This is a genomic window from Paenibacillus cellulosilyticus, assembly GCF_003182255.1.
Taxonomy (GTDB): Bacteria; Bacillota; Bacilli; order Paenibacillales; family Paenibacillaceae; genus Paenibacillus_T; species Paenibacillus_T cellulosilyticus.
The window spans coordinates 57,672-105,110 of the sequence record NZ_QGTQ01000022.1 but is presented as its reverse complement, the minus strand read 5'-3'; the positions used below and the strand labels follow the sequence as shown (position 1 = coordinate 105,110).

Sequence of the window (47,439 nt, the reverse complement as noted above, 5' to 3'; positions counted from 1 at the left end):
AGGTCCATTGGCAGGCAAAGTTGATCCATGGTATATTGAATGTACAAAGAAACCGTTCCTTTCGTAAATGGTGGGTCGCACTTCCATTTTACCAAGGAACGGTTTCTTTGTGTTTCCTATTAGAAAAAAAACAGGGGCTGTCCTAAGGTCAAATTTTATGACCTTTTGGGACAGCCCCTTTATTGTTGCTTCCTTTATTTAATTATTAAACCCGTGCCAGCTCGCGCTTGTTCGCCTCGAACGCTTCCAGAAGCGCTTCGTCGCCCTCGTAGCCGTTGTCCTCGGCCTTGCGGATTTGATCCAGCATCTTCTTGTAGTCCTTCGGAATAACCTTCACGAACTTCTTCAGGCTCGCTTCCCAGTCGCCCAGGACGCGTGCGCCTGGCGCGCTGCCCGTCAGCTCGACGTGGCGCTCGATCATGCCGCGCAGCTCTACCTCGTCGCGTGCTTCCTCTACGCGCTCCAGGAGCACCATCTCGAGGTTGCAGTTGTTGTAGAAGTCGCCTGCCTCATCCAGTACGTATGCGATGCCGCCGGACATACCAGCCGCGAAGTTGCGGCCTGTGCCGCCTAGAACGACGACGCGTCCGCCGGTCATGTATTCGCAGCCGTGGTCGCCTACGCCCTCTACGACGACGTTAACGCCCGAGTTACGTACAGCGAAGCGCTCGCCCGCGATACCGCGTACATAAGCCTCGCCGCTCGTTGCGCCGTAGAACGCCGTGTTGCCGATGATGACGTTGTTCTCTGCTTCGAACGTTGCTTTCGGTGAAGGAGCAACGATGATTTTACCACCGGATTGACCTTTACCTACATAGTCGTTCGAATCGCCTTCGATCGAGAGCGTCATGCCCTTCGGAATGAATGCACCGAAGCTTTGACCCGCCGTACCGACGAAGTGGAAGTTGATCGTATCATCCGGCAACCCCTTCGCGCCATAACGTGTCGTCACTTCGCTGCCGAGAATCGTACCCACTACGCGGTTCGTGTTCAGGATTGGGAAAGTGCCGCGCACTTTCTCACCCGTCTCAAGCGCCGCTGCAGCCGCTGGGATAAGCTTCGTCACGTCAAGCGACAGCTCGAGCCCATGGTTCTGTTCCTGTACGTTGTGACGCGCTGCGCCTTCCGCAACATCGAATTGGTGCAGCAGCGGTGTCAGGTCGAGCTGGGACGCCTTGCTGCTCTCTGCGAGCTCCTTCGTCTCGAGCAGGTCGACGCGGCCGATCATTTCATTCAGCGTGCGGAAGCCAAGCTCTGCCATAATCTCACGAAGCTCTTCTGCGATGAAGCGCAGGTAGTTCACGACGTGGCTTGGGTCGCCCATGAATTTCTTGCGAAGCTCAGGGTTCTGCGTTGCTACGCCAACCGGACACGTATCGAGCTGGCAGACGCGCATCATCACGCAGCCAAGAACGATCAGCGGAGCCGTTGCGAAGCCATATTCCTCAGCGCCGAGCAATGCAGCGATTGCTACGTCGCGGCCGTTCATCATTTTGCCGTCCGTCTCGATCACGACACGATCGCGCAGGTTGTTCAGCATGAGCGTCTGGTGCGTCTCTGCTAGACCAAGCTCCCATGGGAGACCCGCATGTTTGAGCGAGTTGATCGGCGAAGCGCCCGTACCGCCATCATAACCGCTGACCATGATAACGTCAGCGCGGCCTTTGGCTACACCAGCTGCGATCGTGCCAACGCCAACCTCGGAAACGAGTTTTACGTTGATGCGTGCGCGTGGGTTCGCATTTTTCAAATCGTGGATCAGCTCTGCCAAGTCCTCAATCGAATAAATATCATGGTGAGGAGGTGGCGAGATGAGACCTACACCCGGCGTTGAACCCCGTGCATTAGCGATCCATGGGTACACCTTCAGGCCTGGCAGCTGACCGCCTTCGCCTGGCTTAGCGCCTTGTGCCATCTTGATCTGGATCTCATCCGCGTTCACGAGATAGTTGCTCGTTACGCCGAAACGGCCCGATGCAACCTGCTTGATCGCGCTGCGACGGGAATCGCCGTTCGCGTCCGGAATGAAGCGTTCTGGATTCTCGCCGCCCTCGCCCGTATTCGATTTGCCGCCGAGACGGTTCATCGCGATCGCAAGGCTCTCGTGCGCCTCTTGGCTGATGGAACCGTACGACATTGCACCGGATTTGAACCGTTTCACGATCGATTCAACCGACTCGACTTCTTCCAATGCCACTGGCGTGCGGCCTTGCTTGAACGTCAGCAGCGAACGAAGCGTCATATGCTTGCGGTTCTCGCCCTGCACGAGTGTAGAGAACTTCTTGTACAGCTTGTAGTCGTTCGAACGCGACGCCATCTGCAGCGTGTGAATCGTCTGCGGGCTGAACAGGTGGTCCTCGCCGTCTTTACGCCATTGGTAGTCACCGCCGGAGTCGAGCTCACGCTCCGCTCCTTCTTGCTCTGCGAATGCACGATTATGATGCTTGAGCGTTTCCTCTGCAATCGTATCGAGACCGATACCGCCGATGCGGGATTCCGTCCAAGTGAAATATTGATCGATCAGCTCTTTCTTCAAGCCGACCGCTTCGAAAATTTGTGCGCCGCGGTACGATTGGATCGTCGAGATACCCATTTTCGAGAGAACCTTCACGACGCCTTTCGTTGCCGCTTTAATGTAGTTCTTCACAGCCTTCTCATGCTTCACGCCGCGCATCATACCTTCGTTGATCATGTCGTCGAGCGACTCGAACACGAGATATGGGTTAACCGCGCTCACGCCGTAGCCGAGCAGCAGTGCGTAGTGATGCACTTCACGCGGCTCGCCGGATTCCAGCAGGATGCTGGCGCGCGTACGCGTGCCTTGGCGGATCAGATGGTGATGCAGCGCAGATACGGCCAGCAGAGCTGGAATTGCTGCGTTGTCACGGTCGATGCCGCGGTCGGACAGAATGAGAATGTTGTGGCCTTTCGCAATGACGCGGTCTGCTGCTTCACACATGAGCTGGATCGCCTCACGCAGACCTTCCTCGCCCTTCGCCGCTTCGAAGAAGATCGGCAGCGTAATCGCCTTGAAGCCCGGACGGCGAACATGGCGCAGCTTCGCGAATTCTTCGTTGCTCAGGATCGGCGTGTCGAGCGTGATGTGACGTGCGCTCTCTGGCTCTGGGTTGAGCAGGTTGCGTTCCGTACCAATCGTCGTTACCGTCGACGTTACGAGCTCCTCGCGGATCGCATCGATCGGCGGGTTCGTAACTTGCGCGAACAGCTGCTTGAAGTAGTTGTACAGACGCTGTGGACGTTCGGACAGAACAGCCAGCGGTGCGTCGTAACCCATCGAAGCGAGCGGCTCTTGACCCGATGTCGCCATCGGCTCGATGATTTTGCGAATATCTTCGAACGTGAAGCCGAATGCCTGTTGGCGCTGCTGCACCGTATCATGATCAGGTTCCGGCACTTCCGGTGCTTCTGGCAGATCTTCAAGCGTCACCAGATGCTCGTCGAGCCAGTCGCGGTAAGGATTTTCTTGCGCGATCTTCAGCTTAACCTCTTCATCCGACAGGATCTGGCCGGCTTCTGTATCAACAAGAAGCATACGACCTGGACGGAGACGGTCTTTGTACAAAATATCTTCAGCCGGAATCTCAACCGTGCCTGCTTCCGAACCAAGGATGATATGGTCGTCCTTCGTTACATAGTAACGAGCTGGGCGCAGACCGTTGCGGTCAAGCGTTGCGCCGATCATTTTACCATCCGTGAACGCCATTGCTGCTGGACCATCCCACGGCTCCATGAGGCAAGCATGGTATTCGTAAAAAGCTTTCTTCTCGTCGCTCATCGTCTCATGGTTCGCCCATGGCTCTGGCACCATCATCATCATTGCGTGCGGCAGCGAGCGGCCGGACAGATACATGAACTCGAGTACGTTATCGAACATCGCCGTATCGGAACCGTCTGGGCTGATGATCGGCTTCACTTTCGGCAGATCTTCACCGAACAATTCCGTCTCAAACAGCGATTGGCGTGCATGCATCCAGTTGATGTTGCCGCGCAGTGTATTGATCTCACCGTTGTGGATCAAATAATGGAACGGATGCGCGCGCTCCCAGCTTGGGAACGTGTTCGTACTAAAGCGCGAGTGCACGAGTGCGATTGCCGTTACAACAGCCTCGTTGTTCAGTTCTTGGTAGAACGAACGCACCTGCTCCGTCGTGAGCATCCCTTTGTAAACGATCTTCTTCGTCGACAGACTCGAGAAGTAGAAACGATCTGCGCCTTCTCCGCCGCCGAAACGGATCGCGAGCTCAGCGCGTTTGCGAATGACATACAGCTTGCGCTCGAATGCCAACGTGTCCGCAAGTGCCGCATTGCGTCCGATAAACACTTGGCGTACAAAAGGTTTCACCTTCAGTGCCGATGCACCCAGCTTGCTGTCATTCGTTGGTACCGTACGCCAGCCAATCAATTGTTGGCCTTCTTCAGCGATAATGGCTTCCAGCTTGCGCTCCTGCTCGTTACGAAGCTCATCTTCCAATGGAAGGAACAGCATACCTACCGCGTATTGTTCTTCAGCCGGCAGCTCGATTCCCTGCTGTTTCATCTCTGCTTTGAAGAACTCGTGAGGAATTTGCAGCATAATGCCTGCGCCGTCACCTGTATTGGGTTCGCTGCCTTGACCGCCGCGGTGCTCCATATTCTCAAGCAGCGTCAGTGCTTGGCGGATGATCTTATGTGATTTCCGTCCTTTGATGTTCGCCACGAAACCCATACCGCATGCGTCTTTCTCATACTGCGGATTGTAGAGACCCTGCTTCGGAGGCAAGCCAAAAATATTCTCGCTCATCGCAATCAACCTTTCTATATCGAAAATTTTTTGGTCTACCAGTCGGCGAGTACGAACGCGACGATTGTCACTTCATTTCCGGAGCGGTTTATCATAGAATGGAAATGAGGTTCCGAGATGAAACAGCTGTCATCAATCTTTCAACTGTGCAGCGCATTTCAGTCCGGTGAAATCCAACAACCCAATATTAGGTATAAGCTGGGAACTTATACTTCCTTGGATTTTGAAAAATTCGTCTTACATTCGCGTAATCGGTGCTCACCCGTTATCCAACGTTTTATTTAATAATCTTATCATTGTAGCAAATTCCGCGCAATTTAAAATTTTTTCATGCCTTATAAACGTTTCTTTGCGCTAAATCCGAACATTTAATAGATTAAGAGGTTTTATGTACGGGTTTTTATGTTTAAAAATTTTAACTTTATACGGGGAAGTGAAAAGAATTGGTCAAAAAGTTCATGGAAATTTCGCGTGTCACTGCAGCATCCGTTTTAACCGCTACTCTCATCCTTGGCGGCACAGCTTTGTCTTATTCTAGTAATATAGTTGAAGCTGAGGCAATTACTTCCGTATCTGCATCATCTGTACAGGCAGTTGACGATTATCACATCGTTGCAGTCGGCGACTCGCTGACCGTCGGCTACATTAACGGAATGGAGAATGAGGCAAATCCTGTTCCTTATGGCTATGTTGAACGCGTGTATGAGCAAGCCTTGTTCCACGGCCTTCGTGCTTCGGTATCCAACTATGGCATTCTTGGTCTGACGACTGAAGGGCTTCAACATTACATAGAAGCTGCCGAGAATGGCGAGTCGATTACAGCTGCTGATCTGCCATTCGGAACGACCAAGGAACCGCGCATCGAACAGCTTGCAGCTGCTACGCCGCAGTTGTTCGCGGACCTGGCAGCAGCTGATCTCGTGACGATTACGACGGGCTCGAATGATTTTCTAACTATATTCGATAAATTGAAGGATGGCTCCGGTGCCGAGGCTGTTGCAGCTTTGCTTCCGGTATTCGAGCAGCAGCTTGAAGCTTCGCTTCGGGCGGTAATTGGCATCAATCCAAAAGCCGAAATCGTTGTGTCCGACCTCTACAATCCAGCACCGCACAGCAAAGTACTTATTAGTGAAGAAGCGTATCAAGCAATCGTCAAAGCAAGTGAGGACATCCGTTCCCACATTGAAGCTGTAGCGAAGAAATTGACTGATGAAGGCTTCAACGTCCGTGTGGCTTATGTTGGCGCTCCGTTCCTCGGACATGAACTTGAATATACGACGGTAGCAAAAGGGGATTTCCACCCGAACGCAAAAGGCTACACCTCGATGGGCAAATCATTCGCACAAGCCATCTGGGGCGATTACCGCGAAGTTGCAGCACGTGCGGCTGACGTGCCAATCTCCGTCGTCGTAGCAGGCAAAGAGCTTCAGACGGCCAACAAGCCCGTACTGAAGAACAACAAGACGTACGTGCCAATGCGCGATATTACCGATGCAATGGGCGCGAAGCTGGATTGGAACAACAAGACGCAGACGGCAACCGTTACGCTCGGTGACCGTGTTGTTTCCTTCACGATCGGCGCTAAGACGATGGTCATCAACGGCAAGTCGGTTGCCGTCGAAACGCCAGCCTACCTGCAAAAGGTCGGCAAAGAGAACAAGACGTACCTGCCGCTTGCGGCGTTGTCCGATGGACTGGGCTTCCAGGTTGTTTATCGGGGTACGTTGAAAACTGCATTCATAAATAAGTGATTATCCTCACCCAAACCCTCGGGGATTAACCCCACCCAAACCCTCCCCTTCCAAGGGGAGGGCTCCAAGGGTTGCACCCTTTGGAAACCCGCAGGACTGATCTAGGTACCTTGGTGCGTGTGCCCGCTTTCGTCCCTGGGGGACACGCTCTCATGCGAGCTTGTTTGGTTACGGACTGTTCGGATGCATACGATTCGACGCACCTAGGCTGTTACGTGCTGATGCTCGCTTTCGTCCCTGCGGGACACGCTTTACTGTGGTGCGTCTGGCGAGTTGGTCCCCACGGGACCTGAAGGCTCGTTATGGCGTACAACCATTCTCAGCACATTCGTCCCTGGGGACTCGCTTTACGGTTGTAGAGCTTAAAGGTTGATTCCTGTGGAATCTGGAAAGCCCCATTGGGAGATTCTTTTCCTTTCGATACCTCTATAGTATTGAATGCAAAAACTCTAGGTGCATGCACCTAGAGTTTTTGTTTATTTGTATAGGATTTATACTGTTGCCGGCGTCTGTTGGGACTTGCCTTCACCGCCGTTGTTGCGGGATTGCTGTTTGTGCTTGAGCACGAAGTAGCCCAGCGTCAGCGCCGCGAAGATGACGCCGTAGATAGCGAGCGTGCCCATGCTGCTGCGGACGAGATCGAAGTCGCCGCTGGAGATCGCTGCTTTGAAGCCTGCTACTGCATAGGTCATTGGCATCCAATCGCCGATCGTTTGCAGCCAAGCCGGTACGAGCTCTTTTGGATACGTGCCCGAGCTGCTCGTCAGCTGGAGGATCAGGATAATGATCGAGACGAAGCGACCTGGCTGATCCAACAGTGTAACGAAGAACTGGATAATCATCATGAAGGATAAGCTCGTTACAAGGCTAAGTCCAACGAACCAACCTAAACTTTGTACTTCAAGACCAATGGCATAGAGCAGAATCGCATCCGCGATCAGCGTCTGAATAATGCCAACGAGGATGAACAGCAGTACCTTACTTGTAAACCAGCTGCCACCGGAACGTGGACGTCCTACGCTGTCTCGCATTGGCAGTACGATCGTCGACAATAGCGCACCAACGAACAAACCAAGACCCAAGCTGTATGGTGCGAAGCCTGTTCCGTAGTTCGGTACGGTCGTCAGCTTCTTCTCGCTTACTTCAACCGGACCTGCGAACATATCGGCTTTCTTCTCGTTACTGCTGTCGTCGGATGAAACTTGCTCCGACGTCGTATTCGACGCTTCGCTGAGCTTGTCGGCGAGCTCGGCGGAGCCGTCAGCGAGCTTGCCGACGCCGTCCGTCAACGCGGCCGAGCCATCGGCGAGCTGCCCCGAGCCGCTAGCGAGCTCGGAGGCGCCCGCATCCGCCGCGGCTGCTCCAGCGGCGGCCTGCTTGGCGCCCGACGCGAGCTGCGCGGCGCCGCTGGCAAGCTTCGCGCCGCCAGTCGCTGCGCCTTCGAGCTTCGCGTCGAAGGCGGACAACCCCTGCAGCAGGGTCGAATTGCCCTGCTGCAGCTCGCTCGCGCCAGCGGCCAGTTGGCCGCCGCTGGTCGCGAGCCCGTCTGCGCCGGCGGCCAAGGCTTTGGCCGCGGCGACCAGCTGCTGCAGCGCCTCCTGCTGCGCTGCAGCGTCGCCGCCTTCGGCGGCTGTTCCAGAGGCAGCAGCTGAGGATGCGAAGGCATCCAGCTGCGCCGCCAGCTCCGCGGCGCTCGAGGCGAGCTTCGTCTCCGCCTCATGCGCCGCTGTCGCTCCCGATGCCAGCTTCGCGCTGGCATCGGACGCTTTCTCTGCGCCGGCCGTCAATTGGCCGGACGCCTCACTCAGCTGGCCGAGCCCGCTTCCCAGCTCGGCCGCGCTTGAGCTGAGCGACGCCGCACCGCTTGCAACCTGCGCTGCGCCGTCACTAACTTGCTTCACGCCGGACTCGAGTCCCAGCGTGCCGTCCGCAAGCTTCTCCAGATTGCGCTGCAGCGTCGCTGCGCCATCCTTTGCTTCCGATGCGCCGCTCGACAGCTTGCCGGCGCCATCACTTGCTTCCGCGAAGCCGTCGGCCACTTTGCCGAACTGCTCCAGCATCGTCTCCGCATACGACTTCGTTACTTCTTTCGATAGCGAAGTTTTCAGCTCCGTAATCGCCGCGCTGCCGATTTTGGAAGCGGTGAAGCTGAGACTTTCATTTGTTACATAAACGAGCTGCGATGGCGTCGGTTCTGCATCCATGAGCGTTGTGGCCTGCTTGGAGAAGTCGCTAGGAATTTCGAGCGCGAGATAATAACGCCCGTCTTTGACACCATCCTCCGCCTCTTCCTTATCGACGAAAGCCCATTTGAACTTATCATTGTCTTTTAAATTGTCGACAAGTTCACTCCCAAGCGCCAGCTGCTTACCGTCGAGCTCTGCTCCTGTGTCTTCATTTACGATTGCTACTGGCAGTTCGCTCGTCTTTCCGTATGGATCCCAGAACGCCCCAACGAGCATCCCGCTGTACATAATAGGAATGAACAAAATGCCGATAACAGAAATAAGTACTTTCTTGTTTTTTACAATATCGAGCAGCTCCTGCCCGAATAAACGCATGCCCTGCATAGAGGCGTCCTCCTTTATTAGCTTCGGCTAGAACATTCTGACCGTTTTGCTCATTTGGTCATTATCTTACTGAAAAATAGAGCGGATTCCGCTCTTTCTTCAATTACTACCTATCTATATCAACGCGTCAGGCTCGCTAGCCCTTCGCGCAGATGCCGTGCTGGAACAGCCCCGTCAATTGCTCGGCCACCTCGTCCTTCGACAATGGTGCGTGCCTGCGGCTCCACTCTGCGGCAAGCGCCAGATACACTCTGATCATCATGAATGCGGTGATCGATGGGTTCACATCTCTGAGCTCGCCCTTCTGCTGTGCTGCCCGGATTTCGCGCTCAATGAAGCCAATGACGGCATCTTCGAGTGCTCCAAGTCCTTCACTGACCGCCGAAGTGCCGACCTCACGCTCCTCTTGGGTCAGCTTGACGACCAGCTCGTGCGTTTCACGGAACTGCAGAACGCCATACATCACATCGGTTAGATTGTCGAAAAAGGAGCGGTTCTCCACAATCCGGCCGACTACAACCGCCCTCATCTCCGACGTCAAGCGACGAATAATCTCGCCGAACAGTTCCTCCTTCGTAGCAAAAAACGTGTATATCGTTCCTTTGCCTACACCTGCCAGCTTCGCCACCAGCTCCATTGTCGTTGCCTTATAGCCAAACATCGTAAACGACTTCGCTGCCGCTTCAACGATCAGCGCCTTGCGATCCACCGTCTTCTTCTCTGCCATCCGATCACCGCTCCTTTCTCATTGTATTAATTAAACGTGATGGCACATGATTTGCAATCATAACCTGATCAGCCAGTCGTCTGAACTTTGTGACCAGAATTCAATTTCGGTCATTTGGTCAAAAACAATATTACCACTTTTCATTCACGTATTCAAGTCACTTTCATTACATTTTCAATCGGCATCGTCACAATCCCGCACCAACCATGGTATTGTCTGACAGTCCACTCCATGGTCACGCCGCTGCCAACGCAGTTTTCGATGAGATAAGAAAACCTTACTTTCCCCATACGCCCACCACTCATCACAATGCATTTCTGCACCTACGCCTGCCATTCCGCCGCTTCTAGCTCGCGTAGGTGCATTTCTGCACCTACACCTGCCACTCCGCCGCCTTTAGCTCCGCGTAGGTGCATTTCTGCACCTTCACTCGCCACTCCACCGCTTCTAGCTCCGCGTAGGTGCATTTCTGCACCTACGCCAGCCACTCGACCGCTTCTAGCTCCGCGTAGGTGCATTTCTGCACCTACACCTGCCACTCCACCGCTTCCAGCTCCGCGTAGGTGCATTTTTGCACCTTCACTCGCCATTCCACCGCTTCCAGCTCCGCGTAGGTGCATTTCTGCACCTTCACTCGCCACTCCACTGCTTCTAGCTCCGCGTAGGTGCATTTCTGCACCTTCACTCGCCATTCCACCGCTTCTAGCTCCGCGTAGGTGCATTTCTGCACCTTCACTCGCCATTCCACCGTTCCTAGCTCCGCGTAGGTGCATTTCTGCACCTTCACTCGCCATTCCACCGCTCCTAGCTCCGCTTAGGTGCATTTCTGCACCTTCACTCGCCACTTCACCGCTTCCAGCTCCGTGTAGGTGCATTTCTGCACCTTCACTCGCCATTCCACTGCTTCCGGCTCCGCGTAGGTGCATATCTGCACCTTCGCTCGCCATTCCACCGCTTCCAGCTCCGCGTAGGTGCATATCTGCACCTTCACTCGCCACTTCACCGCTTCCAGCTCCGCGTAGGTGCATTTCTGCACCTTCACTCGCCACTTCACCGCTTCCAGCTCCGTGTAGGTGCATTTCTGCACCTTCACTCGCCATTCCACCGCTTCCAGCTCCGCGTAGGTGCATTTCTGCACCTTCACTCGCCACTCCACTGCTTCTAGCTCCGCGTAGGTGCATTTCTGCACCTTCACTCGCCATTCCACCGCTTCCAGCTCCGCGTAGGTGCATTTCTGCACCTTCACTCGCCACTCCACTGCTTCTAGCTCCGCGTAGGTGCATATCTGCACCTTCACTCGCCACTTCACCTAGCTCCGCGTAGGTGCATATCTGCACCTTCACTCGCCACTTCACCTAGCTCCGCGTAGGTGCATTTCTGCACCTACGCCTCACCTGCTCCTACTCTCCTACTCTCCACCACGTCCATTTAGCAACTCAACAGCGCCAACGCCCGTGACAACGCACAGCTTCGTTTTACATCCCATAGTCCTTCTTCACAATCGCCAGCGTCTCAAGCCCCCGCTCAGCCCATCGCTTCAAGCGGTCCAGCTCAGCTGCCTCTTCTTCCAGTGCACGCACGAGCGAAGCCTGATAATCCGGCACCTCGCCATGGAAGGGCTCAATATCTTGATAAGCAACCAGCGCTTTCTCGTTGTGGCTCAGCGCCTTGCGTTCGTGAAACATCGGCACGTCCGGATCATATGGATAGTGAAGATTACCCTGCTGTGGATGCTTCAGCACCGCCATCACCTGCACGACAGCGCGTGGTCCTCCTGTTTCGAATACCGTCCCTGCGTAAACGCCCGTCTTGTATGTCATACGCACGATTTGATCTTTTTCCGGCTGATTTTGTTGTGAATATCGCATCTTTTTCTCCGCAACCTTTCCTTATATAAATGTTTCTCGCTGCGTCATAACCTACAGGTATGTGACTACAGTAACAACTTGCCCATAAAGCGAAACCTAAAGTTTAGATTAAATTAACGTACACTTCGAATGCAAGCTTCAATTGTGATCTTGTGTTTACGTGCAAAAGCATCGTAATATGGTAATATGACTATCGCCGCGCACGTTTGCGGCCTTATTAATGATGCGGTTAGAAAAGTGGGTGAGTCCATGCGTAAGAAAAGAGTGCTTCTGCTCTCCGAAGGGTTCGGTTCAGGACATACTCAAGCCGCCTACGCGCTCGCAGTCGGCCTCCGTCTTTCGTCGCCGGATATTCAGACGCGCGTCATTGAACTGGGCAAGTTTCTCAACCCAGTCGTTGGTCCACTAATTGTATCGGCATACAGGAAGACTGTTAGTAAACAGCCGAAGCTGGTCGGCATGATGTATAGAAGCAATTATCATAAATCGCTCAATCGGTTTACCCAGCTTGCTCTGCACCGTGTATTTTATACGCATACGTCGCAAGTTATTGATCAACTCAAGCCTGACCTGATTATTTGTACACACCCTGTCCCGAATGCAGTCGTCTCCCGATTGAAACGGCTCGGCGAAGAGGATGTGCAGCTCTGCACCGTCATTACAGATTATGATGCGCACGGCACATGGATCAGTCAGGAGGTCAATCACTACCTCGTCTCTACGCCGAAGGTGAAGCGCAAGCTGATAGAGCGCGGCGTAGACGGTGATCGGATCGAGGTAACCGGCATTCCCGTCCATCCAAGCTTCTGGCAGACGAGCGAACGTGACGAGGTGCTGAAGCAGTTCGGCTTGCGCGACATGCCGACGGTTCTTGTCATGGGCGGCGGCTGGGGGCTGATGGACGACGACGACCAATTGCTTGATTATATGACCGAATGGCGCGATCGCGTGCAGCTCATTATATGCGTAGGCAGCAATGAGAAAATGAAGGAAAAGCTGCTGCAGGAGGAACGTTTCGTTCATCCGAACGTCCACATTCTTGGTTTTACCCGCGAGGTAAGCAAGCTGATGGATGTAGCTGACCTGCTTGTGACGAAGCCTGGCGGCATGACATGTACGGAGGGGCTCAGCAAGGGGCTTCCAATGTTGTTCTACAAACCGATTCCTGGACAGGAAGAGGAGAACAGCGGGTATTTTGTGCAAAATGGTTTTGCCGAAATGCTGAACACCCGCGAAACGATCGACAAGTGGTTCAAGCGCATTCAAGAACGTGAGGCATTTGCAGAGTTCAGACAAGCACTGCTTCGCAAACGCAACGAACAATACGATCCAAAGGAATGTACAGACGCCGTCCTGCGATTTATGCAGTGACGGCTGTTTTTTTGTGCATAGATGGATGTCGATATCCGAATTCGTTCCGAATGGAATATTTCCGATTGCTGCGGGGTATAGTTAGCCCATAGGAACGGGAGGGGTACGGATGGAAGGTAAAAGTTTAGACGGCAAAACAATCATTATTCGCCTTGAGATCGATACACGTACGGTAGGGTTTGGTGCGGCGGCAGCTGCGCTCGAAACAGCGGGAGGCGACATCATCGCCATCGACGTCATTCAGACGGGACGGGATAAGACGGTTCGCGACTTAACGGTCAAGGTAGCCGAAACGTCCAGCATCGACCGCATCAGTTCGACGCTGTCCGCTGTGCCCGGCATCCGTCTCGTCAATATTTCGGACCGCACCTTCCTGCTGCATCTCGGGGGCAAAATTACGATTCAACCAAAGACGCCAATTCAGAACCGTGACGATCTGTCGAGGGTGTACACGCCTGAGGTTGCCCGCGTCTGCCAGGCGATCCATGCGGACCCTTCTAAGGCGTTCACGTTGACCATAAAGCGTAATACCGTTGCGGTCGTTTCCGATGGCAGCGCCGTGCTTGGACTTGGCAACATCGGCCCTTATGCAGCCATGCCGGTTATGGAGGGCAAAGCAATGCTGTTCAAGCAGTTCGCAGACGTCGATGCGTTCCCGATCTGTCTGGATACGCAAGATACCGAAGCCATTATTACCGCTGTCCGTAATATTGCGCCTGCCTTCGGCGGCATCAACCTTGAAGACATCTCTGCCCCACGCTGCTTCGAGATCGAGCAGCGGCTGCGGGATGAGCTTGATATACCGGTCTTCCATGATGATCAGCATGGGACAGCCGTCGTCCTGTACGCCGGACTGCTCAACGCGCTGAAGCTGTCGGGCCGCACGCTTGCGGCATCTCGCATCGTAGTATGCGGAATAGGTGCGGCAGGCACCGCCTGTACGAAAATGCTGCTAGCAGGCGGCGCGACAAACATTATCGGTGTGGACCGCAGCGGTATTCTAACTGCAGACCATACGTACGATAATCCAACGTGGCAGTGGTATGCCGAGCATACGAACCCGCATCGGATATCCGGTGGTTTGACTGAAGCGGTCGCCGGAGCAGACGTGTTCATCGGCGTTTCGGCTGGCGGCATTCTGACCCGCGAGCATGTACTCTCGATGGCGCCAGAACCCGTCGTGTTCGCGATGGCGAACCCCGAGCCTGAGATTCGTCCGGAGAAGGTTGAAGATATCGTGAGCGTCTTCGCGACTGGACGTTCAGATTACCCGAATCAGATCAATAACGTGCTGTGCTTCCCGGGGATTTTCCGCGGAGCGCTCGACTGCCGTGCTTCTACTATTAATGAAGAAATGAAGCTAGCGGCGGCAGAAGCGATCGCTTCCGTCATTACGGAGAATGAGCTCAGCCGGATGTACATTATCCCGAGCGTGTTCAATACACGCGTCGTTGAAGAGGTTCGCCGCCGCGTTATCGACGCGGCAAGACGCTCCGGCGTCGCCCGTCGCCAACGTGAGTAGCGTCAGGCTCGTACTTCCATTAAAACCGAATGAAGCCGATACCCGATTGGGTGTCGGCTTTTTTTGTGCTCATTGTGGCATGGTTCTCCTGCAAGTAAACGACCTTCTCTCCCCCTGCTCTATGTTTATTTGGAGGAAAATGACAAATCATGTCGAATCTTTTTTGAGTCATGTCCTCTGCAATAGCGCATGCCTAGTTTCTACTTCTAATCGATATCGAAAGGATGTATCTCAATTGAATAAACGCTCATTACTAGCTCCATGGAAGCTGCTCCTCTCGCTGGCGCTTCTCGCCACTTCATTGACATGGGCAACTGCGTCAACGCCCTACGCTCAAGCAGCAACTACCATCGACGTGCAGCAAGCGACGGCAAACCGGACGAAGCAGGATATTGTCGATCGATGGATGCAATACCGACCGCTTGAACCTGGTACCAGCTATATGTCAGAGGATCAGATCTATGAGGTCGCTCCTAGTCTCAAACCTCCATATGCCGCAGGCACCCTCAAGTCCAAATATATCGAGGATGGTATTAACGCCGCTAACTTCGTTCGTTATTTGGCCGGATTGCCTGACGATCTCACGCCTGACTGGTCGCTCCAACAGCAGCAGCAAACTGCTGCACTTGTGAATGCCATCAATAATCAATTGTCTCACTATCCGACGCAGCCCGCTAACATGGAGCAATCGATGTTCGAGCTTGGTTCGGAGGGCACGAGCTCCAGCAACCTATACATGGGCAGCCCAACCTTCTATGATAATGTGCTCGGTTACATGTCGGACAGTGATTCCTCCAACATTGAACGGGTCGGACACCGTCGATGGGTTTTGAATCCTTCGATGACGAAGACGATGTTCGGAATGGTCTTTTCCCACGACGCCAATTGGAATGCTCCTTACGCAAGCATGTATGCTTTTAACATGGACAGAAGCGAAAGCGATGTAAGCTACGATTATGTCGCGTGGCCATCGGCTGGATATTTCCCATCCGAAGTATTCGCTCCATACGACGCTTGGTCGGTATCTCTCAATCCGAAGCGATTCGATAATGAACGAACGAGCGAAATCCAAGTTCAGCTGACGAGAGCGCGCGATGGCAAGCAATGGACCTTCACTTCCGCTGACCGCGATAAATCCGGACGATTCTTCAATGTGGAGACGAGTGGCCGCGGGATTCCTTTTGCCGTTATTTTCCGCCCAGACAATCTTGGTACCATTCTGCCGGAGGATACTTTCAATGTCACGATATCCGGGATCTACCGTACGAGCGGCCAAGCGGATACCGTTAGCTTCCAGACGAACTTCTTCAACCTGCTCCCTGATCTGGCGACCGCGCAGAATGCGATCCACTTGAATAAAGGAGAAACCGTTAAGCTGCGAATGAATGAAGGCGCACAAACGAGCGGCAACGTGTTCGTAAGCAGCGATCCAAGCGTCGTAACTATCGATTCACAAGGACGCGTAACTGGGGTTGGCGAAGGGGAAGCCTATATTTCAATCGACGACTACCTCGGCAATCAATCCGAATTATACGTCGCAGTCGGCAAGAGCACCGAGCGTGTCAGCTCCTGGGCATTGGATGGTTATACGAAGGCGAAAGGCAATGGACTTATCGGATTATATAACGACCATTCCTATCAGCAGCCGATTACTAGATCCAGCTTCACTGATCTCGCTGTCCAAATGCTCGAGAACATTCAAGGCAGCAGCCTTGCGAACAATGTGAACTTGGACGATTCTCCGTTCACGGATGTCTACAACTACTCGGTTATTTGGGCAGCGCAAAACGGCATCATTCAAGGTACCTCGTCAACGACGTTTTCGCCGAATGCGCCTATTACACGGGAGCAAGCTGCTACCCTTTTGCTCAAGGTCTATGACAAAGCGCTTGAGATTAAAGCTGCTCTAACCGCAGGTTCGTCGGTATCACAGTCCATCCCTACCAGCTCAGCCGTCTTCGCAGACGACAGCCGTATCGCCTCCTGGGCACGCAGCAGCGTCTACCAAGCCGTAGGCCTCAAGCTGATGAACGGCACTGGCAGCAACCAATTCACGCCGAAAGGCAACCTGACGTATGAGCAGACGTTCTTGATTATGGAGAATGTGTTTGAGTTGGTGATGGGGTAAGTGTGAAGTGCGTAGATACAAAGGAGGGTCTTGTGAAATGTATAGATCACAAAGGATTGCTGCATTTTTGATAGATCATATCATTTTCAGCATATTCAGCGGTATTATATTCCTTATACTAATTTGGGATTCTTTCTTTTCACCAACCGATAATAATATGAATAAACCATTTGAATTGTTTTACCTCTTCATTGGACTAATTCTGATCCTTTACTTTTTTAAAGATATAGTTCAAGGCAGAAGCATTGGGAAACGATTAGTGGGAATTTCAATCATAGACAAAGCTAATATAAATAAAGTACCTAATAGGTTCAAATTATTTGTACGCAATATTACAATACTAATTTGGCCAATTGAAGCAATTATTTTAGTGATTACTGGGAATAGACTAGGTGATTACATCGTTAACTCTACAGTGATTAAGAAGTCAGAATAAACTCATCACGAACATTCGTTCTTCGCGATACTGGAATTTTATGGTACAATAGGAAGGACAATTGAATCTTGGGTGGGCGTGGTTTCCCTTCGAAAGGAGGTGAGGCCATGGAGGTTAAGGATGCGCTAACGATCATGTTTTTATTTGGATCGTTTATCCTTGCACTTTTAACATACATTAATTCGAACAACAAGAGAAAGTAAAAACCCACCCCAAGGTTGACCGCCAAAGGTGGGTTCGTTTTCCTAGCTGACTTCAGAAGGGACAAACCCATCCAAGCCAATTGTTAGGCCGAGTGTTCCCGCACTCGGCTTCTTTACATGTATGATAGCATAATTGGAAAAAGAAGTGAACTGCCACGTACCAACATCCGCAAAGACGCCGAATATCCCATCCCAATAAGCGCTGCAAAACCGCTCTTATTTCACAAACTCCCCCCTTTCTCGAACAATAAGTGTAGTAAAACAACTCTTAATCCGCGCCGCAGCCCCTAATCGAGGCATTGTCAGAGCATTAGGCGCGGTTTTACCACACTTAAATCCTCCGTAAGAGGTCTGCAACGCCAATAAGTGCGGTTGAGCCGCTCTTATTGCATCTATCCAGAAGTTACATACAGCACCAGCGACGCAGCTAGCCACGAACGACCGGCCCCGCACCTCACCTCACTGCCTCCACTGCACCTCGCCCACTACGCCTCACTCACAATCGTAATCCGCTCCGCCGCCGGAACGCGCGGCTGTGCCTTCGGCACCATCGCCGGGTAGCCGACGTGAAGGTTGCCGATGACTTTCTCTCCGGGTTGGATGCCCATCGCGGTGCGGAACGTCTCCTTCAGCAGCCACGGGTACGTCTCCCAGTTGATCCCGATGCCCTGCTCCCAGGCCAGCAGGCTGAAGTTATGAATGATGCAGCTCGTCGAAGCGAAGTCCTCTTCCCGAACGATGATGTTCGGGTCCTCCTTCATGATGACCGTAATGATCATCGGAATCGCCATGATTTTATCGTAGAACTTCTGCCCTACGTCCTTCTTCTTCGACACATCTGGCTCATTAGACTCCTTCAGCTGACGAACGACCTCGGCCATCCGATGCTTCCCTTCGCCATAGCTAATAATGAACCGCCAAGGCTGCGTCATATGATAGTTCGGCACCCAAACGGCCGTATCCATCAGCTCCATTACAAGATCGATCGGCACCTCGCGAGGCTCGAATCGATGAACCGAACGCCGCTCACGCAGCAGCTGTGCTAAATGCATAACGTTTCCCTCCCTTTCGAAAATAGCATCCGGTACATGCGGCTGATGAGTGGATAGATGACGGACACATGGCCTTCATCTTCCCAGCACGCATACGATGCCCTTAAGCCGTAGCCATCAAACGGCCGAAGCTGCGTATACAAGGAACGAGCATCGTCGAGCATCGAGGGCTTCTCATCTCCACCGATGCCGATCAGTACGTCCGCCTCAATCGGATATTTCACCAGCTGCGAGATGAAAGCCGGCAAGCGAATCAGCAACTCCTGCTCGTTCCACCAGATCGACGGGCTTCCCGCGACATACGTTCGGAACGTACCCGGGCGATGCATGAGCGCATACAACGTGAAATAGCCGCCAAGCGAGTGCCCGAACAAGCCTTGTCTGCTGCGGTCAATCGGATACCGACGTTCAATCTCCGGCTTCAGCTCTTCTTCAATAAAAGCAAGGAAGAACTCCGCACCGCCCGTTGTAGGCCAAGGCGTCCCGTCCGGCCTTGCAAAGTTCGGTGTAGACTGCGTTGTGTAATCATAAAACCGCCGGTCCGCCACGAATGGCTCCTCTGCTTCCGAATCATAGCCGATCCCGACTATGATTCCGGGCGCGAGACCCAGCGGATGGCGCGACTGCATGCGCATCGCTTCCGCCATCGAACCGAAGTACGCATTGCCATCCAGTGCATACAACACAGGATAACCTTCCGCGGGAGCAGGCTTCACCGGTATGGACACCATGATGCGATAACCCGCGCCATTGTAACGCGAGCGCATCGTGAACGTCTCCGTTCCCGGGACGGAATAGCGAGACAACGTTGAAGCCGCAGCCTGAAGACGGTCTCCCTTATCGGATGCCGACTGTTCCTCACCGAGCAGCCATCTGAGCGCATGGGCGAACCGTCCTGTCATGAACAGATCATCATGCGTACCGCTTGGATCAATATCCAGCTTCAGCCGATCTGCCCCAACGCCTTTCTCCGCGAGCATTCGGTGCGTCTTGATCGTATTAATGACCATATGCCTCTGAATGCCATCCTTATAGATGCCCTCCTGGCTGCCCACCGACATGTAGAAACGTGAGGCTTCCGCAGGCGCATCCGCTTGTGCGATGTAATCAAGCATCCCTTCGAACCACATCGAGGCAGACAGCATGCCAACGCGACCAAACGTCTCCGACCGCCACATTCCTGCGAGCAATGAGATGAGGCCGCCCAACGATCCGCCGATGATCGCTGTATGCTCCGCCTCGGGCTTCGTCCGATAGAGCCCATCCACATAAGGCTTGATGACGTCAGCAAGCTCATCTACATAAGCTCGCCCACCGCCGCCAAATCCCGGCTTGCCCGACAGCAGCGGCTGCGCCTCCCACGGCGTATATTCCAGATTACGGTTGGAAGTGGCGACGCCGACGAGAACGACCTCCGGCAGCTTTCCTTCCCGGTTCAACATGTCGATGTAATTGATGCACTGCTCGAACAGCTCGCCTCCGTCCTGCACATAAGCGACTGGATAGCGACGCTCCCCTTCCGTATAGCTATGCGGCACATAGACAAGCAGCTTCCTCCCGCCTTGCATAAGCGATTGATAACGCCCCATTGCGCGCACCATCCTCTCTTGATTTTCTTTTCCCGCAACATGCCCTTCCAAGATATCCTCACTGCACTAAGCTCTAGCCCGTATGAGCAAATAAACAAAGTACGGCACCCCGATGACCGAGATCACAATACCGACCGCCAGCTGTGCGGGTGCAAAGACCGTCTTCCCGATCAGGTCGCCAACGACGACCATCGCCATTCCGACAACCCCGCTGACGGGCAAAATATACCGATGCGACAGCCCAACTAATCTTCTAGCCATATGCGGTGCGATCAGCCCGACGAAGCCGATACTGCCGGATACCGACACGCTGGCTGCAACCAGCGCAACGCTCCCGATTAGAAGCAGCAGCCGCTCACGCTCAACCGCCAGTCCGACGCTGATCGCGCTTGTATCCTCCAGTTGAAGCAAATCCAGCTTGCTCGCCCGCGTCCATAGAAGCGGTGGAATAAGAATGATCCAAGGCAGCACAGCAAGCACAAAACGCCAGTTCGCACTGTAGATCGAGCCCGACAGCCAGACGACAGCCATCTCGAAGTCTTGCGGATTCATTTTGAGTGAAAAATATAACGTAGCCGCGCCGAAGCCAAGCGACATCGCAATGCCGACGAGCACGAGCCGCTGCGGATCGATTTTGCCCCCGCGTCTAGCCAGAATCAGAATGAGTCCTGCGGCCGCCAATCCGCCGACTAGACCAAACATCGGCATCGCCATGACGGACAACGTCCCTTGCATATCGAGCTGCCCGCGCAGCAGAAACATGAACAATACGACCATCATCCCCGCTCCCGCGTTAATGCCGAGAATACCGGGATCGGCGAGGCCATTGCGCGTCACGCCTTGTACAACTGCGCCTGCCACGCCGAGTGCATACCCGACAAGCAGCCCTAGCACGATGCGCGGCAACCGGAATTCAAAAATAACCAAGTCATAGTCCGGCACCGGGTTAATGCGAAGCAGCGTCTTCACGACATCCAATAGCGAAATATCGAACACGCCGTTCGTTACGCTCAGATAAACTGCCGTTGCAATGACAAGCGCACATACGACCATGACCGACCAGAAGGAATAGAACGAACGGCTAGCCACGTGCTTCACCTCCTCCGCGTCTCCAGATGAGATAGAGGAAGAACGGGACGCCGAACAAGGCCGTCACGACGCCAATCGGCGTCTCGAATGGGTAATTGACGAAACGGGACAATACATCGCAGAACGCTAGGAATATACCGCCCAGCACGCCGGATACCGGAATGACCCACCGATAATCCTGACCGACTAAATAGCGGGCGATGTGCGGAATGATGAGGCCAACGAAGGCGATTTTGCCAGCTAGCGCAACTGAGGCGCCCGTCAGCAGCACGACCGCGAGCATGGCGCCTGCCTTCACCAACCCCGTCCGCTGACCGAGACCAGCCGACATCTCATCGCCAAGCGACAGCACCGTGATCGAGCGGGACAAGCACATGGCCAGCGTCAGTCCAACAATGGCGAATGGCAGCGCCAGCTTAATCATCGCCGGGTCCATCTGATAGAGCCGTGCGTTATACCAAAAGCTGATGCTTTGAGATATCTGATAATAGGTTGCGACTGCATCCGCCACCCCATTAAGGAACATGCCAATAATCGTGCCTAGAATAGCCAGCTTCACTGGCGTCATACCACGCGGAATGAGCCATGCCAGCCCAAAAACGACAAAGGCGCCGAAGGCCGAGCCTAGCAGCGAGAATCCGATCATGCTCAAGTTATGGTTCGATGGCAGGAATACCATCGCAAGTGTAACTGCAAATACCGATCCGTCCGATACGCCCATTATCGAAGGAGAGGCGAGATAGTTGCGCGTCATGCCCTGCATCAATGCACCCGATACCGCGAGAAAACAGCCAATCAGCAGCGCACCCACGACCCGTGGAATCCGCGATGTCCGAATGATCTGATGATCAACGCTCTCCTTATCGAAGTGGACGATCGCGTTCCATACCGTGTGCGCATCAATCGATTTCGCCCCGTACAGCACCGACAGCAGGATGAGAAGCACAACAGCTGCCGGCGCCATCAATAGAATGGCGGTCGGCAGCGCGTATTTGACTCGCATGGGCGTTATTGGCTCAGCTTGCTCTCGAAAGCGTTGAGGAATTCGACTTTGCTGTATGCCGTACCGCCTTGGGCGAGCGGGTTGACGATATTTTCATATAATTGACCGTTTTTCACAGCGTCGAGGCTTTTGAAAATCGCATTATTTTTCAGATCCTCGAGCGCTTGCGGGTTGTCCTTATTCTCATCCGGCGAGAACTGGATGAACAGAAGGTCCGGATTCATCTCAGCCAGCTGCTCAATCGGAAGCGCCGCCTGTGACTTCGCTGCTTGAATCTCCGCAGGGACCGTCAAGCCGAGATCCTCATAGAGTGCTTGATTGTAGTAGAGACTTGGACCGTAGATGTACATCTCACCGGCACGGATACGAACCATTACGGCATTCTTATCCTTCAGCTTGTCGCCCAGCGAGCTCTTCACCGTCTCCAGCTTGCTCTTATAGTCAGCGATTTGCTTCGCTGCTTCATCCGTCTTGCCCGTCAACTCGCCAAGCAGGTTCAAATTGCTCTCCCAGTTCGTTGCAATGTGCGAGTAAGGAATCGTCGTTGTGATCTTGCTCAGCTGCTCGATAACTGCAGGGTCGAATTTACTCGATGCGAGAATGACGTCCGGCTTCAGCTGCAAGATTTTCTCCATATTTGGTTCCATCTTCTCGCCGATCGATTCCGCTTTATCCGTAATGGCGCTGAACATCTCCGGGAACTGTCCGCCGACCGAAATCGCACCAATTGGATGGATGTCCATCAGAATCGAGTCCTCCATCGCTTCGAGTGCGCCCGTGATGACGATACGCTCAGCCGTAGCAGGAACTGTGTATTCTTGATCCAAATATTTGACGACCTTCGTAGCCGCTGCTGCCGTATCCGTCTTCGTCTCGCTTGTATCTGTCTGTGCTGCTGTTGTCTCCGTCGTCGTCTCGGACTTCGTTTCCGTGCCCGTTGTGCTCGTCTCTTCCTTCTCACCGCATGCTGCCAGCAGAACGGCCATTACAAGCAGCAGGCCTGCAAATAAACGAAAATTTCTCATCTCTTTCGTAAGGCTCCCTTCGAAATTCAAACTTAATAATTGATAACGATTATCAATATCGATTATAAAAGGACGCGGTTTCCCGCTCCATGGACAAAATCCAGAATGATGATGGACATTTCTAATAATCAATGAATGCTAGCGAAAGATCGTTACGATCTCCTCACGCAGCCGCTCCACTCCCGCAGGTGAATATTCGCGCCATGGGTTGGACGGAATCAGCTTCAACCGCCCCTCGCGAACCGACTCAAGCAGCTTCCACTCCGCCGATTGACGCAATCGGTGCCAATACGAGAGCGTCTCCGACTCTTGGCAGATGAGCAGCAGAATATGGTCCGCCCCTACCTCATCCAGCTGTTCCGGCGTTAATCGCTCTCCAAGAGAGGCTGCCGTAGGGAATGCACGAGGACGTGCTACGCCCATCTCGTTGTACAGCACATCCTCGATTCCTTGATTCGTGTAGCTGAACAACCCTTCTCCGAACATCCGCACGACAAGCACGGATTCACCGTTCAGCGCCTCCGCGACCTGCTTGTTCAGCATCGACGTTCTTCGTTCATAGTTCGCAATCCAGCGCTCCGCCTCCGCCTGTTCACCAAGCGCTGCCGCTACTTCTCGCAGCCCCGCCTTCCAGCTGAACGGCCCTTCCTCCGGCAATACGAGCGTAGATGCAATATGATCGAGCCGCTGCTTCTCCGAAGCATTGACGTTAGGCGTGCAGACGATCAGCTCTGGCTTCGCCTCAGCAAGCAGTACGTAATTCTCATCCGACACACTCGTGTTGCGATAAGCATCCAAGTGATACGGGATATCTGCACACATCTGCTGGTAGTAATTGCCCGACCATTTGGGATGAAGCGGCGCGGCGTGCGGCACAACATGAAGCGGCGTCAGATAACCAATCGAGGCGGTGCAGCCATACGCTGCAATCCGTCGAATGCGCTGCTTGAGGTAATGCGATGGCGATAGCTGATACACCTTCTTGAACTTGCGGCTGAAATAAAACTCGTCCTCATAGCCCACCTCATGCGCAATGTCGCGCAGCTTGCGGTCGGAGCGGAGCATCAACTGCTTCGCCTTCGCCATTCGTATTTCGAGCAGCATATCCAGTGCACTTATCCCGTACGTCTTCTTGAACAGGTCGGCAAAATAATTCGGGCTCAGCTCCGCGATCCCCGCCAGCCGTTCAATCGATAAGTCCTCCCGGTAATGCTCCGCCATCCATTCCTTCACCCGCTCCAGCGCGTGAAGGGAACTGCCTCGAGTCCGGCTCCGCACGGCAGACAACATCTCGTACAGCAGCTCGTAGAGCTCGCTCTGTGCACGCCAGCGCAGCAGCCCATCCTCGTGCCGGCTGCTGCGGTAGATCGAGCGGCATCGTTCGGCAAGCTGCCCCGCCGGCTCTATGAAGACATCCTCGCAGCAGGTGAATGGCAATCGATCGGTCGTTACAGGAACCAGTGCTAACTGACTTACAGCCATCGTGCTATTCGATGAGCGAATGGCATCGGGGTCATAGGTATCCAGCGCATCGTCCAATGGACGATAGAGACCGAAACGAATGACGGCAGCAGATAGCTGCCCTCCAGCTGCAGGCACAATTCGGAATGTCGTCTCCGGCATGCACCAATATGCGGTATCTGCAGCCATCCGACACGTCCGTGCATTCCGTACGAGCTCTCCCTCCCCATTGAGCAGCACGACGAGCGCATAGGTCGAATTCAATTGCTGCTGCTGCAGCCATTCGCTGTCTCCTGATGAGAACAGCTCAACCGACCACAGCCGAACGGTCAGCTCCTCAAGCGGCAGCTCTATCCTAGCAGCATCAAATGTCCGATTGGACATTAGCGAATAATTGGAGGCATTGCTTTCCTCCGAAGAAGACATAGGATGAATCGAACGACTCATAGCTTCATCGTGGGTAATAGGAACTTGGTTGCTCACAGGCATCTATTTGTCACCTCATTATATGAGAATGGTTATCATTATCATATATAGTATAACAAAAAAGCAGCTGTATGTTAAACAGCCGCCTCCATATTTTTTTATGTCAATGCAATACAGTGCCTCGGCTCGGCTCGGCTCAGCTCTGACGCCAAGCCATACGCTTTCGGACGAACGAGAGCATCATCAAATGCACCCACGTGATGAAGGGCAGCGCGAGGATCAGCGTAAATCGGTTCGCATGGTCAATCCCAAACAGCCGTACCTGTTCATCCGTTCGCAGCAGCAGCCATGCCGCCGTGACGAGGATAATCGAGTTCATTCCAAGTGCTGCCGCCATGCCTAGCCACTGATTGCGGGTACTCCTCATGACCCGAATCGATACGAATGCCGACAGGATAAACGTGCAGCCGATAATCGCGTAATTCATCCACCCCACCCTTTCAATGAGTCTCACATACGTAGACGAGACTTATTAAACAAAGGTTCCTTGCTTAAACCTACAACGACTCCTCATCCGCACACTACCTATCCGAAAGCTGTCAAAATACTAACGGTTCGTCCGTTGTGGCAATTTAGTCGTGCACCAATTTACTCGATTACCGCAAGCTACCCGGCTATCGCCTTCACGATGAAGACGATGACAGCAAGCGTGACTGGTACAAGCCAGCTCCACCCCGCATCCAACCGCCACTTCCCTCCCGCAGCATCCTGCCGGCTCCCATTCAGCCCATCCATACTTCCTCCGGCCTCGTTCCTTCTCGATGGTTCATCTCCCTGCTTCTGCCTTGCATGCGCCATCGTCCGGTCCATACGCTTCAGAATGAGCCAACACACATAGATTGCCGGTATCGACGCGACGCCGATCAGCAGCAGTATCGGTACGTCCACACCGCTGCCCGAGGAGACGCCTTGTACGAGATCTCCGCCGCGAGCGTAAGAACCGAACACATAGGTTAAGTTCGTCGCCATATGGATCGCGTGACCACGTCCGGTACGGCGAGCAGCCGTCGACTGTCCCATTGCTCGCCAAAAAGCCCCCAACTCACTTACCGTGAAATTGGAGGCTTCTATTACTTCATTCGAGCACGAGGCTTGATTAAGCCAGCGTAATCGTTACTGTGACGTTGTTCTCGCCCGCAGGGACGAGGACGGAGTTGCCGTCAACCGTTGCGGATGCGCCGTTTGCCGATGCAATCTCGCCCGTGCTGTTCAGCGTTACGCTGAACGCTTTGCCGCTGCCTTGCAGGGAAACAGTGATCGATTTGCCTTCGCGAGCGATGGCAACCGTCGTTTCAACTGCACCTTTGATGTCGCGAACCGTTGCTGTAGCCGTACGGCCATCTTCCAGCGCGTAGACGTTGAAGTCTACACCGTTCGAGTAGTCATAGTCCGGACGCTGCTCGTTCGCACCAAATGCGATAATCGAGTTTGGACGCGCGAACAATGGCAGGCTGTCGAAACCGTAGTTTTCTTTGTACCAGCCTGGTTGTCTCGTCTCGCCGCTCAGCACATGCGTCCACGTACCGCCTTGTGGCAGGTAGTATTGCACGTCGCCGCTCTCCGAGAAGATTGGTGCAACAAGCAGGTTGTCGCCGAGCATGTATTGGCGGTCGAGGAATTCCGTCGTCGGATCGTTCTGGAATTCGATGACCATTGCACGCTGCGATGGCAGACCGAGCTCAGTCGCTTGTCCGGCTGTGTCGAACAGGTAAGGCATCAGGCGGCTCTTAAGCTTCGTGAAGAAGCGCGTAACGTCAACTGCTTCTTGATCGTAAGCCCAAGGTACCCGGTACGACTTCGAACCGTGCAGGCGGCTGTGGCTCGAAAGCAAGCCGAATTGCAGCCAGCGTTTGAATACATGCGTTGGTGCCGTGTTCTCGAAGCCGCCGATGTCATGGCTCCAGAAGCCGAAGCCGGACAGGCCGAGCGACAGGCCGCCGCGGAGGCTCTCTGCCATCGACTCGTAGTCAGCGTAGCAGTCGCCGCCCCAGTGTACAGGGAACTTCTGACCGCCAGCCGTAGCCGAACGTGCGAACAATGCTGCTTCGCCTTTGCCAAGCTTCTCTTCCAGCACGTTGAATACAACTTGGTTGTACAGCTGCGTGTAGAAGTTGTGCATTTTGTAAGGGTCGGAGCCGTCATGGTACACAACATCCGTCGGGATACGCTCGCCGAAGTCTGTTTTGAAGCTGTCTACGCCCATGTCCACGAGGTCGCGCAGGTAGCTTGCATACCATTCGCATGCTGCTGGGTTCGTGAAGTCAACGAGCGCCATGCCTGGCTGCCACAAATCCCACTGCCACACGTCGCCGTTCGGACGTTTCACGAGGTAGCCGTTTGCTTTGCCTTCTTCGAACAGACGCGAACGCTGTGCGATGTAAGGGTTGATCCATACGCAGATCTTCAGACCTTTCTCGTGCAGACGTTTCAGCATGCCGACTGGGTCTGGGAACGTACGCTCATCCCATTTGAAGTCCGTCCAGTGGTATTCCTTCATCCAGAAGCAGTCGAAGTGGAAGACGTGCAGCGGAAGATCGCGCTCCGCCATGCCCTCTACGAACGAGTTAACCGTTGCTTCGTCGTAGTTCGTCGTGAACGACGTCGTCAGCCACAGACCGAACGACCATGCTGGCGGCAGTGCCGGCTTGCCCGTCAGATCCGTATATTTGTTCAGTACGTCCTTGATCGAAGGACCGTCGATGACGAAGTATTCGAGCGATTCGCCTTCAACGCTGAATTGTACTTTCTTCACTTTCTCCGAACCGACCTCGAAGGATACGAGCTCTGGTTGGTTGACGAATACGCCGTAGCCTTTGTTGGAAACGTAGAACGGAATGTTCTTGTACGTCTGCTCGGAGCTCGTGCCGCCGTCTTGGTTCCAGAGGTCAACAACTTGTCCGTTCTTAACGAAAGCCGTGAAGCGCTCGCCGAGGCCGTAGATGAACTCGCCTACGCCGAGATCCAGCTCGTCGCGCAGCCATCTGCGTTCCTTGCCTTCCGTAATATATGCCATCGAACGAGGGCCGCTGCCCGTCAGACGCTCGCCGCCGCGGTAGAACGCTACGCTCCACTCTTGGCCTTTGCGAATGTGTGCGCTCAGGTTGCCGCTCGTCAGAATCGTTTCTTCTTCTGTTTCCGTAATCGTCACGTGGCCAGCCGATTGCGGCGTCAGCTCGAATTTCGGTCCGCGCTCAATAACGCCTGCATAGTGGATCAGCTTAACGCCGATTACGCCTGGTGCTGGCGAGTGGAATTTCACCGTCAGCTGCAGCGTATCGAGCATATTACCGCGGGACATAATCGGAATTGGAGATACATAAGCCGTCAGCTCGTCGCCGTTGCGCTCTACTTCGTGCGCTTGCGTAGCTGCTTTCAGGTTAAAGCCTTCACGTACAAGCCAGTTCCCGTCATGGAATTTCATGGTTAGGATTCATCCTTTCGATGCATTGTGGGATAGGAATTGCATGTAATAACGTATATAGTAGTATTATACTGACTTCCATTCAGGCTAACTATCATAATTATGCGTGACTATAGCACGATTCTGATCTTCCCTATTCATCCATGACAGAAAGGCTGAATGCCATCAATGGATCTCTACGCGAAGAATACATTACGTGAGGATCGCCTTCACGGCGATGCGATGCTCCCTATGGCTGCCTACTTGATTGAGCGGGAAGCCGGGGAGCCGATATTGGACACCCATTGGCATCAGGAAGCAGAATTTTTCTGCGTATTAGAGGGTGAAGTCCAGTTTCAGATCGATACCGAATACCTCGTTGTGCGAGCAGGAGAAGCCGTCTTCATCGATGGAGGCGACATGCATGCCGGACACTCGCACAACGGCTCGCCCTGCACCTTCTGCGCGATTGTGTTCGATGTCGAGTGGCTTGCGGGCGCCAGCTACGACGCTGTTCAAGCCGGCTTCATCGCACCTTTGCAGGAGAAGCGCCGCACGTTTCCACGGCACATCAAACCGGACACCGCTTGGGGACAGGCGGTGCTCGGCCATTTGCATGCATTAATGGAAGCGTACGATCGACAAGCGCTTGGTTTCGAAGCTTCGATCAAGGGACGACTGCTGCTTATTTTCTCCGAAATCGCTGGTGCGGGTCAGTGGCACAAACGGTCCGCGATCAATGCTGCCGAGGTCGTTAAGATCGATCGGCTGAAGACGATTATCGTCCATATGCAGCAGCACTACGACCGTCCGCTCCGCATTCGGGAGCTTGCCGATCTCGTTCCGATGAGCGAGGGCCAGTTCATCCGCTTCTTCAAGTCCATGACGCACAAAACACCAATCGATTACTTGAACAGCTACCGTGTTCGCCGTGCAGCCGAGCTGCTGCGCGACACCGACCGTAAAATCTCCGACATCGCCCTCGAGGTCGGCTTCGAGCATGTCAGTTATTTCATTAAAGTGTTCCGCAAACAGCACAAAACGACTCCTTCCGAATATCGGAAAGAGTCGTCCCGTGAAGTGGATGCTGCGGATATGGATTAATCAATAGAAGCAAGGACAATATCTAGAGAGGGGGAATGCTTTTATGCTTCCCCCTTCTCTAGCTATATGTGACATTCTAACGGACACCAGCGACACTATAAGTTCGAAACTGGTGATGCTCTCTTTTAACGGACGCCACAGACCTTATTCATGCGCCGCACAGCACCAAGGCCGTATTTTTGCTCAAATAGAGACTCTCGAGTCCGTTAGATTCAGAACAAGCCTGATTTCGAGCAAATAAGGACACTGTGGTCCGTTAGCGTATGTCTCCTCGCTGTCTAGTGTTAAGCTGTTGTCTCCACATTCCATTGCTGCATTAGATGACGCTGCCACCGTAAATAAAGCGATACTCCCAATGCGTGCCTTCGATGCTGGTGATTTTCACGCCGCCAGACTCTTTCGAATACGTGTGGAGAATCTTACCGTCGCCCAGGTAAATCGCATCGTGCGAGATACGCTGCGTGGACTTATCGATACCTGCGTAGTCGGAAGCCTTGGACCCCTTGTAATCCATGAATACAAGGATATCGCCTCGCTTCAGCTGATGCCAGTCATAGACGGCATTGCCTTTGCTCTTCACATATTCACCTTGGCCGCGGGAGTCCGCAGGCAGCTTCAGGCCGATGCCTTCAAGGTACATCTGACGGAACAGGTCGGAGCAGTCGAACGTCGTTGTCGTATTCCGATCAGAGCCGTATTCATATGGCGTGCCCAAATATTTCATACCCGTTGCAATAACCTTCTCGATCAGTGCTGCACGCGATGCATCCGTCTCGGTTGTTGAGCCGCTCGACGAGCCACTGGACGTGCTGCCGCTGGAGGACGAACTGCCTGTCGAAGTACTGCTGCCGCCGCTGCTTGGAAGCGAGCCCGTTACCGTTATGTATTGCGATTGCGAACTTACGTAGCCTGTGCGGCCTTTCGAGTCAACGATCTGATACCAGTAGGAATTAGGTACGCTGATGATCGTCACCTTCTCATTCGCAGACAAATAACCCATTGAGGACGCGCTAGTCGAAGCACCCGTACGGAAGTTGACCGATTTCACAATCGTAGCATTCGTTCCCGTGGATGTGGACGTACTGCCGTTGCTGCTGCTGGAAAGCGTAACGTTCAAATATTGACTGGACGTCGATACATAACCGATTTGTCCACTGCTGTCTTGTACTTTGTACCAATACGAATTTGTCTTCTCCAGTACGACCAGGTTTTCACCCTTCTTCACCATCCGAATGATGCTGCCTGAAGTGGATGGGCTGGTGCGCATGTTGACGCCAGACTGTACAGTTGCGGTACCGATCTGCGCTGCGAAGACGTCTGCCGCCGGCACGAGGAGTGATCCAAATGCAAGCATTGTTGCCATTGAAGCTGTAAGGAGCGGTTTCTTCCATGAAGTAGTAAGCATGTGTTCGATTCCCTCCATAGGATGGTTTGTTGTGCTGTGGAAATATAATCCCATTGTAAGAGGTGAGCGAAAGGACGAGCATCTGACCTTCCTCCCAATGTGGATTTTGCCAATCTAGGCATATCGAACCTTGTCGAATCCACGCTCCTGTGAGCCAAAATAAAAAGCGCCCAACGGCGCTTTTCTCATCGTTCTCATATTCTGCTATGGGCCTAAGTTTGACCTTCTTTAAATATTGGAATCGGCTCAAAATTGGTACTATATTGGGCGCCTGTCCAATATAGTCCATTCGGACTATCGAGAGTAAAACATATCGTCGCAGGAAACATTTACATAATCCATATGGTGCGTTATTATGGCGTTTTCGGCTTACTGAAACCGTGGACGGACCATTGCGGATAACTGGATTAGTGCCATTCTCATATGTATAGGGGCATGCTTTGGCGTACAGCGGTATCGTATATAGGGTGAAAAAGCCCATTACCGGGAAGGTAACGGGCTTCGTATTTATAAGTAAAGGTGTCTATGGCGATTAATTCACTTAAGTTCAAATTCGAAAATTACTTCTTCGTAGATACTAGGTGCGCAACGGTGCTCTAAAACAAGCTCGAGTTTTAAACTTTTTCAAGACGTGTGGCCTTGCGCTTGGAGAGTGCCTCTGAAATTACACGATCGCGATCGGAATTTTCTACTGGGAGAGATTGCTTCACATATCCACCAGCAAGCCGAGAAACGTCATCAAGAGACTTTACTAAATTGCTCTTCTTGTTCATATGCATCACTCCTTATGTAGAGTATATCATAATCAGTTGTTTCGCTGAAGGACCGTCGATAATCATATAACCATTGCCCAAATGCTCAGCTTTAATTCTATTAACATAATAGTTCATTAAAGGCACAGATTTGGGTCCTATCTTCGACTGAAAAGCAACTGCTCCTTCAAATCCAAGATCCTCACTGCACTTACATGCAAAACCGAATAAGTGCTCCCCGATTAACTCAAATGCTCTGCCCTTAAAGTTATGCGGGGCCGATTCGATGAGATGGACATAAATATGGTCTTCCTTTACTTCAAATGCGATACAGCCTTGTATCTCATCATCGCCTCGGATTACCATTTTATATACTTCAATATTGTAAAATCGAAAATAAAGTGTCCAATCAAATTGGAGCTCCCAACTAAATAGACTACCATCCCTAATCATTGTACTAACATCAAATGGAGTAAGAGGATGAAAGTCAACTGGGTAATGCTCCTTGGTCTGTCGATGAACAATCAATGAAGAGCCTCCTCAAATCCACCTCATTATGTCCTAAAGATTACTTTTTCTAAGGTTTTTATACTATATTATAATAGTTAAATTTTATATAACTACTATTTTTTCTACATAATTCCACAAATATCATTCACAACAAAAAAGACCCACCCCAACCGGGCAGGCCTCTCGCTACTGCATCTATTCCTTGCTATTCTATTTATCGTCGTACTTATCGAACGAAAATCTGCCCCAACCGCCGTTGTTTCCTTCTTCACGGCGCTTCAGTTGGTCTTCTTGGTCGTGTGCCCCTTGATCCTTCTCTTCATAAACCTCGACGACTGGATCAGGATCAACATACGTTTCCAGCTCAGGGTCTACGACTTGCGCGTTTGAATGCAAGACCGTTGGCCTCATTTTGCCAAGCTCGTGACCGCAGTCTGTGCAGTAGCGAGCCATTAGTTCGTTCTCCGTATCGCAGTTCGGGCAGATCACGCGGATTTCGCCGCTCGTCATCTCAGACTTCAGTTCCTGCTCGGTTGCGAAACGTGTACCGCAGTCTGGACAAAACTTGGCATTAAGCGGGACAACCGTACCGCAGGTGCAGCTTTTCTCCAGCTTGATCGATTGAATTTTATGATCAATCATTTCGATTTCTTGCTTCATAATCTTCAGCTTCTCGCAGCTAGCCTCAATGATCTCCGCCGATGCTTCATGCTCCCCGGACAGATGCGCTTCGAATACGGCTTCTCCGATCTGCGAATACAGTTTGCTCATATCTTTCTCGCGCGAGGACTTCTGATTGTTCAGCTTTGCAATTTCCAACGTCTGTTGTGCTTTGCGGGCCGCATCCGAGGCACCTTGCTTCATTTTGTCGAAAATAGACATCTGTATCGCCTCCCTTTCTCTTCATATAACCGTTACGTCTGCTGTTCAATCTGGTTGCACAAAAGCAAAAAGCCCACAGGCGCTTCCGCCTGCGGGCTGTGATTCATACGATCAAGCTTACTCGGCTGGGTACATGCGAGCGCGCATCGCCTGCACATCCGCATTCTCCAGGTACTCGTCGTAGGACATCGTACGGTCGATCAGACCGTTCGGTGTGATTTCGAAGATGCGGTTCGCAACCGTCTGCACGAACTGATGGTCATGCGACGTGAACAGCATCGTACCGTCGAAATCAATCATGCCGTTATTGAGCGCCGTAATCGATTCGAGGTCCAAGTGGTTCGTTGGTTCGTCCATGATGAGAACGTTCGAACCGGACAGCATCATCTTGGACAGCATGCAGCGAACCTTCTCGCCACCGGACAATACGCTTGCTTTCTTCATGCCTTCATCGCCTGCGAAGAGCATGCGGCCCAGGAAGCCGCGGATGAACGTCTCATCCTGCTCCTTGGAGAATTGACGCAGCCAATCAACGAGCGTCAAGTCTACGCCGTCGAAATATGCGGAGTTATCTTTAGGGAAGTACGCTTGCGTCGTCGTAATGCCCCATTGGTAGGTTCCAGAATCCGCCTCAAGCTCGCCCGCGATGATTTGGTACAAGACCGTTTTCGCCAGACCGTTCGGACCAACGAGTGCGATTTTGTCGCCTTTGTTGACCGTGAACGTCAGGTTGTCGAGAATTTTCTCGCCGTCGATCGTTTTCGACAGGCCTTCTACGAGCAGCAGTTGCTTACCAGCCTCGCGCTCCGGCTTGAAGTTGATGAACGGGTATTTGCGGTTCGAAGGGCGAATGTCGTCGAGCGAGATTTTATCGAGCATCTTTTTACGCGACGTTGCTTGCTTCGACTTCGATTTATTCGCACTGAAGCGTTGGATGAACGCTTGCAGTTCTTTGATCTTGTCTTCCTTCTTCTTGTTCTGGTCGCGTTGAAGTGTGAGCGCCAGCTGGCTGGACTCATACCAGAAGTCGTAGTTACCGACGTACATTTGGATTTTGCCAAAGTCGATGTCGGCGATATGCGTACATACCGTATTCAAGAAGTGACGGTCATGGCTGACCACGATAACAGTGCCTTCGAACTTCGCCAGGAAGTTCTCGAGCCAATGAATCGATTCCATGTCCAAGTGGTTGGTAGGTTCGTCAAGCAGCAGAATGTTCGGGCTGCCGAACAATGCCTGCGCGAGCAATACGCGAACCTTCTCGTTGCCGCCGAGCTCTTTCATTTGCTTATCGTGAAGCTCCGGTGTGATACCGAGACCGTTGAGCATCTCTGCCGCTTCGGATTCAGCTTCCCAGCCGTTCATCTCAGCGAATTCAGCTTCGAGCTCGCCTGCGCGGATGCCGTCTTCATCTGTGAATTCAGCCTTCGCGTACAGCGCGTTCTTCTCTTGCATAACGTCATACAGGCGCTTATGGCCCATCATGACCGTCTCGATAACTGGGAACTCATCGTATTCGTAATGGTTCTGCTTCAGTACTGCCATCCGTTCGCCTGGTGCGATGTGGACTTCGCCTGTGTTAGGCTCGATCTCACCGGATAGAATTTTCAGAAACGTCGACTTACCTGCGCCATTCGCACCGATCAAGCCGTAGCAGTTACCTGGTGTAAACTTAATATTAACATCCTCGAAGAGCGGTCGCTTACCATAACGAAGCGATACGCCAGTCGTGCTTATCATTGATTTAATCCCGTCCTCTCAAACGTGTTCATCGGGTTATTATAGCACAGAAACGCCCGTTCGTCATAACGAGTAGGGATGGGATAAACTGTTCTTTTGCAAATTTTTTATCTATATCTCGTGGAATCTTCGTCAAAAATCAGTTATGCGATACAGGCACAACGCAAAAGAAGCTTCCCAGCCGATTGCTCGGCCAGAAAGCTTCGAATCATTTTGACGATAAACAGTTAGTCCCAGTTCAGCTTCACTTCGCCGCCATTCGCGGAAGACTCGTAGATGGCATCAAGAATCCGATTGTTCGTGTAGCCCGTAATAACGGATGAGATTGGCGTCGTGCCTTCATGAATGGATGTTATAAAATGTTTCGCGACCAGCTCGCGCTCGTTCACGCTATCCAGCGGCTCAATCTCGGACATCACAACCTCATCGTTCTCGTGCTTCACAAGCGTCGCTTTGTTACCAACGATCGAAACACCCGCTTCGGTCCCCATCAAATGAATGAACGGCTCATCGGTCAGATCCGCGGCATGCGCTGCCCAGCTAACGTCAAGCGACAACGTCGCACCGTTATCCAGCTTGATGAGTGCAGTTGCCAAATCCTCAACATTGTAGATGCCTTCCCAGTTCGGCGTACCCCAGTTCCCAATACCACGCTTATGTGGACCAAATTCTGCATAAGTCGTTCCGAATACGGATACCGGCTTCGGACTATCCACAAGATGAAGCGACAGGTCAAGCATATGAACGCCGATATCGATCAGCGGACCGCCGCCAGCCATCTCCATCTGCGTGAACCAAGAGCCCCAGCCTGGGATCCCCTTCTTACGGATCCATCCTGTCTTAATGTTATACACACGTCCAAGCACACCGTCATCGATCAAGGCTTTCACTGCGCGGGAAAGACCTGTGAAACGCATCTGTTGTGCGATCATGACCGTCTTGCCCGTACGCTGCTGCGCATCGACAATCTCCTTCGCCTTCGCCGAGCTGATTGCCATCGGCTTCTCCAGCAGCACATGCTTGCCTGCTTCCAGCGCGGCAATCGTCAGTGGTGCATGGAACTGGTTCGGCACCGCGATGACAACGGCATCAATGTCCGGGTCGGCAATGAGCGCTTCTGGCGAAACGTGAATCGTAGGAATCGAATGCTCTTCTGCACGTTTCTCTGCCAGCGGCAGGTATGTGTCTGTTACGGCGCGGAGTTCCGCCACGTCGCCCAACTTATTCAAGGTTTCCATATGAACGGCGCCAATGGCACCAGCACCGATAATGCCGAAACGAATGCGGGATGGAGATTTAATCGTCATAGTAGTATGCCTCCGATTTGGAATATACGAGTGATTTGGAATATACGAGTATTATAACCTTATGAAGCAAACGGTTGCACTGCGCCTAATTGGTGTTGTTTTGTCCGAATTTGCTGCATTATTTACTTTATTATAAAAAGAGCATCGATATGATGCATTCGCATCCCGCTTCAAGATCGGGTAAACTACTCATGACGAACATCTCATGATCGGAGGAATATTCCATGAAATTGTTATCGATTGAACCAACGCCAAGTCCGAATTCGATGAAGTTGAACGTCGATGAGACACTTCCTCGCGGACATCGCCATACATACTTGCCTGATAAATCAGAAGGCGCCTCGGAAATTATCCGAGCGCTGCTGGCTATTAATGGGGTCAAAAGCTTATTCCGCACCGCGGATTTCATCGCACTGGATCGTAAGCCGAATGCAGACTGGCAGAGCATTTTGTCCGAAGCACGGCGGCTGCTTGCCGGAGATGACACCGATGCTGCGGCAGCTGGCGTTGGAGCGGCGCCATCGGCTGATGGCTTCGGCGAAGCGCATGTGCTCGTGCAGTTCTACCGCGGCATTCCGATGCAGATTCGGGTACGTATCGGCGAGCGCGAGGTGCGTGCCGCTATGGCGCAGCGCTTCACCGATGCGGTGCAGGCTGCAGCAGGAACGACGTTCATCCGCGAGCGCAAGCTAGAGGAGTTCGGCATCCGCTACGGCGAGCCAGAGGAGATCGCAGCAGATATCGTGCGCGAGCTCGAAGCTGCTTATACAGAGGAGCGAATCGCTTCTCTTGTGGCGGCATCGCAAGCGCAAGGACCGGATGCGGTCGTGGAGGCGCCAATCCGCCCTACGCCGCTGACAGCCGACGAGGTGCTTGCGAAGTTCGATGCTCCCGATTGGCAGGAGCGCTATGCTGCGCTTGATCGGCTTGCGGAATCGACGCCAGAAGCGCTTCCGATGCTGCAGCGTGCACTTGCTGACGAGAACGCATCGATTCGCCGCTTAGCCGTCGTCTACCTCGGCGATCTGCGCAGCGCGGAAGCAATGCCGCTGTTGTTCACGGCGCTGAAGGACAAGTCTGTGTCCGTTCGCCGTACGGCTGGCGATACGTTGTCCGACATCGGCGATACAGCGGCCATCGAGCCGATGATCGAGTCGCTGCGCGACAAGAACAAGCTGGTGCGCTGGCGCGCGGCGCGGTTCTTATACGAGGCGGGCGATGAGCGCGCCTTGGATGTCCTCCGCGAAGCTGTGAACGACGCGGAGTTCGAAATCTCGCTGCAAGCGAGCATGGCCGTCGAGCGCATCGAGCGCGGCGAGGAAGCGGCCGGCTCCGTCTGGCAGCAAATGACGCAGCGCAATCGCGGCAACGATGCGGAGTAACGAGCGAGCGCCGGTATCATTTTATATAAGGCGTGGATTACCGGTGGTTGCCTTTCGGTGGTGTTGAAGTTTGTCTTGAGGTAACGGACTCAGATGCTCCATTGGGGTAGCGTAGCGGACTACAGAGACGTTATTGGGGCAAAATATTGCTCAAGGTTGACGTTGGAGTGCTAATAAGATCTTTCCGGTCCTTTAGCGAATGTAGTATCGTCATTGCGGCGAAATAGCGATCCTCCTGTCCGTTACAAACCAGCGCGTACGTATGGAAGAGCATCTTCTGATGTTTTGTAACACACTTGTAATAAACGCCTCAGGTTCATTTCAGCTTCACCCGGCATAATAATAGACAAGACCCCCTTATGAAATAGATGATTGAGCCTACGGTGAACGCACGCCGTAGGCTACTTTTTTGTCTATGATGCGGACGGTAGCTCAGACTCGGCCTATGGTAACAGACCTACTTTCTCGTTGTTACAGACTCTTAATCGTCACTTCAGGTTTACTTCAGGTTCATTTCAGGTTCACCCTGCATACTAAGTAACAAGACCCCCCTTATGAAATAGATATTGAAGCCTACGGTGAACGCACGCCGTAGGCTACTTTTTTGTCTATTGTGGTTGACGCAACCCAGACTCGGCCTATGTAACAGACTCGCTATCACTTTGTTACAGACTTGTAATCGTCACTTCAGGTTCGTTTCAGCTTCGCCCTGCATAATAAGTGGCAACCCCCCTTTATGAAATAGATTATTGAAAAGCCTACGGCGAACGCACACCGTAGGCTACTTTTTTGTCTATTGTGTTGGTAGCAGCTCAAACTCAGCCTATGTAACAAGCCCTCTTTTACTTGTCATCATCTTGTAATAACCGTTTCAGGTTCATTTCAGCTTCGCCCTGCATAATAAGTGACAAGACCCCCCTTTATGAAATAGATATTGAGCCTACGGCGAACGCACGCCGTAGGCTACTTTTTTGTTGTATCGCTCCTATAAAAAAAGCGGCCTAATCATCGACTCCATCGGGAGCGCGATTAGGCCGCTTTTATTTGTCCTACGCGGTAAACTTTACTTCCAGCAGCACCGAACCGTCGGTGCCGTAAGGCGTGCTCCGCACTTGGTAGCCGTCACGAATGCCGGCCTGCCGGACCGCGGCGCGAATGTCTTCGTTCCATGAGTCGCCTCTCGTGTAACGTACCTGAAGCTCGCGCTTTCCGCCAGCCGACATTTCCGAGAGCTTATTGGCGAGTGCTGTAACAGAGGTAACCGTTCGATCGGACTGCAGCCAATCGAGGCCGATTGCCGCTTCCAGCTTAGATAAGCGCTGCGCTTCCAGAGGTACAGTCTGCATCCGCTTGCGCAGCGCATCTGCATACACCGTAGTCGCCTTCGGATAGGTCTTGGTCCATTGGTGATCCGCTCGCATTTGCGAATCCGTTAACAGGTAATAGCGATATTGGCTGCGGAGGATCGCGCCTTGCGCCGCATCAACACCTGTCGTTGAAGCAATCGCGGCATCATCCCAGGTTGCGTCGAGATGGTACCATTGTCCGTCCAGCTTTACGATATTCCAAGCATGCTCGCCCGTATTCACGGTTCCTGCAGCGATAACATTCTCAATGCCTGCCTTCGTCAGCATGTTGTACATAAGAAGTGCATAACCCTGGCAGACTGCCCTCCCTGTCGTGAGTGCTTCATAAGCGGTATACTTCTGAAGCGCTTGATCGTAATCAACGCGTGCAACGACCCAATCGTGAATCGCCTTCACTTTCTCATGGTCGTTCATCTGATCGTTGATGATGTTTCGCAGTGCCCGATCCGTTATGCGGTTCACTTCGGCTGTCTGTTCTGCTGTCTCACGATAGCGGATACGAAGATCAATGTCCGTACGGATCGAAGTCTCGCGGATTGTGTAATAGTAAGAATCAATAATGTAGGCGATGTAATCGTCTGTCCCTGTCGCAGCGGCCAACGCCTTCTTCAGCGCGGCCTCCGAGTGATCCGATCCAAGCATCGCGACGGATACACGGTCGGTATGTGTCTGAAGCTGTTTCTTAATGTACTCGGCGAGCGACTGCTCGTTCTTCACTTCAGCAGAAGCGGCAAACGCTTCGGTGCCAGCTACAGCGCCTACTGCGATAGGACGCACCTTTTGCTTCCAATAGTTAAACAGTTGGCTCCCCCCCAACACACCGGCAATGACGGCCAGCAGCACAATTCGAGTGACCCGCATGGCCATCCTCTCCTTCCGCAATGTTGCTTATTAGCATCATTATAACCGAACACGAGGAAACAGAAACCATTGGTGGAAGCTTCGGACTAGACGATGGCAAGCGACGGTTGATTAGCATACTTCAAAGTACACTAACTTGATGCGAAAACGAGTAGCGGCTATATAAGATACTTCAAAGTATTCTATGTCGATCCAAAAGAGGACAGCTGCAGTTTAAGATACTTCAAAGTATCCTATCTCTTCACATAAGCGGGCAGCGGCGAGTTAAGATACTTTAAAGTACGCTATCTCGATACAAAAGAGGACAGCGACACAGCACGGCCGCCCTTACAACAAAGGGGATAGCGCAGCTTTCCCACGCTATCCCCCCTCTCCATCTACCCTTTCGCGACCTTCCCCTCATCGCCGGCGATGCGACGGCGGTAGTCGGTCGGCGTGACGCCGTAGTGCTTTTTGAACATGCGATAAAAATACGACGGGTTCGTATACCCGATCCGCTCTGCGATCTCCGCTACGGAGTAGTGCGTGCCTTCCAGCAGCTCAATTGAACGCTCCATACGAACGGAGTTGATGACGTCGATTAGCGCATTAAGCGTGATCTGCTTGTAGATGCGTCCGACATAGCTAGGTGACAGGTCAAGCCGGTCGGCAATCCAGTTGAGCGACAGGTTGGAGTCACCGTAGTGCTCGTCAATAATCTGGTGGATGTGCTTAATGAGATCCTCATGGCGCATACTTCTTTTCTCAGCGAGCTTATCCCGCACCTCTTCGAGCAGCGCTTGGAATACAGCCTCCGCCTCCTGCAGCGTCTCGAACGGCTGATCGCTGGTCGCCAGCATATGTTCGGGGCTTCGCTCGAATACGATCGCATGGCTCCGCTGGAGCGAATGCAGCACATTCGTCAGTACCATCGTCAAATGGGACAGCAGCCAGCGCGCCACCTGCACGGAGTGGCTCCGAGTCTCGTTCACCATGCAATTAATGAGCTGCATCGCTTCATCTACCTTGCCTGCCGCCACGCTCTCGATCAGCCGCTTCTCTTTATCGACCGGGTAGACATATTCCTTCAGCATCGGCATAATGACATCGCTCGCGCGAATGAGCGCACGATATCCCTCGAACAGTCGATGCTGCGCAGCCTGCTTCACCCTCTTATACATCGTATGCACGTGAACGGCATGACTGTCCGCATCGGTGTATGCAATGGTGACGCCTATGCGCAGATGCTCAAGAATCGCCTGCTGAATATGCCGCAATACCGATTCGAGCAGTTCCTGATCATCGAACGGGGCAGCCTGGGAGTTCCCGAGTAATAAGAGCACACCGTCAGCATCCATATCGACCGTCTCGACCTTGTATGACTGTGAAGCCAGCTCATAGCAAATGTTCATAATGGCATATTTGTAGACACGCGCATCTGGCCCGCTCGAATCCGAGAACGACTGGAATCGATCAATCGCAAGGAGCGCCATCCGATACTCATTCTGAAAATCAAACTCGATGCCCAAATCGTCCATGCGTCTGCGCAGCGGCCTTGGATTGAGCGCCTCACGGCCTAACACGAGGTTGCGTAAAATATCTTGGCGCAGCGTCAGCAGACTGTTCCGCTTCTCGGTCTCGAGCGTACGCATCCGGCTTGCCATCCGGTCGATCGGCATGAACAGCCGCCGTGACAAAACAAACGAAGCGATCAAGCCAGCCGCGAGAATCGCCGCCGCAACCGCGATCGTCAATACCCGAATGCCGTTCACCTGACGGGTGACATCGCTATAAGGTGTTATGCGTACGTACCGCCATTCCAGCGAATCCGGCTTCGTATAAGAAACGAGTGATTTTTCCCCGCCCGATTGGTCAATAAAATAGTCCGAATCCTCGTCAGCAACAATCCGGTGGATCAACGTCGTCGCTTCATCGCCTGAACGGCCGACCAGCAGATTATCGCCTGAGAGCAGCCTGCCGCGGTTATCGATAATGAACGATTTGCCGTTATTCGCTTGCCCGTTATGACTGCCGATATCACGGTTAATCCACTGCGCATCAATGTTGACGATAATGGCGGAGTTAACCTTATCGGTCAGTCCGATTGCATCGTAACACAAATAGGTATAGACGGCCTGACGCTCCGTCGAGTCGACATCAACTGGAATCGTACGCGGAATCGGGGTGAAAGGCTTATAGTCCTGATAGTCGTCAAGCATCTTCAATATATCCTGATCGGCGAGCTCGCTTGGCGCGAGAAGTCCGTTTTGTTTCGAATTGGAGGAGAGATACACATAAGGCGAGTTCGGGTTGTAAACGTAGATGGATTTGATGAATGGCATGGAGTTCAAGTAGTTGCTAAGCTCCTGCATAGCAGCAACGGAGTCATAAATGCTCGGCTTGGCATAAAACATCAGCTTCGAAATGGTTAAGTTCTGATACAGCTGAAACGAGAGCGTTTGCGCGCTTTCGGTCATCCCGACTACCTCTTTGCTCGTCTGGTTAAGGGCAGCGAGGTCAGATTGATACACCTGCTTCAAGGCAATCCGATTAAACAATGTGAACAATATGGCGGAGGAGACGACCAGCGTCACCACAATACAGAGCGTAATGCTCAGGAGCAGTCGAATAAACAGCTTGCCATTGTCTTCGTAATGCTTCAGTCGCATGCAGCTCCTCCTCGTACTATCGGTATACCGAGATTGTATGAATGAAAGGGGTTTCAGTCAATGCTATTTTTGTACTACTCTCGTGGCTGCCGACCCGTGTAAGAGCGGAATGCGCCGACGCCCGCCCGTACGTTCCGGGGGACGCCGACGCCTGTCAGATCCGCTTACTTGATACCGTTAGTTGTTACATATTGCTCCCACTGCTTCTTATATTCCTCGTGAATCTTCTCCAGTCCTGCTTGTTTCGCCTTCGACATCGCAGTCTGCAAGCCTTCCTGGATATTATCCACTAGACCTGCGTACAGCGGTGCAAAATATTGGCTCTCCACCTGCTCGACCGCCGCTTTCTCCGCCTGATAAGGCGTGTAGTCCTCAGCGAAGCCTGTGAACTTATCCGGCGACTGGATTTTGTCCAGCGATGCGAAAATATCTTTGACGCCATCAAAGTCCTTATCGAACAGCATGTACTCCGGATTACGCCATGCCCAGCCGTTCATGCTTTCACGCGGGAAACCGTTGGACGTGCTGTCACCGATCATTTCATAGTAGCCATCCGTTACTTTGTAGTTCGTGCCTTCGACGCCGTACTCTGTCAGCTGGTTGTAGCGTTTGTCGAGCACCATTTTTTCGTAGAACGCGAGCGCACGCTCTGCATTCTTACTGCTCTTCGGAACAGCGAAGCCGTTATGGATAGGGTGAACCGGCGTCGCGTAGCCTTTTGCCAGCGGGAACGGAAAGTATGCGAGCTCCCAATCTGGATGAGCCGATTTCATCTTCAGACGCGTATCGTTAAAGCGAGTTGGGTTATCCCCGAGAATAGCCGCTGCTTTACCGCTGACGACTGGTTCTTGGAGCGTATCCTTATCGTTCAGGACGTTTTTCGCGAAGAAGCCTTTCTGCTGCCAGCGCTGCGCAATCGTCAAATCTTGTACCTGCTCATCAGAGCCCCAGTACGAATAGACGTTGGACGGATCCTTATACGTAATACCGAGTCCGTATGGCGTTGCGCCGATTGCATCATGCGTCAGGTCGCGGATTGGCGCAATCAGGTTATCACGGACGTTCGAGTTCATCGACAGCGGCATCATGTCCGGCTCGTTCTTCTTAATACCGTCGAGGTACTCTTCGAACGTTGCCATGTCTACCGGTTTCGGCAGATTATACTTCACACGCAGGTCTTCGCGGTATACGAAGCCAAGCGTTACGTACTCCTTGTACGTTGCTGGAACCGTGTAGATTTTGCCGTCGATCTTGACGGCATCCCACATGTCAGCCGGTACATACTTCTGCAGTTCGGGCGCTGCTTTTGGCAAAATATCCGTAATGTCTTGGAAGGCACCCTTCTTCGCATACGATTGGAACTGCGTCCAGTCCGCCGTGAAGATAAGGTCGATCGGCTGACCCGAGGAGAGCAGCAGCTTATACTTCTGATCCCAGTCGGTCCAAGTCGTGTAGTTGAACTTAACGGTCGTATTCAGTTCTTCCTTCGCCATCTGGTTCACAAGATCTTGAATCTTCGACAGATCCTTCGGCGCGTCGCCCAGCATGTAGAATTGCAGCTCCACCGGCTTCGACGTATCGATGCCTGTCTTCGCTGCGTCATCTTCCTTCGGCGTGTCGGTCTTCGTCGTATCGGTCTTTGTATCCCCCGTGTTGTCGGTCGTGTTGGACGCTGTGTCTTTCGAATCATCCGATTTGCCACAGCCGGATAGGACGACTGTGAGGACGAGCATGACGGATAAGACGGACATCCAGAGCTTTCTTGTTCTAAGCATGAATGAATCCTCCCTTTGGATTAGTTCAGCTGACAATATGTTAACCCCCGAGAAGCCAAGCTGTCGCTTTATTTCTTCTCGATGGATGTAACCAGAGGTTACAGTTCGGTGATTTGGATTACCCTTTAACTGCTCCGATCGTGAGTCCTTTGACAAAATAGCGCTGCACGAACGGATACAGCAGCAGAATCGGTCCCGTCACAACGAGCGCCATCGCCATCTTCGTCGATTCGGTTGGAATATCTCCTCCGAGCGAGACCCCTGTGCCTGCACCCATCTGCGTCACGAACGATATCGTATTGATGACGTTATACAAGTAGAATTGCAGCTGATACATGTGCTGATCGTTGATGAAGAGCGAGGACAGGAACCAATCGTTCCAGTACGCGAGTGCTAGGAACAAGCCGACTGTTGCGATGCCGGGCATCGACAGCGGCAGGACGATGCGATAGTAGATTTTGAAATCGTTCGCGCCGTCGATCTTGGACGATTCGAACAGCTCGTCAGGAATGGCGGAGCGAATGAAGTTCTTCATCAAAATAATGAGGAACGGCGTCATTAAGCCCGGGAAGATGAGCACGGTGTACGTGTCGGTCAGCTTCAAATACTTCGTGATCAGAATGTACCAAGGTACAAGGCCGCCGCCGAACAGCGTCGTGAAATAGATGTAGAAGCTGAACGCGTTGCGGTATTTGAAGTCTTTGCGCTGCAGAACGTAACCGGTCATCGTAATGAGGAACAGGCCGAGCAGCGTGCCGACGACTGTCGTGATTGTGGTTACCTTGTAGGCGCGCAGCACCTGGTCCGGGAATCGGAACACCATGCGATAGCCCTCAAGGGAGAATACTTTCGGGATGAGATGGAACCCGTGTTTGACGATCGACTCATTCTGGGTGAGTGACGCCGAGATGACGAGCAGGAATGGGAATAAGCATAGCAAGCTGCCGATGATGAGAACGGTGTAGGCTAGCGTGCGAAATAATCGATCGGATGGGGTGACGCTCATGGGAGACCTCCTTCTGATTGTTTTGTTGGGCGCGTTGGAGAGCTGCTTCGCAGCGGATCGCCTGGGCGGCGAGGGTCGCTGCGCGGCGGATCGTTCTTCCGATCGCTGTTGTCCCCGGATTGCCCTGAATTGGTGAGATCGCTACTATGTAGCAATCCGGGGACAAAGGCGACCACTAACGTTTCTCCAGAACGATACCGCCGCTCCGCTCGTTTGCCGCCCTTACTTCCCCACTCAGCGTCGTGGGGAAGGTTTGGCTCGCCCATCTCCCCAGACTACCGTCGTCGATGGGCTCGCTGCGCTGCCCTTGGCAGCGCGGGCTTCCGTCGCCATGCGACGGGAGGGACTTGCATGCTGCTGCGGTCGTCGCTGTGCGACGCGGAGCCCGGCCGCAGCGCGGCCCTCTTTTGGCGTCGCTGCGCGACTTTGGGCATGCAGCGTCGCTGCAAGCAAGTGCTGTCCATCGCTGTGCGATGTCACTGCTGCGGCCTTGGTTGGCGTCGCTGCGCGACTTTGGGCATACAGCGTCGCTGCAAGCAAGTGCTGTCCATCGCTGTGCGATGTCGCCGCTGCGCGGCCCTGGTTAGCGTCGCTGCGCGACTTTGGGCATGCAGCGTCGCTGCAGGCAAGTACTGTCCATCGCTGTGCGATGTCGCCGCTGCGCGGCCTTGGTTGGCGTCGCTGCGCGACTTTGGGCATGCAGCGTTGCTGCAAGCAAGTGCTGTCCATCGCTGTGCGATGTCGCCGCTGCGCGGCCCTGGTTGGCGTCGCTGCGCGACTTTGAGCATGCAGCGTTGCTGCAAGCAAGTGCTGTCCATCGCTGTGCGATGTCGCCGCTCGCGGCCTTGGATGGCGTCGCTTCGCGACTTTAGTACAGCTAGCCGTCAACCACAGGATAGTGTACTTTTTTGTACTCTAACTCAGGCAGTCCATCGTCATTGCCGCGTTAGTGTACTTGTTTGTACCCTATCCCACCCAGTTCGCCGTTGGTGATGCGTTAGTGTACTTTTTTGTACTCTACCTCGCTCTGCGAGCCGATGGAGGTGGTTTAGTTCACTTTTATGTGCTCTATTCAATCAGCCCGGCAATGAGCCCGGCCGGCCGCTCCGCGGCCTCTTTTAGAACAAAGCGTAGTCGTCGTTGATTTTGCGGATGATGTAGTTGACGGTCATGACGAGCACGAAGCCGAAAGCGGATTGGTAGAGGCCTGCGGATGTGGCCATGCCCATGTCGAACGTTACTTTGAGCGAGCGATAGACGTAAGTATCGAGAATGTCGGTGGCGTTGTAGAGAACGCCATTGTTGCCGACGAGCTGGTAGAACAGGTCGAACTGGCCTTTCATAATACTGCCGAGCGCGAATAGCAGCAGGACGATGAACGTCGTCTTGAGCATCGGGATCGTAATGTGCCATATTCGCCCGAATATGTTCGCGCCGTCAATCTTCGCCGCCTCGTAGTACTCCTCGCTGATGCCGGTGATGGCTGCGAGGTAGATGATCATGCTGTATCCGAGATTTTTCCATAAATAGAAGATTACAATGAGCGGCACCCACACCCACGGGGTGTTGTAGACGTCAACCGACTCCATGTGAAGCGCTTTCAGCGTTGTGTTCAAGAAACCATTCTCGTAGTTGAACAGGTTGTACACGATGACGCTCAGAATAACGAAGGAGATGAAGTAAGGCAGGAACAGAACGGATTGGGTCAGTTTTTTGAACCATTTGAGCTTCAGCTCGCTGACTAGAACGGCCAGTGCGATGGCGAACACATTGCTCAGGACGATGAATGCAAGATTGTACCCGAGTGTATTAAGCGTAAGCCGCTTCAGGATGCCGGATCTCCATAGAAACTTGAAGTTCTCGAAGCCGATGAATTCACTGTTGAACAGGTTGGTGTTGAAGTCGAACCGGGTGAACGCATAATAGATGCCGACCATCGGGATGTACGAATTAATTAGAAAAAAGATCAGCGCCGGCAGCAGCATCAGAAACATGAGCCGGTTTTTGACGAGTTCGTACACAAATCCTCTCTTTCGAAGCATGCTGGTCTCTCCTCTCCTCGATCGTGTTTCGATCAGGTGCTGCACTCAGTGTAGTCGGACAGCATTTCGGCCAGAAAGAGTCAGTTCACGAAAAATGTGAACTTATTCGTCTCTTCACCTATGAACATTTTCGGCTTTTGTGCACTTTGACGCTGTTCACACTTCTCAATCTCTCG

36 protein-coding genes are annotated in these 47,439 nt (G+C 52.9%); 8 read left to right on the top strand and 28 right to left on the bottom strand.

Annotation, left to right across the window (positions count from 1 at the left end; genetic code table 11):
• Window positions 1–205: 205 nt before the first annotated feature.
• Window positions 206–4,801, bottom strand: a complete 4,596-nt coding sequence (gene gltB / locus DFQ01_RS22040) for a glutamate synthase large subunit (RefSeq protein ID WP_110046081.1) — start codon at window positions 4,799–4,801, stop codon at window positions 206–208.
• 443 nt (window positions 4,802–5,244) lie between these two features.
• On the opposite strand from gltB, the gene DFQ01_RS22035 reads away from it, so the two are divergent.
• Window positions 5,245–6,552 carry a stalk domain-containing protein gene (locus DFQ01_RS22035; RefSeq protein WP_110046080.1) on the top strand — a complete coding sequence of 436 codons (1,308 nt, stop codon included), beginning with the start codon at window positions 5,245–5,247 and terminating at the stop codon, window positions 6,550–6,552.
• 491 nt (window positions 6,553–7,043) lie between these two features.
• Here DFQ01_RS22035 and DFQ01_RS22030 read toward each other — a convergent pair whose 3' ends face one another.
• The 6 genes from DFQ01_RS22030 to kapB form a co-directional block, all read right to left on the bottom strand.
• Entirely contained in the window at window positions 7,044–9,122 is a 2,079-nt protein-coding gene (locus DFQ01_RS22030; protein WP_110046079.1) for a YhgE/Pip domain-containing protein, read from the bottom strand.
• Window positions 9,123–9,258: 136 nt separating this feature from the next.
• Window positions 9,259–9,849: a TetR/AcrR family transcriptional regulator gene (locus tag DFQ01_RS22025; RefSeq protein ID WP_110046078.1), complete on the bottom strand. Its 591-nt coding sequence runs from the start codon at window positions 9,847–9,849 to the stop codon at window positions 9,259–9,261.
• Window positions 9,850–10,172: 323 nt separating this feature from the next.
• Window positions 10,173–10,367, bottom strand: coding sequence for a hypothetical protein (locus DFQ01_RS30880; protein ID WP_146216913.1), 195 nt, complete (start codon window positions 10,365–10,367; stop codon window positions 10,173–10,175).
• A gap of 8 nt (window positions 10,368–10,375) precedes the next feature.
• A complete protein-coding gene (locus DFQ01_RS30875) occupies window positions 10,376–10,648 on the bottom strand; it encodes a hypothetical protein (RefSeq protein WP_146216912.1) in 273 nt (90 codons plus the stop codon).
• Between the two features lie 15 nt (window positions 10,649–10,663).
• Window positions 10,664–11,146 carry a hypothetical protein gene (locus tag DFQ01_RS22015; RefSeq protein ID WP_110046076.1) on the bottom strand — a complete coding sequence of 161 codons (483 nt, stop codon included), beginning with the start codon at window positions 11,144–11,146 and terminating at the stop codon, window positions 10,664–10,666.
• A gap of 178 nt (window positions 11,147–11,324) precedes the next feature.
• A complete protein-coding gene (gene kapB, locus DFQ01_RS22010; RefSeq protein ID WP_110046075.1) occupies window positions 11,325–11,717 on the bottom strand; it encodes a sporulation phosphorelay system protein KapB in 393 nt (130 codons plus the stop codon).
• Window positions 11,718–11,966: 249 nt separating this feature from the next.
• Between kapB and DFQ01_RS22005 the strand changes: the two genes are divergently transcribed.
• The 5 genes from DFQ01_RS22005 (at window position 11,967) to comI (ending at window position 17,377) form a co-directional block, all read left to right on the top strand.
• Complete coding sequence (locus tag DFQ01_RS22005; RefSeq protein WP_110046074.1) at window positions 11,967–13,088, top strand: MGDG synthase family glycosyltransferase; 1,122 nt, start codon at window positions 11,967–11,969, stop codon at window positions 13,086–13,088.
• A gap of 109 nt (window positions 13,089–13,197) precedes the next feature.
• Window positions 13,198–14,610 carry an NAD-dependent malic enzyme gene (locus tag DFQ01_RS22000; RefSeq protein ID WP_110046073.1) on the top strand — a complete coding sequence of 471 codons (1,413 nt, stop codon included), beginning with the start codon at window positions 13,198–13,200 and terminating at the stop codon, window positions 14,608–14,610.
• 235 nt (window positions 14,611–14,845) lie between these two features.
• A complete protein-coding gene (locus DFQ01_RS21995; RefSeq protein WP_245946823.1) occupies window positions 14,846–16,738 on the top strand; it encodes an S-layer homology domain-containing protein in 1,893 nt (630 codons plus the stop codon).
• Window positions 16,739–16,775: 37 nt separating this feature from the next.
• Window positions 16,776–17,174, top strand: a complete 399-nt coding sequence (locus DFQ01_RS21990; RefSeq protein ID WP_110046071.1) for an RDD family protein — start codon at window positions 16,776–16,778, stop codon at window positions 17,172–17,174.
• 107 nt (window positions 17,175–17,281) lie between these two features.
• Window positions 17,282–17,377, top strand: coding sequence for a competence inhibitor ComI (gene comI / locus DFQ01_RS31410; protein ID WP_219930283.1), 96 nt, complete (start codon window positions 17,282–17,284; stop codon window positions 17,375–17,377).
• Between the two features lie 485 nt (window positions 17,378–17,862).
• On the opposite strand, the gene DFQ01_RS21985 is transcribed toward comI, so the two are convergent.
• The 9 genes from DFQ01_RS21985 to yicI form a co-directional block, all read right to left on the bottom strand.
• On the bottom strand, window positions 17,863–18,429 hold the full coding sequence (locus tag DFQ01_RS21985; protein WP_110046070.1) for a nitroreductase family protein: 567 nt from the start codon (window positions 18,427–18,429) through the stop codon (window positions 17,863–17,865).
• The gene (locus DFQ01_RS21980) at window positions 18,420–20,018 is read right to left on the bottom strand and encodes an alpha/beta hydrolase (protein WP_110046069.1); all 1,599 of its coding nucleotides are present in this window, start codon (window positions 20,016–20,018) and stop codon (window positions 18,420–18,422) included. The genes DFQ01_RS21985 and DFQ01_RS21980 overlap by 10 nt, the downstream gene beginning before the upstream one ends.
• Window positions 20,019–20,084: 66 nt before the next feature.
• Window positions 20,085–21,107: a FecCD family ABC transporter permease gene (locus DFQ01_RS21975; RefSeq protein ID WP_425452429.1), complete on the bottom strand. Its 1,023-nt coding sequence runs from the start codon at window positions 21,105–21,107 to the stop codon at window positions 20,085–20,087.
• The gene (locus DFQ01_RS21970; RefSeq protein WP_110046068.1) at window positions 21,100–22,110 is read right to left on the bottom strand and encodes a FecCD family ABC transporter permease; all 1,011 of its coding nucleotides are present in this window, start codon (window positions 22,108–22,110) and stop codon (window positions 21,100–21,102) included. The genes DFQ01_RS21975 and DFQ01_RS21970 overlap by 8 nt, the downstream gene beginning before the upstream one ends.
• Before the next feature lie 5 nt (window positions 22,111–22,115).
• Complete coding sequence (locus DFQ01_RS21965; protein WP_110046067.1) at window positions 22,116–23,135, bottom strand: ABC transporter substrate-binding protein; 1,020 nt, start codon at window positions 23,133–23,135, stop codon at window positions 22,116–22,118.
• 138 nt (window positions 23,136–23,273) lie between these two features.
• Complete coding sequence (locus DFQ01_RS21960) at window positions 23,274–25,085, bottom strand: helix-turn-helix domain-containing protein (protein WP_110046066.1); 1,812 nt, start codon at window positions 25,083–25,085, stop codon at window positions 23,274–23,276.
• Window positions 25,086–25,218: 133 nt separating this feature from the next.
• Entirely contained in the window at window positions 25,219–25,509 is a 291-nt protein-coding gene (locus DFQ01_RS21955; protein ID WP_110046065.1) for a hypothetical protein, read from the bottom strand.
• A 179-nt stretch (window positions 25,510–25,688) separates the two neighbouring features.
• Window positions 25,689–26,102 (bottom strand): hypothetical protein, encoded by a 414-nt coding sequence (locus tag DFQ01_RS21950; RefSeq protein WP_110046064.1) that lies wholly within the window; start codon window positions 26,100–26,102, stop codon window positions 25,689–25,691.
• Between the two features lie 76 nt (window positions 26,103–26,178).
• A complete protein-coding gene (gene yicI, locus DFQ01_RS21945) occupies window positions 26,179–28,503 on the bottom strand; it encodes an alpha-xylosidase (RefSeq protein ID WP_110046063.1) in 2,325 nt (774 codons plus the stop codon).
• A gap of 159 nt (window positions 28,504–28,662) precedes the next feature.
• Between yicI and DFQ01_RS21940 the strand changes: the two genes are divergently transcribed.
• Window positions 28,663–29,586: an AraC family transcriptional regulator gene (locus DFQ01_RS21940; protein WP_342770009.1), complete on the top strand. Its 924-nt coding sequence runs from the start codon at window positions 28,663–28,665 to the stop codon at window positions 29,584–29,586.
• 316 nt (window positions 29,587–29,902) lie between these two features.
• Here DFQ01_RS21940 and DFQ01_RS21935 read toward each other — a convergent pair whose 3' ends face one another.
• From DFQ01_RS21935 to DFQ01_RS21915, 6 genes are all read right to left on the bottom strand, one after another.
• Window positions 29,903–30,991, bottom strand: coding sequence for a C40 family peptidase (locus DFQ01_RS21935; RefSeq protein WP_110046061.1), 1,089 nt, complete (start codon window positions 30,989–30,991; stop codon window positions 29,903–29,905).
• Window positions 30,992–31,605: 614 nt separating this feature from the next.
• Window positions 31,606–31,764: a hypothetical protein gene (locus tag DFQ01_RS31210; protein WP_174812831.1), complete on the bottom strand. Its 159-nt coding sequence runs from the start codon at window positions 31,762–31,764 to the stop codon at window positions 31,606–31,608.
• A gap of 12 nt (window positions 31,765–31,776) precedes the next feature.
• A complete protein-coding gene (locus DFQ01_RS21930) occupies window positions 31,777–32,271 on the bottom strand; it encodes a hypothetical protein (protein WP_110046060.1) in 495 nt (164 codons plus the stop codon).
• A 192-nt stretch (window positions 32,272–32,463) separates the two neighbouring features.
• A complete protein-coding gene (locus DFQ01_RS21925; RefSeq protein ID WP_110046059.1) occupies window positions 32,464–33,135 on the bottom strand; it encodes a zinc ribbon domain-containing protein in 672 nt (223 codons plus the stop codon).
• A 117-nt stretch (window positions 33,136–33,252) separates the two neighbouring features.
• Entirely contained in the window at window positions 33,253–34,875 is a 1,623-nt protein-coding gene (locus DFQ01_RS21920) for an ABC-F family ATP-binding cassette domain-containing protein (RefSeq protein ID WP_110046058.1), read from the bottom strand.
• 227 nt (window positions 34,876–35,102) lie between these two features.
• Window positions 35,103–36,182, bottom strand: coding sequence for a Gfo/Idh/MocA family protein (locus DFQ01_RS21915; RefSeq protein ID WP_110046057.1), 1,080 nt, complete (start codon window positions 36,180–36,182; stop codon window positions 35,103–35,105).
• Between the two features lie 224 nt (window positions 36,183–36,406).
• Here DFQ01_RS21915 and DFQ01_RS21910 point away from each other — a divergent pair, with 224 nt between their 5' ends.
• A complete protein-coding gene (locus tag DFQ01_RS21910; protein ID WP_110046056.1) occupies window positions 36,407–37,564 on the top strand; it encodes a virulence factor in 1,158 nt (385 codons plus the stop codon).
• A gap of 1,049 nt (window positions 37,565–38,613) precedes the next feature.
• Here the strand turns inward: DFQ01_RS21910 and DFQ01_RS21905 are convergent.
• The 6 genes from DFQ01_RS21905 to DFQ01_RS21880 form a co-directional block, all read right to left on the bottom strand.
• Window positions 38,614–39,792, bottom strand: coding sequence for a transglutaminase domain-containing protein (locus DFQ01_RS21905; protein WP_174812832.1), 1,179 nt, complete (start codon window positions 39,790–39,792; stop codon window positions 38,614–38,616).
• Between the two features lie 377 nt (window positions 39,793–40,169).
• Window positions 40,170–42,440, bottom strand: coding sequence for an AraC family transcriptional regulator (locus DFQ01_RS21900; RefSeq protein ID WP_110046054.1), 2,271 nt, complete (start codon window positions 42,438–42,440; stop codon window positions 40,170–40,172).
• Between the two features lie 164 nt (window positions 42,441–42,604).
• On the bottom strand, window positions 42,605–44,215 hold the full coding sequence (locus DFQ01_RS21895; protein ID WP_110046053.1) for an extracellular solute-binding protein: 1,611 nt from the start codon (window positions 44,213–44,215) through the stop codon (window positions 42,605–42,607).
• Between the two features lie 118 nt (window positions 44,216–44,333).
• Window positions 44,334–45,221, bottom strand: coding sequence for a carbohydrate ABC transporter permease (locus DFQ01_RS21890; RefSeq protein WP_110046052.1), 888 nt, complete (start codon window positions 45,219–45,221; stop codon window positions 44,334–44,336).
• A gap of 234 nt (window positions 45,222–45,455) precedes the next feature.
• Entirely contained in the window at window positions 45,456–45,920 is a 465-nt protein-coding gene (locus DFQ01_RS21885) for a hypothetical protein (protein WP_146216911.1), read from the bottom strand.
• 419 nt (window positions 45,921–46,339) lie between these two features.
• Window positions 46,340–47,263 carry an ABC transporter permease gene (locus DFQ01_RS21880; RefSeq protein WP_110046050.1) on the bottom strand — a complete coding sequence of 308 codons (924 nt, stop codon included), beginning with the start codon at window positions 47,261–47,263 and terminating at the stop codon, window positions 46,340–46,342.
• Window positions 47,264–47,439 lie beyond the last annotated feature (176 nt).

Coding starts and splice junctions, on each gene's coding strand:
- DFQ01_RS21935 (WP_110046061.1), bottom strand. CDS start 30,991: ATGCTTACTACTTCATGGAAGAAACCGCTCCTTACAGCTTCAATGGCA.
- gltB (WP_110046081.1), bottom strand. CDS start 4,801: ATGAGCGAGAATATTTTTGGCTTGCCTCCGAAGCAGGGTCTCTACAAT.
- DFQ01_RS21965 (WP_110046067.1), bottom strand. CDS start 23,135: ATGAGAAATTTTCGTTTATTTGCAGGCCTGCTGCTTGTAATGGCCGTT.
- DFQ01_RS21890 (WP_110046052.1), bottom strand. CDS start 45,221: ATGAGCGTCACCCCATCCGATCGATTATTTCGCACGCTAGCCTACACC.
- DFQ01_RS21980 (WP_110046069.1), bottom strand. CDS start 20,018: ATGGGGCGTTATCAATCGCTTATGCAAGGCGGGAGGAAGCTGCTTGTC.
- DFQ01_RS21925 (WP_110046059.1), bottom strand. CDS start 33,135: ATGTCTATTTTCGACAAAATGAAGCAAGGTGCCTCGGATGCGGCCCGC.
- DFQ01_RS21950 (WP_110046064.1), bottom strand. CDS start 26,102: ATGGGACAGTCGACGGCTGCTCGCCGTACCGGACGTGGTCACGCGATC.
- DFQ01_RS21940 (WP_342770009.1), top strand. CDS start 28,663: ATGCCATCAATGGATCTCTACGCGAAGAATACATTACGTGAGGATCGC.
- DFQ01_RS21895 (WP_110046053.1), bottom strand. CDS start 44,215: ATGCTTAGAACAAGAAAGCTCTGGATGTCCGTCTTATCCGTCATGCTC.
- DFQ01_RS21915 (WP_110046057.1), bottom strand. CDS start 36,182: ATGACGATTAAATCTCCATCCCGCATTCGTTTCGGCATTATCGGTGCT.
- DFQ01_RS31210 (WP_174812831.1), bottom strand. CDS start 31,764: ATGAACAAGAAGAGCAATTTAGTAAAGTCTCTTGATGACGTTTCTCGG.
- DFQ01_RS21990 (WP_110046071.1), top strand. CDS start 16,776: ATGTATAGATCACAAAGGATTGCTGCATTTTTGATAGATCATATCATT.
- DFQ01_RS21960 (WP_110046066.1), bottom strand. CDS start 25,085: ATGCCTGTGAGCAACCAAGTTCCTATTACCCACGATGAAGCTATGAGT.
- DFQ01_RS22005 (WP_110046074.1), top strand. CDS start 11,967: ATGCGTAAGAAAAGAGTGCTTCTGCTCTCCGAAGGGTTCGGTTCAGGA.
- DFQ01_RS21880 (WP_110046050.1), bottom strand. CDS start 47,263: ATGCTTCGAAAGAGAGGATTTGTGTACGAACTCGTCAAAAACCGGCTC.
- yicI (WP_110046063.1), bottom strand. CDS start 28,503: ATGAAATTCCATGACGGGAACTGGCTTGTACGTGAAGGCTTTAACCTG.
- DFQ01_RS22030 (WP_110046079.1), bottom strand. CDS start 9,122: ATGCAGGGCATGCGTTTATTCGGGCAGGAGCTGCTCGATATTGTAAAA.
- kapB (WP_110046075.1), bottom strand. CDS start 11,717: ATGCGATATTCACAACAAAATCAGCCGGAAAAAGATCAAATCGTGCGT.
- DFQ01_RS22000 (WP_110046073.1), top strand. CDS start 13,198: ATGGAAGGTAAAAGTTTAGACGGCAAAACAATCATTATTCGCCTTGAG.
- comI (WP_219930283.1), top strand. CDS start 17,282: ATGGAGGTTAAGGATGCGCTAACGATCATGTTTTTATTTGGATCGTTT.
- DFQ01_RS22025 (WP_110046078.1), bottom strand. CDS start 9,849: ATGGCAGAGAAGAAGACGGTGGATCGCAAGGCGCTGATCGTTGAAGCG.
- DFQ01_RS21900 (WP_110046054.1), bottom strand. CDS start 42,440: ATGCGACTGAAGCATTACGAAGACAATGGCAAGCTGTTTATTCGACTG.
- DFQ01_RS21885 (WP_146216911.1), bottom strand. CDS start 45,920: ATGCCCAAAGTCGCGCAGCGACGCCAACCAAGGCCGCGCAGCGGCGAC.
- DFQ01_RS21970 (WP_110046068.1), bottom strand. CDS start 22,110: ATGCGAGTCAAATACGCGCTGCCGACCGCCATTCTATTGATGGCGCCG.
- DFQ01_RS21955 (WP_110046065.1), bottom strand. CDS start 25,509: ATGAATTACGCGATTATCGGCTGCACGTTTATCCTGTCGGCATTCGTA.
- DFQ01_RS21910 (WP_110046056.1), top strand. CDS start 36,407: ATGAAATTGTTATCGATTGAACCAACGCCAAGTCCGAATTCGATGAAG.
- DFQ01_RS21985 (WP_110046070.1), bottom strand. CDS start 18,429: ATGCATTTAGCACAGCTGCTGCGTGAGCGGCGTTCGGTTCATCGATTC.
- DFQ01_RS21920 (WP_110046058.1), bottom strand. CDS start 34,875: ATGATAAGCACGACTGGCGTATCGCTTCGTTATGGTAAGCGACCGCTC.
- DFQ01_RS21905 (WP_174812832.1), bottom strand. CDS start 39,792: ATGCGGGTCACTCGAATTGTGCTGCTGGCCGTCATTGCCGGTGTGTTG.
- DFQ01_RS30880 (WP_146216913.1), bottom strand. CDS start 10,367: ATGCACCTACGCGGAGCTAGAAGCGGTCGAGTGGCTGGCGTAGGTGCA.